Source organism: Gluconobacter sp. NFX36, assembly GCF_049887835.1.
GTDB classification, from domain to species: Bacteria; Pseudomonadota; Alphaproteobacteria; order Acetobacterales; family Acetobacteraceae; genus Gluconobacter; species Gluconobacter japonicus_A.
This window is the reverse complement of sequence record NZ_JAGEKJ010000001.1, coordinates 287389-343612: the sequence shown is the minus strand read 5'-3', so window position 1 is coordinate 343612 and position 56224 is coordinate 287389. Positions and strand designations below refer to the sequence as shown.

General features: G+C 56.5%; 60 protein-coding genes (2 of these 60 running past the window's edge). 18 read left to right on the top strand and 42 right to left on the bottom strand.

Features of this window, described 5'->3' with window-relative positions:
* Together rpoN and J4P41_RS01655 are read left to right on the top strand one after the other, a co-directional pair.
* A protein-coding gene (rpoN, locus tag J4P41_RS01660) for an RNA polymerase factor sigma-54 (RefSeq protein ID WP_426065873.1) crosses the window boundary here: on the top strand, positions 1-236 show its 3' portion. The gene continues 1087 nt to the left of window position 1, outside the view; 236 of the gene's 1323 nt are visible here — the last part of the coding sequence; its start codon lies off the left edge, out of view; its stop codon occupies positions 234-236.
* A gap of 36 nt (positions 237-272) precedes the next feature.
* Entirely contained in the window at positions 273-623 is a 351-nt protein-coding gene (locus tag J4P41_RS01655) for a DUF3147 family protein (protein ID WP_426065872.1), read from the top strand.
* Positions 624-735: 112 nt separating this feature from the next.
* Here the strand turns inward: J4P41_RS01655 and J4P41_RS01650 are convergent, their stop codons facing one another.
* Both J4P41_RS01650 and J4P41_RS01645 read right to left on the bottom strand, forming a co-directional pair.
* Entirely contained in the window at positions 736-2355 is a 1620-nt protein-coding gene (locus J4P41_RS01650; protein WP_426065871.1) for an ABC-F family ATP-binding cassette domain-containing protein, read from the bottom strand.
* A gap of 82 nt (positions 2356-2437) precedes the next feature.
* Positions 2438-3490: a hypothetical protein gene (locus J4P41_RS01645; RefSeq protein WP_426065870.1), complete on the bottom strand. Its 1053-nt coding sequence runs from the start codon at positions 3488-3490 to the stop codon at positions 2438-2440.
* A gap of 259 nt (positions 3491-3749) precedes the next feature.
* Between J4P41_RS01645 and fucP the strand changes: the two genes are divergently transcribed.
* Positions 3750-5084 (top strand): L-fucose:H+ symporter permease, encoded by a 1335-nt coding sequence (gene fucP / locus J4P41_RS01640; RefSeq protein WP_426065869.1) that lies wholly within the window; start codon positions 3750-3752, stop codon positions 5082-5084.
* A 57-nt stretch (positions 5085-5141) separates the two neighbouring features.
* Here the strand turns inward: fucP and J4P41_RS01635 are convergent, their stop codons facing one another.
* The gene (locus J4P41_RS01635; RefSeq protein ID WP_426065868.1) at positions 5142-6308 is read right to left on the bottom strand and encodes a phosphatidylinositol-specific phospholipase C1-like protein; all 1167 of its coding nucleotides are present in this window, start codon (positions 6306-6308) and stop codon (positions 5142-5144) included.
* Between the two features lie 216 nt (positions 6309-6524).
* Between J4P41_RS01635 and J4P41_RS01630 the strand changes: the two genes are divergently transcribed.
* A complete protein-coding gene (locus J4P41_RS01630) occupies positions 6525-8918 on the top strand; it encodes a TonB-dependent receptor (RefSeq protein WP_426065867.1) in 2394 nt (797 codons plus the stop codon).
* A gap of 99 nt (positions 8919-9017) precedes the next feature.
* Here the strand turns inward: J4P41_RS01630 and J4P41_RS01625 are convergent, their stop codons facing one another.
* From J4P41_RS01625 to J4P41_RS01615, 3 genes are all read right to left on the bottom strand, one after another.
* Entirely contained in the window at positions 9018-9380 is a 363-nt protein-coding gene (locus J4P41_RS01625; protein WP_010501302.1) for a RidA family protein, read from the bottom strand.
* 9 nt (positions 9381-9389) lie between these two features.
* Positions 9390-9641, bottom strand: coding sequence for a DUF1150 family protein (locus tag J4P41_RS01620; RefSeq protein ID WP_010501299.1), 252 nt, complete (start codon positions 9639-9641; stop codon positions 9390-9392).
* Positions 9642-9717: 76 nt separating this feature from the next.
* Positions 9718-10227 (bottom strand): Hsp20 family protein, encoded by a 510-nt coding sequence (locus J4P41_RS01615; protein ID WP_211567484.1) that lies wholly within the window; start codon positions 10225-10227, stop codon positions 9718-9720.
* Positions 10228-10392: 165 nt separating this feature from the next.
* Here J4P41_RS01615 and def point away from each other — a divergent pair, with 165 nt between their 5' ends.
* The 3 genes from def to truA are packed head-to-tail and all read left to right on the top strand — an operon-like array spanning position 10393 to position 12637.
* Positions 10393-10947 (top strand): peptide deformylase, encoded by a 555-nt coding sequence (gene def / locus J4P41_RS01610; protein WP_039792136.1) that lies wholly within the window; start codon positions 10393-10395, stop codon positions 10945-10947.
* Between the two features lie 6 nt (positions 10948-10953).
* Positions 10954-11865 carry a methionyl-tRNA formyltransferase gene (gene fmt, locus J4P41_RS01605; RefSeq protein WP_426065866.1) on the top strand — a complete coding sequence of 304 codons (912 nt, stop codon included), beginning with the start codon at positions 10954-10956 and terminating at the stop codon, positions 11863-11865.
* Positions 11858-12637 carry a tRNA pseudouridine(38-40) synthase TruA gene (gene truA, locus J4P41_RS01600; RefSeq protein WP_426065865.1) on the top strand — a complete coding sequence of 260 codons (780 nt, stop codon included), beginning with the start codon at positions 11858-11860 and terminating at the stop codon, positions 12635-12637. Before fmt ends, truA begins: the two co-directional genes overlap by 8 nt.
* A 4-nt stretch (positions 12638-12641) precedes the next feature.
* On the opposite strand, the gene J4P41_RS01595 is transcribed toward truA, so the two are convergent.
* From J4P41_RS01595 to dapD, 3 genes are read right to left on the bottom strand one after another with little or no spacing between them, the layout of a single operon-like run.
* Positions 12642-13262 (bottom strand): hypothetical protein, encoded by a 621-nt coding sequence (locus J4P41_RS01595; protein ID WP_426065864.1) that lies wholly within the window; start codon positions 13260-13262, stop codon positions 12642-12644.
* Positions 13259-14404 carry a succinyl-diaminopimelate desuccinylase gene (gene dapE / locus J4P41_RS01590; protein WP_426065863.1) on the bottom strand — a complete coding sequence of 382 codons (1146 nt, stop codon included), beginning with the start codon at positions 14402-14404 and terminating at the stop codon, positions 13259-13261. Before dapE ends, J4P41_RS01595 begins: the two co-directional genes overlap by 4 nt.
* A gap of 3 nt (positions 14405-14407) precedes the next feature.
* Complete coding sequence (gene dapD, locus J4P41_RS01585) at positions 14408-15238, bottom strand: 2,3,4,5-tetrahydropyridine-2,6-dicarboxylate N-succinyltransferase (protein WP_010501286.1); 831 nt, start codon at positions 15236-15238, stop codon at positions 14408-14410.
* Positions 15239-15507: 269 nt separating this feature from the next.
* On the opposite strand from dapD, the gene J4P41_RS01580 reads away from it, so the two are divergent.
* Positions 15508-16491, top strand: coding sequence for a GGDEF domain-containing protein (locus J4P41_RS01580; protein WP_426065862.1), 984 nt, complete (start codon positions 15508-15510; stop codon positions 16489-16491).
* A gap of 6 nt (positions 16492-16497) precedes the next feature.
* Here J4P41_RS01580 and argB read toward each other — a convergent pair whose 3' ends face one another.
* The 25 genes from argB to rpoZ all read right to left on the bottom strand — a co-directional run bounded on the left by argB (position 16498) and on the right by rpoZ (position 39454).
* A complete protein-coding gene (gene argB / locus J4P41_RS01575) occupies positions 16498-17379 on the bottom strand; it encodes an acetylglutamate kinase (protein WP_426065907.1) in 882 nt (293 codons plus the stop codon).
* Between the two features lie 62 nt (positions 17380-17441).
* Positions 17442-18110: a ribosome biogenesis GTP-binding protein YihA/YsxC gene (yihA, locus tag J4P41_RS01570; RefSeq protein ID WP_010501280.1), complete on the bottom strand. Its 669-nt coding sequence runs from the start codon at positions 18108-18110 to the stop codon at positions 17442-17444.
* 6 nt (positions 18111-18116) lie between these two features.
* Positions 18117-19838 carry a membrane protein insertase YidC gene (yidC, locus tag J4P41_RS01565; RefSeq protein WP_426065861.1) on the bottom strand — a complete coding sequence of 574 codons (1722 nt, stop codon included), beginning with the start codon at positions 19836-19838 and terminating at the stop codon, positions 18117-18119.
* A gap of 90 nt (positions 19839-19928) precedes the next feature.
* Positions 19929-20177 carry a membrane protein insertion efficiency factor YidD gene (yidD, locus tag J4P41_RS01560; protein WP_082785254.1) on the bottom strand — a complete coding sequence of 83 codons (249 nt, stop codon included), beginning with the start codon at positions 20175-20177 and terminating at the stop codon, positions 19929-19931.
* On the bottom strand, positions 20174-20521 hold the full coding sequence (rnpA, locus tag J4P41_RS01555; protein WP_034881133.1) for a ribonuclease P protein component: 348 nt from the start codon (positions 20519-20521) through the stop codon (positions 20174-20176). The genes yidD and rnpA overlap by 4 nt, the downstream gene beginning before the upstream one ends.
* Positions 20518-20652, bottom strand: coding sequence for a 50S ribosomal protein L34 (gene rpmH / locus J4P41_RS01550; protein ID WP_010501271.1), 135 nt, complete (start codon positions 20650-20652; stop codon positions 20518-20520). The genes rnpA and rpmH overlap by 4 nt, the downstream gene beginning before the upstream one ends.
* Before the next feature lie 317 nt (positions 20653-20969).
* The gene (gloA, locus tag J4P41_RS01545) at positions 20970-21377 is read right to left on the bottom strand and encodes a lactoylglutathione lyase (RefSeq protein ID WP_426065860.1); all 408 of its coding nucleotides are present in this window, start codon (positions 21375-21377) and stop codon (positions 20970-20972) included.
* The gene (locus J4P41_RS01540) at positions 21374-22219 is read right to left on the bottom strand and encodes an LpxI family protein (protein ID WP_034881130.1); all 846 of its coding nucleotides are present in this window, start codon (positions 22217-22219) and stop codon (positions 21374-21376) included. The genes gloA and J4P41_RS01540 overlap by 4 nt, the downstream gene beginning before the upstream one ends.
* 2 nt (positions 22220-22221) lie before the next feature.
* Positions 22222-23079 (bottom strand): acyl-ACP--UDP-N-acetylglucosamine O-acyltransferase, encoded by an 858-nt coding sequence (lpxA, locus tag J4P41_RS01535; RefSeq protein WP_023945016.1) that lies wholly within the window; start codon positions 23077-23079, stop codon positions 22222-22224.
* Positions 23080-23083: 4 nt separating this feature from the next.
* On the bottom strand, positions 23084-23602 hold the full coding sequence (gene fabZ / locus J4P41_RS01530) for a 3-hydroxyacyl-ACP dehydratase FabZ (RefSeq protein WP_426065859.1): 519 nt from the start codon (positions 23600-23602) through the stop codon (positions 23084-23086).
* Positions 23603-23705: 103 nt separating this feature from the next.
* Positions 23706-24755 (bottom strand): UDP-3-O-(3-hydroxymyristoyl)glucosamine N-acyltransferase, encoded by a 1050-nt coding sequence (gene lpxD, locus J4P41_RS01525; RefSeq protein ID WP_426065858.1) that lies wholly within the window; start codon positions 24753-24755, stop codon positions 23706-23708.
* A 23-nt stretch (positions 24756-24778) separates the two neighbouring features.
* A complete protein-coding gene (locus J4P41_RS01520; RefSeq protein ID WP_426065857.1) occupies positions 24779-25696 on the bottom strand; it encodes an OmpH family outer membrane protein in 918 nt (305 codons plus the stop codon).
* A 57-nt stretch (positions 25697-25753) separates the two neighbouring features.
* Positions 25754-28213 (bottom strand): outer membrane protein assembly factor BamA, encoded by a 2460-nt coding sequence (bamA, locus tag J4P41_RS01515; protein ID WP_023945009.1) that lies wholly within the window; start codon positions 28211-28213, stop codon positions 25754-25756.
* Between the two features lie 169 nt (positions 28214-28382).
* On the bottom strand, positions 28383-29483 hold the full coding sequence (gene rseP, locus J4P41_RS01510; protein WP_426065856.1) for an RIP metalloprotease RseP: 1101 nt from the start codon (positions 29481-29483) through the stop codon (positions 28383-28385).
* Positions 29476-30699, bottom strand: coding sequence for a 1-deoxy-D-xylulose-5-phosphate reductoisomerase (gene dxr, locus J4P41_RS01505; RefSeq protein ID WP_211567495.1), 1224 nt, complete (start codon positions 30697-30699; stop codon positions 29476-29478). Before dxr ends, rseP begins: the two co-directional genes overlap by 8 nt.
* The gene (locus J4P41_RS01500; protein WP_426065855.1) at positions 30692-31540 is read right to left on the bottom strand and encodes a phosphatidate cytidylyltransferase; all 849 of its coding nucleotides are present in this window, start codon (positions 31538-31540) and stop codon (positions 30692-30694) included. Before J4P41_RS01500 ends, dxr begins: the two co-directional genes overlap by 8 nt.
* The gene (gene uppS / locus J4P41_RS01495) at positions 31537-32274 is read right to left on the bottom strand and encodes a polyprenyl diphosphate synthase (RefSeq protein ID WP_211567858.1); all 738 of its coding nucleotides are present in this window, start codon (positions 32272-32274) and stop codon (positions 31537-31539) included. Before uppS ends, J4P41_RS01500 begins: the two co-directional genes overlap by 4 nt.
* 38 nt (positions 32275-32312) lie before the next feature.
* Positions 32313-32879 carry a ribosome recycling factor gene (gene frr, locus J4P41_RS01490; protein WP_023945002.1) on the bottom strand — a complete coding sequence of 189 codons (567 nt, stop codon included), beginning with the start codon at positions 32877-32879 and terminating at the stop codon, positions 32313-32315.
* 71 nt (positions 32880-32950) lie between these two features.
* On the bottom strand, positions 32951-33688 hold the full coding sequence (gene pyrH, locus J4P41_RS01485; protein WP_010501250.1) for a UMP kinase: 738 nt from the start codon (positions 33686-33688) through the stop codon (positions 32951-32953).
* Between the two features lie 128 nt (positions 33689-33816).
* A complete protein-coding gene (gene era / locus J4P41_RS01480; RefSeq protein WP_034881121.1) occupies positions 33817-34704 on the bottom strand; it encodes a GTPase Era in 888 nt (295 codons plus the stop codon).
* Between the two features lie 25 nt (positions 34705-34729).
* Entirely contained in the window at positions 34730-35464 is a 735-nt protein-coding gene (gene rnc, locus J4P41_RS01475; RefSeq protein WP_010501246.1) for a ribonuclease III, read from the bottom strand.
* Positions 35461-36276: a signal peptidase I gene (gene lepB, locus J4P41_RS01470; protein ID WP_234930800.1), complete on the bottom strand. Its 816-nt coding sequence runs from the start codon at positions 36274-36276 to the stop codon at positions 35461-35463. Before lepB ends, rnc begins: the two co-directional genes overlap by 4 nt.
* A 40-nt stretch (positions 36277-36316) precedes the next feature.
* Positions 36317-36721: a holo-ACP synthase gene (acpS, locus tag J4P41_RS01465; protein ID WP_426065854.1), complete on the bottom strand. Its 405-nt coding sequence runs from the start codon at positions 36719-36721 to the stop codon at positions 36317-36319.
* Between the two features lie 4 nt (positions 36722-36725).
* Positions 36726-39023, bottom strand: coding sequence for a RelA/SpoT family protein (locus tag J4P41_RS01460; RefSeq protein WP_426065853.1), 2298 nt, complete (start codon positions 39021-39023; stop codon positions 36726-36728).
* A 35-nt stretch (positions 39024-39058) separates the two neighbouring features.
* A complete protein-coding gene (gene rpoZ, locus J4P41_RS01455; RefSeq protein ID WP_023944991.1) occupies positions 39059-39454 on the bottom strand; it encodes a DNA-directed RNA polymerase subunit omega in 396 nt (131 codons plus the stop codon).
* A gap of 209 nt (positions 39455-39663) precedes the next feature.
* Between rpoZ and J4P41_RS01450 the strand changes: the two genes are divergently transcribed.
* Together J4P41_RS01450 and J4P41_RS01445 are read left to right on the top strand one after the other, a co-directional pair.
* The gene (locus tag J4P41_RS01450) at positions 39664-40266 is read left to right on the top strand and encodes an NYN domain-containing protein (protein WP_426065852.1); all 603 of its coding nucleotides are present in this window, start codon (positions 39664-39666) and stop codon (positions 40264-40266) included.
* Complete coding sequence (locus J4P41_RS01445; protein WP_062016817.1) at positions 40263-40826, top strand: hypothetical protein; 564 nt, start codon at positions 40263-40265, stop codon at positions 40824-40826. The genes J4P41_RS01450 and J4P41_RS01445 overlap by 4 nt, the downstream gene beginning before the upstream one ends.
* Here the strand turns inward: J4P41_RS01445 and msrQ are convergent.
* Both msrQ and msrP read right to left on the bottom strand, forming a co-directional pair.
* Entirely contained in the window at positions 40798-41406 is a 609-nt protein-coding gene (msrQ, locus tag J4P41_RS01440) for a protein-methionine-sulfoxide reductase heme-binding subunit MsrQ (protein ID WP_426065906.1), read from the bottom strand. The two genes, J4P41_RS01445 and msrQ, sit on opposite strands and share 29 nt — an antisense overlap.
* A gap of 7 nt (positions 41407-41413) precedes the next feature.
* Complete coding sequence (gene msrP / locus J4P41_RS01435) at positions 41414-42358, bottom strand: protein-methionine-sulfoxide reductase catalytic subunit MsrP (RefSeq protein WP_415515564.1); 945 nt, start codon at positions 42356-42358, stop codon at positions 41414-41416.
* 79 nt (positions 42359-42437) lie between these two features.
* Between msrP and J4P41_RS01430 the strand changes: the two genes are divergently transcribed.
* Positions 42438-43310 (top strand): NAD(P)-dependent oxidoreductase, encoded by an 873-nt coding sequence (locus tag J4P41_RS01430; RefSeq protein WP_010501228.1) that lies wholly within the window; start codon positions 42438-42440, stop codon positions 43308-43310.
* A 72-nt stretch (positions 43311-43382) separates the two neighbouring features.
* Positions 43383-43991 (top strand): superoxide dismutase, encoded by a 609-nt coding sequence (locus J4P41_RS01425; protein WP_015072278.1) that lies wholly within the window; start codon positions 43383-43385, stop codon positions 43989-43991.
* 94 nt (positions 43992-44085) lie between these two features.
* On the opposite strand, the gene yajC is transcribed toward J4P41_RS01425, so the two are convergent.
* Positions 44086-44430, bottom strand: a complete 345-nt coding sequence (gene yajC / locus J4P41_RS01420; RefSeq protein ID WP_062503609.1) for a preprotein translocase subunit YajC — start codon at positions 44428-44430, stop codon at positions 44086-44088.
* Positions 44431-44534: 104 nt separating this feature from the next.
* Between yajC and J4P41_RS01415 the strand changes: the two genes are divergently transcribed.
* Complete coding sequence (locus J4P41_RS01415) at positions 44535-45401, top strand: ATP-binding protein (RefSeq protein WP_426065851.1); 867 nt, start codon at positions 44535-44537, stop codon at positions 45399-45401.
* A 149-nt stretch (positions 45402-45550) separates the two neighbouring features.
* The gene (locus J4P41_RS01410; RefSeq protein ID WP_426065850.1) at positions 45551-46969 is read left to right on the top strand and encodes a Hint domain-containing protein; all 1419 of its coding nucleotides are present in this window, start codon (positions 45551-45553) and stop codon (positions 46967-46969) included.
* A gap of 70 nt (positions 46970-47039) precedes the next feature.
* Here J4P41_RS01410 and J4P41_RS01405 read toward each other — a convergent pair whose 3' ends face one another.
* A complete protein-coding gene (locus tag J4P41_RS01405) occupies positions 47040-49586 on the bottom strand; it encodes a TonB-dependent receptor (protein ID WP_426065849.1) in 2547 nt (848 codons plus the stop codon).
* 126 nt (positions 49587-49712) lie between these two features.
* Here J4P41_RS01405 and J4P41_RS01400 point away from each other — a divergent pair, with 126 nt between their 5' ends.
* Complete coding sequence (locus J4P41_RS01400; protein ID WP_426065848.1) at positions 49713-50828, top strand: Rieske 2Fe-2S domain-containing protein; 1116 nt, start codon at positions 49713-49715, stop codon at positions 50826-50828.
* Positions 50825-51841, top strand: coding sequence for a bifunctional GNAT family N-acetyltransferase/(deoxy)nucleoside triphosphate pyrophosphohydrolase (locus J4P41_RS01395; protein ID WP_426065847.1), 1017 nt, complete (start codon positions 50825-50827; stop codon positions 51839-51841). The genes J4P41_RS01400 and J4P41_RS01395 overlap by 4 nt, the downstream gene beginning before the upstream one ends.
* Positions 51842-51886: 45 nt before the next feature.
* On the opposite strand, the gene J4P41_RS01390 is transcribed toward J4P41_RS01395, so the two are convergent.
* Positions 51887-52780 carry an SMP-30/gluconolactonase/LRE family protein gene (locus tag J4P41_RS01390; RefSeq protein ID WP_426065846.1) on the bottom strand — a complete coding sequence of 298 codons (894 nt, stop codon included), beginning with the start codon at positions 52778-52780 and terminating at the stop codon, positions 51887-51889.
* A 102-nt stretch (positions 52781-52882) separates the two neighbouring features.
* Between J4P41_RS01390 and J4P41_RS01385 the strand changes: the two genes are divergently transcribed.
* Positions 52883-53647 carry a competence/damage-inducible protein A gene (locus J4P41_RS01385; protein ID WP_426065845.1) on the top strand — a complete coding sequence of 255 codons (765 nt, stop codon included), beginning with the start codon at positions 52883-52885 and terminating at the stop codon, positions 53645-53647.
* Positions 53648-53692: 45 nt separating this feature from the next.
* Here the strand turns inward: J4P41_RS01385 and J4P41_RS01380 are convergent, their stop codons facing one another.
* From J4P41_RS01380 to J4P41_RS01370, 3 genes are read right to left on the bottom strand one after another with little or no spacing between them, the layout of a single operon-like run.
* Positions 53693-54667: an acetyl-CoA carboxylase carboxyltransferase subunit alpha gene (locus J4P41_RS01380; protein ID WP_010501206.1), complete on the bottom strand. Its 975-nt coding sequence runs from the start codon at positions 54665-54667 to the stop codon at positions 53693-53695.
* Positions 54668-54713: 46 nt separating this feature from the next.
* Positions 54714-55637, bottom strand: coding sequence for a tyrosine recombinase (locus J4P41_RS01375; RefSeq protein ID WP_426065844.1), 924 nt, complete (start codon positions 55635-55637; stop codon positions 54714-54716).
* Between the two features lie 17 nt (positions 55638-55654).
* A complete protein-coding gene (locus tag J4P41_RS01370) occupies positions 55655-56089 on the bottom strand; it encodes a hypothetical protein (RefSeq protein WP_426065843.1) in 435 nt (144 codons plus the stop codon).
* 62 nt (positions 56090-56151) lie between these two features.
* Between J4P41_RS01370 and aroB the strand changes: the two genes are divergently transcribed.
* Positions 56152-56224: the 5' end (the start) of a 3-dehydroquinate synthase gene (gene aroB / locus J4P41_RS01365; protein WP_426065842.1), read on the top strand. Its footprint extends 1610 nt past the window's final position; only the first 73 of its 1683 coding nucleotides appear in the window; the start codon lies at positions 56152-56154; its stop codon lies beyond the right edge, outside the window.

Here is a 56224-nt window from a genome sequence, read left to right as displayed (position 1 = left end):
TCTTCTCAACAGCCCTTCAGGCCAGTGACGGCTCCGTTCAAAGTGCCAGCGCCATTCAGCACCGTCTGCGCGCGCTCGTTGCCGGAGAAGGAGACGACATTTTATCAGACGATGCCCTGACAACCCTGCTTCAAAAAGAGGGCTTTGCCATTCAGAGACGGACCGTTGCGAAATACCGCGAAGGTCTGGGCATCGCAAAATCGAGCCAGAGACGCCGGTTGAAGAAAACGTCCTGATAGCTTCTTGCCTTATTGGCCGTTAGGGTCTGCTCCATGCTGCATCTCGCCATAAAAGCCCTGATTTCCGGAATACTGATCGCCACCGCGTCCACGCTAGCCCGACGTTATCCAGGCTTTGGCGCACTTATTGCCTCTCTGCCGCTCGTTTCGGTACTAGGCATGATCTGGCTGTGGAACGACAAACCCGACCCCGCGAATATGGCCGCCCATGCCGAGGCGACATTCTGGTATGTCATACCATCATTACCCATGTTTTTGTTGATCCCGGTCCTGCTACGGCATGGGTATGATTTCTGGATCTCCCTAGCTCTCGGCTGCTGCCTGACGATTGCCTTGTATGGTGCAATGACGTGGATCGGACCGCGCTTCGGATTGCATCTCTGACGCTGTCAGACAGGTGGAATGAGCCCACCTGTCCAGCATTTTCACAAAGCGCTGTGACAGAACGCTTCGATCAGAAAGCACTTTCCCGGTCTGCCACGTTTAAGTACCGCCCTCAGTGAAGCCCCGGAGCTTCCTGCCCAGTACGCGCCACATATTCCGAATATCCACCGCCATACTGGTGAATACCCTCAGGCGTCAGTTCCAGAACGCGGTTGGAAAGCGCGGCCAGGAAGTGACGATCATGGGAAACGAACAGCATCGTGCCATCATAATCCGCAAGGGCCGTAATCAGCATTTCCTTGGTGGCCATGTCCAGATGGTTGGTCGGTTCGTCGAGCACAAGGAAATTCGGCGGATCGAACAGCATCAGCGCCATCACCAGACGCGCCTTTTCGCCACCAGACAGAACCCGACAGCTCTTTTCCACTTCATCGCCCGAAAAACCAAAGCCACCCGCCAGCGAGCGCAACGCTCCCTGATTGGCTTGTGGGAAAGCATATTCCAGCGTCTCGAAGATGGTCTTGTCACCATCCAGAAGGTCCATGGCATGCTGGGCGAAGTAACCAACCTTGACGTTGCTTCCGATCGTGACCGTTCCTGCATCGGGCTCAGTCGTCCCCGTCACCAGCTTCAACAACGTGGACTTGCCCGCACCGTTCACCCCCATGATGCAGCAGCGTTCCCGACGGCGGATCATCAGATCCAGCCCGTCATAAATCGTGCGGCTGCCATAGCGCTTGTCCACACCCTGAATGTTGACCACCACATCTCCAGACCGTGGTGCAGGCGCGAATTCAAAGCTCATGGCCTGACGACGCTTCGGCGGCTCGACACGGTCGATCTTGTCCAGCTTCTTCACACGGCTCTGAACCTGTGCGGCATGAGACGCACGGGCCTTGAAGCGTTCGATGAAGTTGATTTCCTTCGCCAGCATGGCCTGCTGACGTTCGAACTGCGCCTGCTGGTGCTTCTCGTTCAGGGCGCGCTGTTCTTCATAGAACTCATAGTCGCCGGAATAGGTTGTGAGGTTTCCGCCATCAATCTCGATCACCTTGTTGATGATGCGGTTCATGAAGGCACGGTCATGAGACGTCATGAGCAGAGCGCCGTCATAACCGGACAGGAACTGCTCCAGCCAGATCAGACTTTCCAGATCAAGATGGTTGCTCGGCTCATCAAGCAGCATCACGTCAGGCTTCATCAGAAGAATGCGGGCCAGAGCCACACGCATTTTCCAACCACCAGACAGGCGCCCAACATCGCCATCCATCATTTCCTGGCTGAAGCCAAGACCATGCAGAACCTCACGGGCCTTCCCGTCCAGCGCGTATCCGCCAAGATCCTCAAACCGGCTCTGCACTTCACCGAAGCGCTCGATGATGCTGTCCAGCTCATCCATGCGCTCCGGGTCCGCCATGGCCGCTTCCAGTTCGACCAGCTCTGACGCAACTTCCGAAACGGCCCCCGCACCATTCATGACTTCAGCCACGGCACTATGGCCGGACATCTCACCCACATCCTGACTGAAAAACCCGATGGTCACACCACGATCCGTCAGGACATTGCCCTCATCAGGCTCTTCCTGCTTCGTGATAAGACGAAACAGCGTGGACTTACCCGCACCGTTCGGCCCCACCAACCCCACCTTTTCGCCTTTCAGCAGAGCGGCCGAAGCCTCGATGAAGATGACGCGCTGGCCGTTATGCTTGCTGATATTATCGAGACGAATCATGGGTCCTCGGGGAGCTGGAAGCGGGAATAAATGGCCGTCGGGACTTACCCTTATCCCCGCATGGGCGGAACCCCAGAAAATCTTACTCAGGTACACCTTCGTTCATGGCGTCATAGACCTGAGACGTCAAATCATGTGCGGAATTGTCCCGAATGACGGGAATAACCTTTTTCAGCCAGTCGGCATCCCGAATGACAAAATGCTGGAGCGAACGGTTGCTCCCAATGTTCCACGGGGCCCAGACATCCGACACCCCAAGCATCTGGACATCGTTCGCATCTGTATCAAAAAAATATGTCACTTCCTCCCAGGCTTTACCCATCGCCCGGAAATAAGTCGCGCCAACAATTGTGGACGGAAAATGATCCTTGTTCTGACTGATGGCTCTTTTCCCAATCAGCAAAGGCAGCGGAGCTTTGTCCAGATCCCATTCCGAATAGGCAAAAGCGACCCTGTTGATGAACCAGCACTCCTCCTGCCCATCCTGCGGCTTTTGCAAGACACCCCGTGCATAACGCCGCACATAGGCACAGTTCGAATTGGGCTGAAGAGGCGTCAAACTTTCCCCTGACCGTACCAGCACATAGCCGGTCGGCTCATGACCATCCATACGCGCGAGAAAAGCCCCACGCCTCACCGTTCCGTCCGCAGCAGGCCTTTCCAGAACCGTTGAAAGCGTCGTCCAGTCCCCCGGCGGTAACGGGATGGAATACGCTCCAAAGTTCAGATCATGCCGAAAGACACGCCGCCTGTGGTTCTGTTCAGCCGCCGCGGCCTCAAGGCCATTCAGAGAAATATCATTGTAACCAATGGCATAATAAGGAACTTCCGAGGCGTAAAATTCATCACTCCTCAACTCCACGGACATCCGTTTAGGAGGCTTCGGAGGAACAGGATAAGGGAAAACTTCCAGATCTTTCCGCAGAGCCTGCTCATCCTGCTTTACATCAGAACCCGTCTCTACCTCAGGCCGACCGGGTACATTCAACCCGTTGTCAAGAATGGAAGGCGTGTTGGCCGCTTGAGATCTTCCGAAAAGCCCTGATCTCTGAAGGGTTGGCGTTATCAGCACACCGCCCAAAGCGCCGAGAGAAGCCATCAGTAGCAGACTCAGAACTTTTTCCCGACGTGTCATCAGCCACTCTTTCACGTTACTTTTTGAAACAAAGAGTGCCGCGATAGAATGAAAGTGTAAAGACCAGAAAAAGGCCACAAGTCTGCTCCCTCCAATCAATGTGATATTTTACCCCTTAAAGAACATTGAAAATGATATAAATATCGATATATGATGTTATTTATGTGATATGCGGGACAATGAAGCTCCTCTGACCCACCTCAGAAAACACCAATTCTCTTTTATCTTTAGCGCTCAATTTACTTCCATGAGGCAATCCGTGGCCAAGCCTGATCCTATCGTCCAGCTTCCGGACGGCTTTTACCTGAACCGCACACCATTGCTGGCCTTTGGGCTGCTCTGTTGTCTGTTCTCCCTTTGGGGCTGTGCAATGAGCCTCAATGACGTGCTGATCGGGCAGTTCCGTAAAGCCTTCATGCTGTCGGATTTCCAGTCCGCCCTCGTGCAGTTCTCATTCTACATCAGCTATTTCGTGCTCGGCATTCCAGCAGGCATGATCATCAAGCGTTTCAGCTACAAATGGTCCATCCAGTTGGGGCTGTTCCTATACCTGATCGGCTGCTGCCTGTTCTTCCCCGCCGCTCACTTCGCGACATACCAGATCTTTTTCATCGCTCTTTTTGTCGTCGCAGCCGGATTGGTCTTCATTGAAACTGCGGCCGATACCTATTGCACCCTGCTCGGCCCTCCGGGACGCGGAACGCATCGCCTGAACTTTGCCAGCGCGTTTCAGCCAATTGGCGCCATTCTCGGGTCCAGCATGGGCGCCTATCTGATTTTCAAGGATGGCGATCTGTCTCGTGAGCAGCTTTCCGCCATGCCAGCCGCTCAGGCCTGGCAGCATCAGCTTGGCATGATCCACGCCACTCTTGAGCCGTACATCTATATCCTCGGGGTGCTGCTGGTCGTCATGATCGCCATCGGCGTGACACGTTATCCGGCCTGCAAAGGACGTGATCAGCAGCGTAGCCACGAACTGGATACGACCGGGGCTCTCAAACGTCTGTTCGCTAATAAGCGCTTCGTCCTCGGTATCCTGACACAGTTTCTGTATGTCGGCGCTCAGGTTGGGGTGTGGAGCTTCATCATCCGCCTCTCCATGCGTCTGGGGCACATCAACGAACGACAAGCCTCAGTGTACTTGATCGCCTCATTCTGTGCGTTCTTTATCGGAAAGCTGGTAGCCAACTTCTTCATGCGGCACGCACGGCCGGCGCGGGTTCTGTTTGTATACAGCCTGCTCTGCATCGTTGCCTTAGGCTATGCGGTGATGGTGCATGACTTCACGGCTGTGTACGCGGCCATCCTCGTCAGTGGACTGCTCGGCCCCTGCTGGCCAACCATCTACGGCCTGACGGTCGATGAACTTGGTCATGACCGCGCATATGGCGGCTCCATTCTGGTGATGAGCATCAGTGGCGGCGGCATTCTCCCGCTTCTGCAAGGCTACATCTCAGACGCTACCGGCGGAAACATGCAGCTTGCCTATATTGTGCCGATGGGATGCTTCGTCGTGATTGCAATGTTCGCGGCGTACTGCATGAAAAGCGGCGACGAAACGGCAGAACACGTCGTGTTCGACGCCACACTCTGATCTACAAAAAAAGGGCGAGCATCTGCTCGCCCTTCATAATCTGCGAACCTGAAAAATTCAGTCCTTAATCAATGCGCCGTCATGACAGTCCTTGGGCGCATTGACCGGATTGCATCGAGCAACTGCCTGATTGGCAAACTGCACCTTGTAATCATGCCACTGCGCAGGCTCGATAGCCGGATAATCGGTGCTGATGATCTGGGCACCGCTCTTGAAAGAGACCTCCCGGCGGCTCAGATCATTCTGGCGCGCCTCAATCGTGTTGGCATCTGCTCGTGTCCGCACGAGATAACCCTGTCGCACCAGTTCCGGGATTTTCCGGGCAGCCTCAGCGTTATCAAAAGACGCTCCTTTCTGGCCTGCAAACCCTTCATTGACCTCCGTATAAGCCGCATCCGGATCACCCGGTCGGCCATTCGTGAACAAAACGCGCCCTTTTAGACCCGAGTGGTTCAACACATAACGGGCCGTATCCTGAGGACGATCCAGTACGAAGATGATCTTGCCGCGCGCAGACGCCAGTGTCGGCCAGCCTTTCGTTCGGATCGCCTCATTGACCGAAGAGGCCGTCCCCCGAACATCATCAGGAATCAGAAGATGATCACGACCGATAATATCCGTGATTTCCCTGTCCAGACGATCATAGGTTGCAGGCGTAAATGTCTCAGGAACCGTAAAAGTCAGCTTATCACTTTTAAACGGAATGTCCTGTTTTGTTTCAATATCAATAAAGATCGGGAAATGCTCAGGATGATCGTCTGACCACTTCCGAATGATCTGAAGACATTTGCTGAAAGGCTCGCAGTTCGAGTGCTGGTCAATGTCCACAATATGCATGACCTTGAAATCAGTACCTTGCATGGCAGCAGCAGACGCCGGATCAGTATCGGGGGTAATGCCGCTTTTACGTTCCCACTCTGGTCCCTTCGGGTGACTGTACTGGCCGCCCTGAGTATCGGCATAAATATCGATTTCGAGTTGACGAACACCGCCATCAAGCTGTCGATCCAATGTTGTGTGCTTGTAATCCAGCGCTTCTGCGGCTTTCGGGGACACAGCCTGGAGCCATTTCAACGTAGCAGGCGAAATATCCGTCCGATAACTGTTGTGGGTTCCAATAATCTGAACCTGATTCAGGTGTAAATCATTCGGAATCCCCTCGGCAAAAGCAGTAGATGAAAGGCCAAGAAAAGAAAAAAACAGTCCGTACGCGAAGCGGTTCATGTGACGTCATCCATTTGTCAGAAGCGGCGCGATGACAGGGCACTCCAGGACATATGACAACCGTAATATTTTGAACGTTTTATGATGATGACTTATTTTTTTCATTCCACAGTCATAAAAACATCCTTTGAAATGATCCGGAAGCGTCCGTAGTTCCACCCGTGCCTTCTTCCGGGAGGCGGCCCCAGGCCAAACGTGCCGTGTGATGGAATAACGATGCCTTCCTGCAAAAGACGTTCTTTTTATCTGCTTTGTGCCTCAGCACTCGTTCCAGCATTGGTCTGCAGCACCGGTCCGGCTCAAGCCCGCGTCCATCACACCGGAAAAAATCAGATCAAACAGACGCCTGTTGCCCCCGCTCCAAAAGCCGCACCGAAAGCTCCCCATCCTCATGATCTGGAAGGCCATTCAGCAGAGAGCATGAGCATCCATGCCAGCCGCCGGGTATTGGGCGGTGGAATGATGGTGCATCATACGGAAGCCAAAACCATCAGCGCCGTCACTCAGGAGTATATTTCCAAACAGGCCCCGACCGTTACGCCCGGCGTTCTGGCATCCAGCCTCCCCGGCGTGCAGGCCACTAACGAAGGACCGTTGAGCACAACGGCAGAGACCATTCATATCCGCGGTCTGGATCAGACGCAGATCGGCATGGTGTATGAAGGCATTCCTCTCGCCGATCCATTCACCTATGGCGCTTATACGTCCGCCATGGTCGATAACGAGAACCTGGGATCTGTCTCGGTTAGCCAAGGATCATCAGATCTCACAGCGCCAGTTTATAACGCCGATGGCGCTCAGATGACACTGTCCCTTCGCCACCCCGCAGACAAAATGACAGCCTATGCCGAAGCCTCTGGCGGCACACACAGCACAAACAAAGAGTTCGTCCGCTTCGATACGGGTGAAATCGGGCATAGTGGCGTTCGGGCTTTTGCATCCGGCTCTTATTCCAGCGCCAACCTCTGGCGCGGTCCGGGCCAAATGGATCGCTGGCATGTGGACGCCGCCATCGAAAAGCGCTGGGCTCCCAAAAGCAGTTCCGAACTGATTTTTGGATATAACAAAGCCAACCAGACCGAATGGCTCTACCCGACGCTGGCACAGTGGAAAACATACGGCACTGGCTACAACACGCACGCAACATATACGAAGGGCGACACGCTCTATTACAAGCTCAACACCAAGGCAACGAATGCCGTGGTAGGGGCGCTGAAAAACCATTTCGATTTCGGACATGGCCTGACGCTTGATGCAGAACCCTATGCCATCGAGACATTTGGTCCCAATAATTACGGCGTCAATATTCCGGCATCCAACGGCTATGTTGGCACCCAGCAATATTCATCCCTGAACGGGTATGAAGGCCAGACAGGGAATGTTACGGCCATCAGTATTCACCCATGGGTCCAGACGTCCAGCGGCATCAATCTGGTGGGGGCATGGCATCGCGGCTTCAACACGCTGAAGCTCTCCTACTGGTATTCCTATGCGGTTCATACCGAATATCAGAACCATTATCCGGTCAACGCATCCGGTCAGTACACGGAAAATAACGGCTACCTGACGGCCTTCAACAACGTGTCTGTCAGTCAGTACAACATCAATGGCTTCCAGCAACTGAACGCCATCGGCCTGGAAGACCAGGTCAAACTCTTCCATGACCGCCTGACCATCGACGCAGGCCTGCGTGCCAACATGATCTCCCGCAGCTTCAGTCAGGATCTGCCAGGAGCCAATTTCAAGTCCGTGGAGAACATGTTTGTTCCCATCCCTCAGGTCCTGATCAGCTACCAGTTTGATCCGAAAAACCAGATTTACGTGAACGGCACGACCGGCTACCGCGCACCGTCTTCCTTCCAAGCACAGGTTCCGGTTTACAGCTTCACAAGCGCGAATGCTGTTTCACTTCCGCTGGCTAATTTTCAGCCGGAATACATGATCGGCGAGGAAATCGGGTACCGCCATTCGGGCGATATCATGCTGAACGTGGCGCTGTTCAATTACAACCTGACGCATCACCAGATCACCAGCGTCTCGTATCTCCCCAACTCCACCATCATGATCAGCCAGCCGATCGACGCGGGTGGCGAAAGTGCACAAGGCGTGCAGGCTGAAATTTCAACGCGTCCCTGGCACCATATCAGCGCCTATGCGTCCGGGCAGTTCATGCATACGCGTGTCGGCAACAACATCGCCTATCAGGGCGACTATCTCCGCACGAAGGGCAAGCAGGAAGTCGCATCCCCAAAATTCACCGGCGCTCTGGGCCTAACCTACGACGACGGTACTAATTTCGCGAACGTCAACCTGCGCTATACGGACTCCCAGTACGCAACGCTGATGAACGACCAATCCATTCCATCCTACATCACGTCCGATATTTCACTGGGTCGCTACCTTCCGAAAATTGGTCGGGTCCGCCCGAAAGCCATGCTGAGCCTCATGAATGTCGGGGACAGTCACTATCTGGCACAGGTCAACGGCTTCTCTGGCAACGCCACAACAACACGCGGCGTCTATGGCAAAACACTCTCCGCGTCCCAGCCAACCTATAGCGTCGGCACAGGCTTCGCTGCAGTTGTCTCCGTCTCTGGGACGTTTGAATAACGCTTAGGTTGGGATCTGAATGGTCCCGGAGAAACAAAAAAAAGCGGTACAGCCCTCGTCGGCCGTACCGCATTTTTATTGAGAGGCGCTGCTTTCTGTTCAGCGCAGGGCAGCAATCGCCGTAATTTCCACCCGCCATTCCGGATCAGCCAGCTTGGCTTCGACGGTAGCACGGGCAGGCTTGTGCCCCTTATCCAGCCACACATCCCAGGCCTTGTTCATATTCCCGATCTCGTTGATATCGGTCAGGAAGATCTGAACAGACAGGATACGCGTCTTGTCCGTACCCAGATCCGCCAGAAGTGCATCGATCTGGCGCAGAATGTCAGCTGTCTGGCCTTCCGTATCCAGCGTGGCGTCATCCGCGACCTGCCCGGCCAGATAAGCCAGACCGTTATGGGTCACGACACCGGCCAGACGGTTTTCTTCAAGATGACGGGTAATGTCGGGATTGGTGCTCACGCCTAAACCTTACTGAAGAAGAGTAGGAATCATTTCATGTTCGAGGATCGCGTCCATGGCGCTCTCCTCGTCATCTGCCACGGCCATGGGTGTGCCATCGGCAGCATGGATTGCCACCATCAGCTCACCGTCATGCATGACGGATCTCACATAGGCGAGCTGGGACATGCCCAGCGTACGAAGCTGTGGTCCCGTGATCCGCCTCAGATCTGCCGGGAGCGCCTCTTCGTGCCCATCACTGTTTTCGAACGGATTGTTCAATTCCTGATCCTTACTGAAACCTGTGGGCTTCTCTGGCGCCAGTCAGGTTGAAACATACACACTGTCAAAAAACGGCTTATTCGTCGTCAAGATCGCGCACCGGTCGTGTCCGGCGTGGCTTGACCACGGGTGGAACGACTTCGTGCTGCACGGTCTGAGGCGTGCCTGCCGTCCGGCGGCCCTGCGTGATGGCAATCCGCTTTACCCGAACTTCCGGCTCGGGACGCAGAAGATCGATATGCAGCAGGCCGTTATCAAGCCAAGCCCCACCAATTTCGATGCCTTCCGCCAAAACGAACGCCTTGTGGAACTGCCGTGCAGCAATCCCACGATGGAGGAACACGCGGCCCTGACTGTCATCTGTCTGGCGACCACGGATCACAAGCTGGTTGTCTTCCTGCGTGATCTGAAGATCGTCCATCACGAACCCCGCCACAGCCAGCGTGATCCGCAGGGCTGTCTGGCTCAGCTGTTCGATGTTGTAGGGCGGATAACCGTCGGACGTAGATTTGGACGCGCGCTCAAGCATCTGCTCAAGATGATCGAAACCAAGAAACATGGGTGACGTAAACAGACGACCGGACATAGGGCTTGAGCCTCCTCCATGAGCGAGACAATGGGCATCAGACCCTCCATGAGGCACCTGACATCAGCACAGGATATGGTGGAGCACCCCAAAGATGCAAGTTCTGCCTTGGGAAATGCCCCTCAGGACTGGCACAAAAGCCTCACCCTCGCTACATCGCAGAGCATGAGCGAATTCGATTTCCTGTCCGGCATCGATGCGGTGCCCCCGACCCCGATCCTGATTGCCCCGGCCCCCGTGCTGCGTCAGGTCGCCCGCGAAGTGCGCGCGGAAGACATGGCGTTCCTGCGTGAGCAGCTTCCAGGCATGTTTTCCGCCATGTACAAGGCCCCCGGCATCGGCCTCGCCGCGCCGCAGGTCGGCCTTGGCATGCGCTTTGCCCTCGTGGATGTCGCCGAGGAAGATGCGCCCCGCGAGCCGATGGTTCTGATCAATCCGGAAATCGTCACGGATTCCGAGCAGATGGCCGTCCGGGAAGAAGGCTGCCTCTCCCTGCCGAACCAGTATGCCGAAGTGATCCGCCCCGAATCGATCCGCGTCCGTTACCGTGACCTTGCTGGCGAGATCATCGAGCGGGATGCGGATGGCCTTCTGGCGACCTGCATCCAGCATGAAATGGATCATCTGGATGGCGTCCTGTTCGTGGATCATCTGTCCACGCTCAAGCGCAACATGATCATGCGCCGCCTCGCCAAAGAGCAGAAGCTGGGAAGGCGTTAATCACCGATGCGTCTGATCTTCATGGGTACGCCGGATTTCGCGGTCCCGGCCCTGCATGCCCTCATGGCCGCAGGACACGAGATCGTTGCGGTCTATACACAGCCTCCCCGCCCGGCAGGGCGCGGCAAGGCCGTGCGCCGCTCGCCTGTCCATGAAGCGGCGGAAGCTGCCGGAATTGAAGTTCGTACGCCTGCACGCGTCCGCAAGGACGTGGCAGAGCACGAAGCTTTTGCCGCGCTCAATGCCGATGCTGCGGTCGTCGCGGCTTACGGACTGATCCTGCCCAAGGCCATGCTCGATGCGCCCCGTCTCGGCTGCCTGAACATCCATGCCAGCCTTCTTCCCCGCTGGCGTGGTGCCTCACCAATCCAGTCTTCCATCGTTGCGGGAGACAGCCAGAGCGGCGTCTCGATCATGCAAATGGATGAGGGCCTCGACACCGGTGCCGTGCTGCTTGAAGAAGCCACCCCCATCAGTGCTTCAGACACGGCCAGCACGCTGCATGACCGTCTGGCGGAAATCGGTGGACGCCTGATCGTTCGCGCCTTGCAGGAACAGCCTCTTGCCGCACCCCAGCCTGAAGAAGGCGTGACCTACGCGCACATGCTCAAACGCGAGGACGGGCGGATCGACTGGTCCCGCAGTTGCGAGGACATCGACCGTCAGATCCGTGGTCTGACCCCATGGCCCGGCGCATTCACGACACTGGATGATGTGGTGCTCAAGATTGGTGCCGCAACACCCGTGCCTGAACAGTCCGGCTCCGACGCGGGGACGGCCATTGATGACGCTCTGACGATTGCCTGCGGCACCGGCGCGCTCCGCATCGAGCGCATTCAGAAACCTGGACGCAGCATGATGAACGCCAGCGATTTCGTACGAGGACAAGCCGTCCCGAAGGGGACCCGCCTTGGCTGAGGACGACATCGCGCGCTGGGCACTGAAGATTGAATATGACGGCACAAATTACGTCGGCTGGCAGCGCCAGAAAGACGGCCTCTCCATCCAGACCCTGATTGAGGCAGCAGCCTCAAAACTGGTCGGCGGCCGTGCCGTCTCCAGCATTACAGCAGGGCGCACGGATGCAGGCGTCCACGCCTCCGGCATGGTGATCCATCTCGATTTCCCGGCGGATGCCCCGATCAATGGCCGTCAGATCCGTGATGGCATGGGATATTATCTCAAGCCTCACCCTGTCGTTGTGCTTCAGGCCGCGCCCGTCAGTCTGGACTGGAGCGCCCGCTTCTCCGCGACGTGGCGCAGCTACCGGTTTACCATCCTCAACCGTCAGGCACGCCCCGCCTTGCAGGAAAACCATGTGTGGCACGTCAAGCGACCTCTGGACGTGGATCTCATGCAGGACGGTGCGAATTTCCTGCTCGGAACGCACGATTTCACATCCTTCCGGGCCATCGCCTGCCAGGCCAAAAGCGCGGTCCGTACTCTGGATGTCTTAAAAATCCACCGTGAGAGTGACCTCGTCCTTGTCGATACACAAGCCCGATCCTTCCTGCACCATCAGGTCCGGAATATGGTCGGCTCACTCGTCATGGTCGGATCACGCCAGTGGCCAGCGGAAAAAATGCGGGACATTCTAGAAGCGAAAAACCGCTGTGCCGCAGGGCCGACATCCCCGCCAGACGGCTTATGCCTGACAGGCGTCGGCTACCCTGAAGATCCGTTCGCCTAAGACGTCAAACGCCCCCGAACAGATCAACCAGAGCATTGTAATGCGGTGGCAGTAGCCACAGCAGGCCGAACAGAACAACAGCACTCAATGTCTGCAATACAGTCATGATGACGGCCTGCAACGCCGTCATCATCAGACCAACGCGCGTGACATACCAGGTCAACCAAAGACTGTAGAGCTGCACGCCCGCTGCCACCCCGGCAATAGCAGCAGGGGATGACGCATTGCCCGGCATCACCATTCGCATGACACCTTCGGCCATGATCATCATCAGCAGAGGCAGCCAAGCACACCACAGCGAGGCCGTTGCATAGCGGGACCAGAGCCCCTTACGCCCGGCATAGGCCGCATAGCGCTCGGATACCACAAGCTGAAGCAGCGTGCAGACCAACTGCACCAGCGCCTGTGTCAGCCGCAGCCCGCGTTGTTCTGCGGGCATAAAAAACGCCCCAAAAATTCCGATCAGCGCAATCGCTACAGTCGGCGCCAACGCCGCCATAAGCGGCTGCATACCAGGCGCGAAACAGTTGATCCCGATCCCACGGCCGCGCCCCAGAAGCCACACGCCAAGCGGAACATTCATTCCCCCTGCTGGAGGCATACCATTCGGGCGGTCTGGGGTCACAGGCCAAATCTTTCCATGAACGTCAGGTAAATGCGGGTCAGGTCTTCAAGGGTCGAAACGTCAACATGCTCGTCCCGCTTGTGCATGGTGGCACCCACAAGACCGAACTCTGCAACAGCACAGTGCTGCGAAATGAAGCGGGCATCGGATGTTCCGCCCCCCGTATCGAGCTTCGGGCGACGTCCCGTCACATCCTGAACAGCCTGTTCCAGACAGTTCACAGCCGGTCCCGGCTGCGTCAGGAATGCCTCGCCGCTAATCGCGATCTTCACATCGCCGTCGGGTGCATGACGGCTTACAACGTCCCGGATCCAGTCCGCCAGACCAGCTCCCGTATGGCTGTCATTGAATCGAATGTTCAAGCGAGCCCGCGCATCAGCAGGAATAATATTCGTCGCCAGGTTCCCGACATCAACACTCGTGACCTGAAGCGACGACGGAGAAAACCACTCCGTCCCCTCATCGAGACAACGTCCGGTCAACTCCGTCAGAGTGGCAAGTAGCCGATGAACAGGATTATCCGCCAGATGAGGATAGGCCACATGCCCCTGCACCCCACGGACGGTAATTTCAGCATTCATGCTGCCGCGACGGCCAATCTTGATGGTATCACCAAGAACAGAAGGATTGGTTGGCTCACCCAGCAGGCAGAAATCCGGCACTTCGCCCCGCGCCGCCAGCCATTCGATGACGGGCTTCGTGCCAAAATGCGCCGGACCTTCCTCATCCCCCGTAATAAGAAGAGAAATCGATCCCTTGAGCGGACGGCTTTCCAGAAAGCGTGCGATGGCTGCAACCGAGCAGGCCACGCCCCCCTTCATGTCCGCAATGCCACGCCCATAGAGGCGGCCATCATGGATTTCGGCAGAAAACGGATCATGCGCCCAGCCCTCACCGGGGGGAACAACATCCGTATGTCCTGCGAAACAGAGAGACGGACTTCCCGTCCCGATCCGGGCATAAAAATTCGGGGTCGGCGCATCCTCTGGTCCAAAAGGAAGATGCGTGACCTCAAACCCCATCCCTTCCAGTACCGAGGCCAGAAGAGCCTGCGCTCCATCATCGGCAGGCGTGACGGACTGGCAACGGATCAGATCCTGAGCAAGAGCAACAGGATCACTTGGGAAAGATGGGGTCGGCATGTCTCAGTCGCGCAGGAGTTCGTTGATGGATGTCTTGGAGCGCGTACGCTCGTCAACGCGCTTAACGATCACGGCACAGGCCAGAGATGGCTGACCCGGCTCCTTCGGCGGTAGTGTACCTGGAATGACGACAGAGTAAGCTGGAACGCGGCCCATGAAAATCTCACCCGTCGCACGATCCACAATCTTCGTGGACGCACCGATGAATACGCCCATAGACAGGACAGAGCCCTTCTCCACGATCACGCCTTCAGCAACTTCCGAACGCGCACCGATGAAGCAGTCATCTTCAATAATGACCGGAGCAGCCTGCAGAGGCTCCAGAACGCCACCAATGCCCGCGCCACCACTGATATGGCAATTCTTGCCAATCTGCGCGCAGGACCCGACGGTCGCCCAGGTGTCAATCATGGTGCCACTATCAACGCGCGCGCCAACGTTCACGAAGCTTGGCATCAGAACCACGTTCGGGGCGATGAACGCCGAACGACGAACGATTGCCCCCGGAACGGCACGGAAACCGGCTTCCGCAAAACGGAACTGATCCCAGCCTTCGAACTTCAGAGGCACCTTGTCAAAAGCCGGCTGGCCACCGCAACCACCAACCATGACGCGGCTGTCATTCAGACGGAAAGACAGCAGAACAGCCTTCTTCAGCCATTCATGCACAACCCAGCCATCTTCGCTCGGCTCAGCCACACGCAGCGTACCGGCATCAAGACCTTTAAGCGCGGTTTCAATAACCTCGCGATCTTCCCCCTCTGTCTGTGCGTTCAGAGTGGTACGACGCTCCCAAAGAGCGTCAATGGCGGTGCGAAGCGTATCGTGAGGCATCAGAACCATCCGGAAAAGGAGCAGAAAACCGCCGGACCATGCGTTCCCCGGCTTTACCTGTCAACGGCTCTTTCCCCTTTCAGCCAGATCACCTCATCCATTAAGCTTCCGTTAACCTATTAAGCCTATGAAAAAACACCGGGACATCCTGCTCCAGAAACCGGCAAAGAACGTTTCTGATCCATTCAAAGCCGCTCCATGGAATGATTAACCCGTTGCGCCCTAAGCTGCAGGGCTGATTTTTGCCTCATCACCAGCCTGGAGCCTCCATGGCACACCCTGATACCGGACTGCGTCTTTCCGATCCTCTCATGCAACAGGAGTCTACATCCACGCCGCTGCATGTAATCCGGAAGGTACTGACGGCAATGCGCCAGGCCATTCTACCGCGTCTGGGCATCGCTGCTGCCCTCACAGTTCTTCAGGAGGAGTTGCAGGCTGACACTCTTCTCTTCAGCTCCTTTATGCCGCCAACAGACGACAGTATTCTTCATAAGTCAGCCCCATTTCCGCAGGGTCTGCAGGAATGCTTGCAGGAAAATACTTTCGTCCCAAGCCTGGCTGCTGTCCGGTTTTCAGCGGGTGCGGAGTATGCGGTTCTGATTTGCGAAGCCATTCGCAGCCAGTCTCCGCTCGGCTTGATCTGCTGGAAAAAGACACTCTGGTCTCAAGAAGGCATTGAACTTCTCCAGACTGTCATGTCTCTCATCGCCGCCACACAGGAGCATGACGCTCTCCATCGACGCGTCCTGGAAGAGTGCCATTACGATCTCGCTTCCAATCTTCTGAATTGGGATGGCCTGAAAGATGAAATGAAAAGGCGTACTCCCCGTCTGGACCGGGAATGTCTACCCGCAACACTGATGGTCGCATACGTTCCCGGCCTGACAGACATTACCCAAAATATCGGCTTTCAGGCTGGAGAAGAGGCACTGATCCAATGCATCGCGCTGCTACGCAAAGCCGTCCGTCCGACTGACGCCATCGCGCGTCTCAGCGGGAATACCTTCGCGCTCTGGATGGACGGCGGGGATCGTTTTGCCATGGCCGAACGCGCAGAACGCATGACAGCACACGGGATTCCCTTACTGATAGACCCGCCGATGCATTTGCCTTTGTATATTGGCCTGATCAGCCGGGAACCAAACGATCAGGACTCTTCGCCGGAACTCCTGCTTGAACGAGCCACCCAAGCCCTTCATGACGCGCTGGATGAGCAAAAAAAATGGCGCTTCTCTTACGAAGCGCCATAATCCGGTTCAGGCTTTGATGAGGGTTCCCGGCCCGGCCCGGGTAAAAAGTTCCAGCAGGCAGGTATGGGGCACACGACCATCCAGAATGACAGCCGCTTTGGCACCACTCTGAACAGCATCCAGACAAGTCTCAACCTTCGGGATCATGCCTCCCGAGATTGTACCATCCTTGATAAGGTTACGCGCTTCTTCAGCACTTAGTTCCTCGATCAGCTTGCCATTGCGATCCAGAACACCCGGAACATCCGTCAGCATCAGCAGACGTGAAGCATGCACGGCACCAGCAATCGCACCCGCTGCCGTATCAGCATTGATGTTGTACGTCTCACCGTTTTCGCCCGCACCGACCGGAGCAATCACAGGGATCAGCCCCGACCCCAGAAGGGCATAAAGGACACGCGGATCAATCTTTTCAGGTTGACCAACAAACCCAAGATCAATGACGCTTTCGATCTGGCTGTCAGGATCACGACGCGTGCGGATCAGCTTGCGCGCTTTAATCAGGCTTCCATCCTTGCCTGAAATCCCCACAGCCATGGCGCCAGCCTGATTGATCAGTTCAGCCACCTGCTTGTTCACGCTGCCGGCCAGAACCATTTCAATGACGTCCACCATCGCAGCATCTGTCACGCGAAGGCCATCAATGAACTGGGAACGGATCTGCAAACGATCCAGCATGGAACTGATCTGCGGGCCACCACCATGCACAACGATCGGGTTGATCCCGACCAGCTTGAGCAGGGCGATATCATAGCCAAAAGCGCTGGCCAGCTTTCCCTCACCCATCGCATGACCACCATACTTCACGACGATGGTGTCACCGGCATAACGCCGCAGATAGGGAAGAGCACTGGCAAGGATAGCCGCCTGCTGCTGGGCGTCATCCATGTTCACGGCTGGCGGGATTTCCGGCAGCTTTTCACTGTGGGTCTTTTTGCTCACGGCCGGACTTATCCTTCCACTGAGGTCTTGGCAGGATCTGCGAAACGGGCGATTTCCGCACGTAGATCTTCGATACCTTCGCCGGTCTGACTACTGGTGCAAACAATACGCGGATAAGCCGCAGCGTGCTTGAGCGCCAGGGCCTCCACATCCGCTATCTTGGCTTTCAGAGCATTAGGCCGCACCTGATCACACTTGGTCAGAACAATCTGAAAAACAACCGCGGCCCGGTCCAGAAGCTCCATGACATCTTTATCAGAGGCCTTGAGTTCGATCCGCGCATCAAGAAGCAGAATGACGCGAGCCAGCGTCGTCCGTCCACGAAGATAAGCGAACATCATGTTCTGCCAATCTTCCTTGACGGACTTTGCAGCTTTCGCAAACCCGTAGCCCGGCATGTCTACAAGGGAAATACGGTCTGACAGATTAAAGAAGTTGAGCTGCTTGGTACGACCGGGCTCGGAAGATGCGCGGGCGAGTGCCTTGCGCCCTGTCAGAGCATTGATGATGCTGGACTTACCAACATTCGATCGCCCCGCAAACGCAACTTCTGGCCGCCCAACCGGAGGCAACTGCTCGATCTTCTGCGATCCGAAGAAAAACTCACACTCTCCGGCAAAAAGAAGACGCCCGTCTTCAATCTGCTCAGGAGTAGGAGGGCCTGCGACCTCTTTCATGATGTCTCAGCGTCCGTTCTTGGTAACAGGAACCGGCAACTTGGCACGGCTCTGGATAAAGGTCTGCTGCGCGAAGGTCAGCAGGTTGTTCCAGGTGTAATAGACCAGAAGACTGGCCGGGAACCCGGACATCACGAACACATAAACCAGCGGCATGAACTGCATGATGCGCGCCTGCGCCGGATCCATGCTCAACATCGTCTGGCGCTGAAGCAGCCAGAACGTGACACCCAAAGCGGCTCCCCAAACACTGATATGCAAAAAGGAGAAGTAAACCGTCGGATCAAAAGGGATCAGGCCGAACAGATTGAAGATGTTCGTCGGGTCCGGGACGGACAGATCACGGATCCAGCCGAAGAACGGTGCATGACGCTCGTCAATGCTGATGTTCAGCATTTTATAGAGGCAGAAGAAGATCGGGGCCTGGATCAGAACCGGCAGACAGCCACTGGCCGGGTTCACGCCCTCTTCGCGATACAGGGCCATAACCTTCTGGTTCATCACCATCGGGTCGTCCTTGTTCTTCTCGCGGATCTCCTTGATCTTCGGAGCCAGAAGACGCATCCGCGCAGAAGACGTGGCAGCCTTGGACGCCAGCGGGAACAGTACAATTTTGACGATCAGCGTCAGCGCCATCAGCGCCAGTCCGAAGTTCCCCAGATGCAGATACAGCCAGTGCAGCAGATACAGGATCGGGCGCGTCAGGAAGCTGAACCAGCCAAAATCAATGGCCTTATCGAAATCCGTGATATGCAGATTGCGACTGTAGGCCTGAAGCAGGCTTGGCACCTTTGCCCCTGCGAACAAATGGCTCGTCTGTGTGATCGTGCCATTCGGCATGACCTGCTGGGGAGCCTGCGGGGCAAAACCAATCTGGTACGATCCCGGATTGCCCGGAACATACGCAAAACTGGCCGTCACGGCAGCGGTCGCTTCTGGAGCAACAGCCGTCAGCCAGTACTTGTCGCTGATGCCGCCCCAGCCGCCGGTACCAGCCTTGGCCCAGAACGTATGATCCGGATGCTCGGCCCCCTTGCGGACATTCTTGTAGGTCTCGTCATTCAGACGACCATCCATAACAGCGATCGGGCCTTCATGGGCGGTCCAGAACCCTTCTGCAGCCTGATAATCACGCTGGACACGCTGGAACGGAACGAGAGCGACCGGCTGCGCAGAATGGTTTTCCACGGACTGGACGACCGAGAACATGTAATGCTCATCAATCGAGATCTGGATCGTGAAGATCAGCCCTTCGCCATTATCCCATTTCAGCGTTACCGGATGACCTGGTGACAGAGCCTCGTCTGCACTGCTCCAGACCGTATTCAGATCAGGAACCTTCGCATTCGAACCTGGAGCATTATTCCAGCCAATGACAAAGAAATTCGGATGTTCGCTGCCAGGCTTGTCCAGCAGACGAACCAGCGGACTGTCCTTCGCGAGTGTGGCGCGATACTTCGTCAGCACCGCATCATCCAGAAGCGCACCCTTGAGATTCAGGGAGCCCTGCACGTCTTCGCTCGTGATTGCGATACGTCGCGCCGTTACCGTCTGCTCGGGAGCAGCCTCTGAAGGCGCAGCCTGAGCCGGAGTTGACGGGGACTGTGTTGCAGCAGTCTGCGTGACAGCGGGATGATTGTCCTGATGGGGTTTCGGCATGAAATAGTCGAAACCGATCAGGATGAGGGCCGAGAGGATAGTGGCCGCAATGATGCGCTTGATTTCCATCGGGCGGATGCCGGTCTTTCGTCTCTACGGAGGAATGCTGAGCCTCAAGTGGCCGAAAACCGCGATCAAAACAATAGCTAGCGGTATTTTTTAATGCTGATGGCGTTCAGGAGGAAGGTCACAGCCCCCTTTTGACCAGGGATGACAGCGCAGGAGTCTCCTGAGTGCCAGCCATCCTCCACGCAAGGGACCATGCGATTTAATCACCATGATGGCGTAAGTGCTACACCCCGGCTCAAACCGGCAATTTCGTCCCAGATAAGGGCTAACAAAAAGTTTGTAGGAATCAATCAGTGCAAGCAGGAAGAGGGTGACAGGCTTACTAAAAAAGCCAGTCATTTTTCCGCACTCTTACGGAGGGCTTTCCGGAGATCTTCCTGAAGCAGAGAAAAATCGCGTCGGCGCGTGCCGTCTCGACCGATCAGGACAAAGTCTCCTGTTGGGAGACCGTCCTCACGCGCCACAAGACGCAGCGCCTCTCTGAGGCGGCGTTTTGTGCGGTTCCGGATGACCGAATTCCCGACCTTTTTCGTGACCGTAAACCCGACACGACTTTCAGGCTGGGCATCATCCTGCAGAATCTGCACAACCATTCCCGGAGTAGCGACTTTACGCCCTTTCCCGGCAACACGCAGAAACTGCGGCCGCTTTTTCAGGCGGCCAACTGTAGAGTTCGCGCTCAGGCGGAAAGCTTCGAGCGACCCTTGGTGCGGCGGTTTGCCAGCACGCGACGGCCGCCGACGGTAGCAGAACGTGCACGGAAACCGTGACGACGCTTACGAACCAGCTTGGAGGGTTGATACGTGCGCTTCATGACATCGATCCTTTAAAACCATGCAGACGCCCCTCTGGACATCCGCGTCGATCGGGCGCACGAAACGCCCGGTGAATGAGACCCGGGCTTGTACTCACCGGGTCCCTGCCTGTCAATGCCGGAGCACCAGGAAGCTGAGGATATGAGCCAAAAACCGACTCCAACACCGTCTCAAACGGTCGAATCCAGCGCATTTCGCCACGATTTACGAAATGCGCTATCCCCTGCCCTGCTCTGCGCCGACATTCTGTCATCCCACACAGACGATTCTGTACGTCAGAACGCAGAGACGATCATTCAGTCCCTGGAAAAAGCTCTTAGTCTTCTGAAGACGTCGGCTTCTTCTCGATAAGCTCGATCTTGTACCCATCCGGGTCTTGGACGAAGGCAATAATGATCGTTCCGAACTTCAGCGGCCCTGCCTCACGCGTTACAGTGCCACCACCGGAGCGGACAGTTTCAACCAGCGCAGCCACATCGGGCACGCCAATCGCAAAGTGCCCGAACCCCGAACCGATTTCATAGTCGGAGTCCTGATCCCAGTTATAGGTCAGTTCGATTTCGGCCTGTCCGTGCTCGTTATCCGCGAATCCAATAAATACCAACGTATAACGCCCTTCGCGAACCTCTTTGCGACGCAGCTCCTTCATTCCCAGAAGGCTGTAGAACGCCAGACTGCGATCAATGTCCCGGATGCGGACCATCGTGTGCAGGAATGTGCTCATTTTTCTTCCTTAAGATCTTCGGTCGTCAGCCCATAAAGAAACAGCCCGTACCGGTCAGCCAAAGCCACGCAGCGATCCGGGTCTGTCAGAAGGGTTACACCAGGCTGAAACGCTACCCCACGCAATCCGTTCCGGGCAGCATTCTCAAGAGTTTCCGGGCCAATCGTGGGCATATCCGCCCTCAGATCCTGTCCACTCTTGGGCATCTTGATAAGAACACCCCCGCTGCCAGCCTGCATCAACTTACCGCAACGTCCCAGCATGGCGTCCGTACCTTCAAGGGCTTCAACAGCAAGCACCAGACCGCTCTGCACCACACACCCCTGCCCGATGTCCAGCGCTGCCATCGCACGCAGAACCTGTACACCTCGCGCGATATCCTGACGGGCCTGCTCATCAGGAAGAACGCGACCAAGCGTTCCGCTACGACCCGTGGCATGATCCAGAAATTCATGCGCTCCGCGGACAATGAATCCTTCTTCCCCCAGAACCCGGACAACCGCGCCCAGCAGACCATCATCCCCCAGGAAAATGGCACGCCCCAGACGCGCAAGAATTCGAGCACCCTCTGCATCAGGTCGAAGGTCGCGCCAGGCGGGACGCCTTACAGGACCAATCAGAACCAGTTCGCGGCAACCATGCTTTTTAAGCGCCGCCAGAGTCTCGCCAACCGCGGCAAGACGAATGATCTCATGTGGATAAGGAGCCAAAAGGGCCGTATCAGCAAAATCCCGGAAGCCGACGACAAAAACCGACTTTCCTTTTTCCAGAGCAGCCGCAGCCACCTGTGCAGGCAAGGGGCCTGCCCCGGCCAGAATACCGACGCACCCTCCCCCTGGCATACTCAGGCTCCTTCAGTTTCGGACAGCCCCTCATTCCGGGCTACGCGCGTTAGTCCACGGCGGCTCGGCGCTTCCATAAAATCAAGCATTTCTGCGATGCGCTGCAAATGCCCATATTCACGGCGAACTTCTGCGATCCGGGCTTCCAGAACAACATCCGTGCTCCCGTGACGGGGATACAATGTCCGGAAAGCCCGACGCATGGCCTGCATCTCATCCGGCCCAACACCGGATCGCTTCAACCCGATCCAGTTCAAACCAACAAGACGGGCGCGGTTTCCGAGAACGCTACCATAGGGAATGACATCCATCTCGACCCCACAGACCCCACCGACAACCGCGCCACGACCGATGCGAACGAACTGATGAAGCGCAGCTGACCCCATGACCTTGGCGTCATCAGCAATTTCAACATGCCCTCCCATGACGACATTGTTCACGATGATCACGCGATCACCCAGAACACAGTCATGCGCCACATGGGCATTGGCCATGATCAGACAGGATGCACCGATCTTGGTCAGAGCGTGCCCCTGTGCCGTTCCACGATGGATCGTCACGTTCTCACGAATGACCGTGTTCGCCCCAATCTCACAAAGCGTTGGCTCGCCGGCATATTTGAGATCCTGCGGCGCCATCCCGATCGTGACGAAAGGATAAACCTCCACTCCTTCGCGAAGGGTGGTATGACCATCGACGATAACCGAAGCATGCAGGTGCACACCGTCGCCAAGCGTCACATGAGGTCCGACCATGCACCACGGACCAATACGGACGTTATCTCCAATCCGCGCACGCTCATCGACAAGGGCGGTCGCATGGATCTCGGCACTCTCGGATCGTTTTCCTGCAATCTGCATCAGTTCAGCCCATGATCATGGCACTGAAGGTTGCCTCTGCAACGGCAACGCCGTCAACACGGGCAATACCCTTGAACTTCCAGACGTTCGCCCTGGAACGCTCCTTGACCACCTCAATGCGAAGCTGATCACCTGGCCCCACAGGACGGCGGAACTTAGCCCCCTCAATGGTCATGAAATACACCAGCTTGCCTTCAAAAGCCTTGCCGAGCGTCAAAACAACCAGCGTTGCTGCCGTTTGGGCCATGGCTTCGATGATCAAAACGCCTGGCATCACCGGATGGGAGGGGAAATGTCCTTGAAAGAAAGGCTCATTCACCGTGACATTCTTGATGCCAACCGCAGATTCACCTGCCTTGATTTCCTGCATCTTGTCGATCAGGAGGAAAGGATAGCGATGAGGGATCGCCTGCATGATCTGCAGAATGTCGATGCTCTCGGGAACCTGATGTGTTCCTGATGCCCCTTCTGCCGGGGTCGTCTTTTCAGCCGGAGCGTCCACTCGATGCATCTTCTTCACCATAACCCTTTCGGGGGAAATCTTGTCAGTTTTCTGCTCTCCGAGCAGTACGATGGGCCTCCCTTAGCAAAACTGGCCAAAGGATACCATCCATCGCCCGTTCAGGTCAGTCAGAGCTCTTCTTGGAGAGCTTCCGCAACGTCGCCACGTTCCGGAAAAACTCACGGAACGGCATGGCCGGACTGCCAATGACATCCGCCCCTGCATCAACATCGGACATAACGCCGCATTGCGCGCCCACGCGGGCCTTATCCCCAATCTTGATATGACCAATCAGCCCCGCCTGGGCAGCAATCGTCACAAAATCACCAAGTTCGGTGGAACCAGAAATACCAGCCTGTGAAACCACGATGCAGCATCGACCCAACTGGGCATTGTGACCAATCTGCACCAGATTATCGATCCGCGTCCCTGCTCCAATAACCGTGTCCCGCATGGACCCCCGGTCAATGGTGGAGTTGGCACCGATTTCGACATCGTCTCCAATCACGACCAGCCCAAGCTGAGGAACGGTTTCAAACCCCTCCGGACCGACAGCGAAGCCAAAACCGTCCTGCCCGATACGGGCGCCAGGATACAACGTCACCCGATGACCAACACGCGCATGTGTCAAACTGACATGACTGCCAATCCGGCAGCACTCGCCAACTTCAACGCTTCGTCCAATCAGAGCATGCGCCCCGATCAGACTTCCACTGCCAACCTTCGCGCCATCTTCAATGACGGCAAACGGCCCGATCTCAACATTATCGCCGATCTCAGCCTTCTCGCTCACGTAAGCCGAAGGATGCCGAACACCGGTCGAAGACGGGGCTGGATGAAACGCTGCTGCAATTCGCGCCCAGGCAAGATAAGGCGTCTTGCAGACCAAACCAGCGGTCCGGGCTGGCAGCTTGTCAGCAAAAGCCGGAGCAAGAATAACTGCACCAGCCTTCGTATTTTCCAGTAACGGCAAATAACGCCGGTTATCCAGAAAACTGACATCTTCAGGCCCTGCAACATGCAGAGGGGCGACACCATGAAACAATGTGGTCTCATCCTGTCCTTCTGCAGCGGGACGCACATCGCTTCCAGACACTTCCGCCAGACGGGCGAGCCCAAAAGGCCCGGCCCTCAGGAAAAAGCGCTCGTCGCCCGGACGGGTCTCGGTAGACATCGTATCACCCACAGGCTCGAACCTCAGTGATGTTGACGCAGAACAGACTCAGGCTGCGCCGGTGCTGCAGCAGCTGGAGCCTGCTCAGGCCCTTGCGGACTACGCTGCTCGTCAGCCGTGGTGGGCATCTTGCCAGACTTTGCAAGCTGCTCCGGATCAACGCCCTCACCCGGAATAAAGACATGCGGCAGCGTTTTATTCAGCTGGTTGGCAACTTCTTCCGTGATGTCCTGCTCGCCAACATGCAACACAACCTGTTCTGCATGTAGAACAAGATTCATGTTATGCGCACCAGCAACAGCCGCAATGATACCATTGCCCTGCTCAAGCTCGCGCTCGATCTGGTGGAAAGCAACCTGGGCGGCTTCCTGAATGATGCGGGCCTGATTGCCGAAATCGCGCTGATCCTTGGCGCGACGCTCCTGCAAGTGACGCTCCCGAAGCTGGATCTGATCCGCCGTCAGGGTACGAGCCTCGGACTGCAGCTTCTGCTGCTCTCCACGCCAGGCCCCTTCTTCGCGCTGCACGGCCTGAGCCAGCTTGTCACGACGTGTACCCAGAACCTGCTGGATTTCCTGTGCCGCAGAGGACATCTGCATGACAGCCTGAACATTAATCACACCGATAATCGCTGCCGGCGGCGGAGCAGCCTTGGCAACTGTCGGCGGATTTGGAATCGGCGGAAGCGGTAGAATTGGCGGCGCCTGCTGCGCATTCGGAGCCCCCTGATCTTCTTCAGCCGGGGCTTCTGCTGCAACTGGTACGCTGCGACGAGGCGCTGGCCGCGCAGCCGGAGCAGAAGCCTCCGGATGGGCAGCCTTCGGAACAAACCAGCCACCATTGTTAGCAGACTGAGCGTAAGCGGATGGAGCAACGGCAAGAATAGTCGCTGCCAGAAGCGCACCGGCTGAAACCGGGCGCATCAGGGAATGAAGGGTCATGACCACCTCTGGAAAAGGGGATAAAATTGCGTGAGTCTTGAAATCAGGCACGCAGTCTTAGAACTGCTGCCCGAAGCCAAAGCGCAGCGGGTAAAGGCGATCGCCCTTTTCCTTACGCAGCGGAATAGCACCGTCGATGTTCACGAGACCGAATGGGCTTTTCCAGGAAATACCAAGACCCGTAGAAACACGCGGGATCATAGTGTCGCCCGTAATCGGGGTATATTCATACCCAGCCTGATTTCTACGTGAGTAATCCGTATATTTATTTTTCACTCGAATACTCGAGAGACTGCCAGCATCAACAAAATAACGCCCGGAAATACCTAAATCGTCTCCCATTGGCATTGGGAAATTCAACTGTGCAGAGGCTGTGTACATAAAGCGACCGCCCAATAGATCTTCCTGTCCGGCGGTAGGAAGATAGGTGGCACACTTACCGTCCGCTTTGGCTACGCAGATATGACCTGATCTGGGACCGACACCACCCTGCAAGAAGCCTCTCAGATTCTCACCACCCAAGTAGAAGTTATCGATGATGTTGCGACTACCGGTGTCGCTCCAGTCTCCCATGTAACCAACACCTCCCTTGAACTGAAGGGTCCAGTCATGGCTCCCCGTCAAACGATCAAGAGGCAGATAGTAGGCACCATCAGCTTTGAAACGATAATATTTGGCATTTCCGCCCAGGCCAGCGAAATCTCCTCCAACCTTCATCATGTACCCTTCATGCGGGTTCATGCGACGATCACGTCGGTCATAAGTCAACGACGTGCTGATCTGCGAAAGCACAGACCATCCGGCTGACTGCTGGACATAGATAGACGGGACGTAAGCCCATAGCTGCGAGTCTGCAGCGACGGACGCAGCATCATAGAAGTTACCAACCTGACGATCGACCAGTGTGTAGCTGAAAGACTGTGAAAGATAGCGGTTATACGCATATCCAAGACGCAGGCTCATACCATACTGAGACTCTTTATAGCTCTGATATGTCTGGTAATTGTTCTGGATGAAGTAGAAGTCAGCACCAGCAACAAGGTTACGGTTCAGGAAGTACGGGTCCGTAATGGAGATGTCAGCCTGCTTCTCGTAATAGGCAACCGTTCCGGAAATACCGGCGTCTATACCCGTTCCCAGCATGTTATGCTGCTTGATCGAGGCATTACCCAGCACACCAACGTCCGTTGAGTAACCGCCGCCCAGCGAGAATTCGCCCGTCGGCTTTTCAACCACATTCGCTGCAACGTTGACGCGATCAGGCGCGGAGCCCTGCGTCTGATCCACTGAGACCGTGCTGAAATACCCAAGATCCTGCAGAGCCAGTTTGGAGTACTTCTTGTCAAACGGGGTGTACGGGTCGCCCTCAGCCATCGGCAGGTTACGGCGAATCACGTTATCACGGGTGATGGTATTACCGTTGATGTCGATACGCTCGACATACACATGCGGGCCTTCAGTCACATCGAAGAGCAGATCCACAATCCGCTTCTCAGGATTCCGGGCAATTTCAGAACGGACCATAGCAAAGGGGTGCCCCTGAGCCTGCAGCCACTCCTGCATGTCTGTCGTGTTATGCTGAATCGCAGTGCCATCATAAATCTGATGCTTGAACAACTGGATCTTGGGCCGCACCATTTCAGGCGTCACATGACGCACGTTGGAGCGAACGTCCATCTTACCGATACGATACTGATCGCCTTCATGGATGGTGAACGTCACATAGAAAGACTTGTGATCAGGAGAAAGCTCTCCCGTCGCGTCCACCATGTGGAAATCAACATATCCATTATGCAGATAGAAGCGGCGCAGCAACTCGGCATCGTACTTGATGCGCTCAGGATTATATTCATCCGAAGAAGAGAAGAACCGGTACCAGGCATTTTCCTTGGAGGAGATCACCTGTGCCAGACGAGCTTCACTGAACGCATGGTTGCCCACAAACACAATTTTGTGGATCAGCGTCTGCTGGGCCTCATTAATTTTGAAGACCACATCCACACGGTTGTGTGACAGCTTGATGATCTGTGGCGTAACCGTCGCACCGAAGCGCGCTTTTCCCGCATACTGGTTCAGGATCTTCTGACGGTCGGCAGCTGTGGTCTGGGACGAGAAAACAGCGCGGGGACGAAGGCTGATTTCCTTGCGGAGATCTTCGTCCTTCAGCGCATGATTACCTTCAAAGACAATCCGGTTGACGATAGGATTCTCAACCAGATTGACCAGAAGCGTGTTGCCATCACGGTGAAGCGTGACGTCCTTGAACAGGCCAGTCGCATAAAGCGACTTCAGGGACCGGTCGAGATCATCCTGATTAAACGAATCTCCCGGCTGGGCGACCATGTAAGACAGGACCGTGCTGGTTTCGATACGCGTGTTGCCAGAGACCGTAATGGCCTGGATCACGTTGCTACCCGAGGCTGCACCGGATGTCTGGTGCTGACGTACAGAGCGGGCCTCCGCCACGCCGAGGGCGGTCGGGAGAAGACATGCAGATGCAAGCAGCATCAGACGCATGTTCGGGGACCGGGAACCTCTTGACCGTGATCCTGACAAACCGGTTTTCCTTGTAAACAGATTTTTCGCATGCGCGTGAGACGATACGCCATTGGCGGAGGTATCCGAAAATCCCCCCACCATGCAAGATCTCCCTTCACTCACGAAGAGTTACGGGTCGTATCCCAACCTAGCTTCCCGTGTGAAACATCCAGTGGAACAACCCGATATTTGTCAGATCATTCACTGTGGAAAAGAGGAAAAGCGCGCCGATAAGTGCCATTCCGACCTGCATGCTGACCTCCTGTACACGCCGTGAAACAGGCCGTCCCTTGATAGCCTCAACGGCGTAAAAGATCAGTCTTCCACCATCCAGAACCGGGATTGGAAACAGGTTGATAAGGCCCAGATTGATAGACAGGAGCGCCATGAACGACACGATGCTCGCCATGCCGTAGCTGGCAACCTGACCAGACATCTGTGCGATTCGGATCGTTCCGCCAAGTTCTTTCGGACTGCGCTGCCCGGAAAGGATCTGCCACACACCCTGCAACGTGCGCACAGACATCGTCCATGTTTCCTGCACGCCCATCACAGCCGCCTTGACCGGTGAAACAGGATGCCCAGGAGAAGCAGCAAACCCCACCCCCAGCACGCCGGTGGCATGGGAGCCACTTTTCACGGCACCGATCGTGACCGGCAACGTCAGATCCGTCCCATTACGACGAATTCCAAGAGTTGTCGTATCGTTCGGATGCGACGCGACAGTCCCCATCACATCTTCCGGACCAGTAATGGAAAGCGAGCCGATACGCGTGATCACATCACCCGTTTTTACCCCAGCCTTTTCCGCGGCACTCCCAGCAACGACCTGAGAAATATCATTCCGAAGTTCGGGCTTTCCAACCGTTGCGAACAGAAGCGTGAAGGCAATGATCGCAAACAGAAAATTGAAAACCGGCCCCATGACAATCACCAGAGCCCGTGAGCCCACAGGTTTATCGTGGAATGTCCGCCCCGGAATCCAGGCTGCTTTCTGCTCGTCTGTCGCGTCGTCCGGCCCTTCAAACCCATGCGGTTTGACGTACCCTCCAAGCGGAATTGCACTCAGCCGCCACTCTGTTCCTGACTTGTCATACCAACGCCGGAGAGGTGGACCGAAACCGATGGAAAACGTCTCGACCTTCACACCCCGCCAGCGTGCAGCGAGGTAGTGTCCCAACTCGTGAATGAAAACCAGAATGCCCAGGATCAGAACATAGGCAATAATGGTGCGCAGAAGATCATGCATGCAGGGCGTTCTCGCTCACTGTATTCCGCAGACGACCGCTCTCCCGAAGGATATGCTCTTCGGCAAGCGCACGCCCGCGGGCGTCCCATTCCAGAACCTCGTCCAGCGTCGTCAGCTCAGGGTTTTCGGTCATGGCCTGAAGGGCGCTGTCGATCGTCTCACCAATACCAAGAAATCCGATCCGACGGTTCAAAAAAGCATCAACGGCAATTTCATTCGCCGCAGAGAAAACAGCCGGAGCCGCCCCCCCTGCCCGCAGAACCTGACGTGCCAGCCGGAGTGGAACAAACCGAACTTCATCCGGGGCTTCGAAATCAAGACGTCCGAACGCCGCCAGATCCAACCTCTGACACGGCGTTTCCATACGCTGCGGCCATGCAAGAGTGTGCGCGATGGGAATACGCATATCGGCGGAACCCATCTGGGCCACCAGACTGCCATCCCGGAACTGTACCAGCCCATGCACCACAGACTGCGGGTGCACCAACACATCAATCCGGTCTTCCGTCAGGCCAAACAGACGGGCAGCCTCAATGACTTCAAGGCCCTTGTTCGCCATTGACGCAGAATCAATCGTGATCTTGGCACCCATTGTCCAGGTCGGGTGCTTCAGCGCCTTCTCCGGAGTCGCGGCGCGCATGTCTTCAAGGGAAGACTGACGGAACGGGCCACCAGAAGCCGTCAGAACAATTTTCTCGACGGTGCTCATGTCACATCCGCCGAGCGCCTGAGCAATCGCATTATGCTCGGAATCGACTGGCAGCAGCGTCGCTCCAGCCTCACCGACAGCGCGAAGCATGACATCACCAGCGCAGACAAGTGCCTCCTTGTTCGCCAGTGCAATCGCATGACCATTGCGGGCAGCAGCAAGGGTGGGCTCAAGTCCGGCAGCACCGGTAATCGCGGCCATGGTCCAGTCCGCTTCCATGGCACCTGCTTCAATAACCGCCTGACGGCCAGCAGCCGTCCGGATGCCACTTCCAGCAAGCCGGGACTTCAACTCCTCATGCAGACCTTCATCATGAATGACGGCAATCTCCGCACGCAGTTCGCGTGCCTGCTCCGCCAGAAGCGCAACATTGCGACCACCGACCAGCGCACGAACCTCGATATCTCCAGCCATGCGCTTCAGCAGATCAACCGTTGACGTGCCGATACTGCCCGTACTGCCAAGAACACTGATCCGGCGAGGCTTGGCCACAGAACCGTCAGTCATGAGAAGAACCCCCCTGAGGAATGGTATGATGTGCAGACCCGCCGACCAGATCCGCAGGAGTGACAGACCAGAACACCTGTCCAAAGGCTGCCAGAGACAAGAGAGCGGCTAACGGAGCCGCAGCGAGAAGGCCGTCAAACCGGTCCAGCAAACCGCCATGACCTGGAATGAGTACGCCGGAATCCTTGACGCCAAGACGACGCTTGGCCGCACTTTCGATCAAATCGCCGCCTTGGGAGAAAACACCCAAAACAGCGCCCCAAACCAGACCGCCACCAACAAATCCCAGACCAGACAGCCACGCCACAGCCCCGCCCGCCAGAGAAGCTCCCACGAGCCCCCCGATTGCCCCTGAACGTGTTTTTCCCGGTGAGATGGAAGGGGCCAGCTTGGGGCCACCCAAAATACGACCCGACAGATATGCGAAACTATCACTGGCGATCACAACGCACAGCACGAACAGCACGCTCTCGAAACCGGCTGGAAGGTGCCGCAGCCAAAGCAACGAAAGACCGCCCAAAATGGACACAATGACCGGGATGCAGGCAGGCACACCAAACACAAGGCTTGGCCAGACCATCCAGAACGCACCACTCCATTCTCCTCGCAGGGCAGCAACACCTGAAACAAGCGGCCAGCACAGAAGAAGTATCCCTCGCCACGTCGGCAATGGCTGACGGATCAGGGTTTCCCCTTCCCACACCAACCCGAACATCGCGAGCAAGATAAGAGCATTGTAAATTATGCCGTCCTGCCAGAGACAGATCCCCGCGACAGCAATCAGAACAACAGCTGACGATAGCCGCAGCTTCAGATCAGACCAGCGCGACGAAGCACTCATGCCGGACGACCACCAAAGCGCCTTTTACGGCCAGCAAAATGAGACAAGGCTTGCACAAACTCAGCTTCACCAAAATCAGGCCACAGAACATCCATGAAAACTAATTCAGCGTAAGCACTCTGCCAGAGGAGGAAATTGGAGAGCCGACATTCCCCACTCGTTCTGATCACCAGATCAGGATCCGGCATGTCTGACGTTTGCAGAACACCAGCCAATCGCTCTTCCGTAATATCCGAAGGCGACAATTCGCCTTTTGCGACCTGTTCGGCAAGTCTTCTGGTCGCCTGCGCAATATCCGCGCGACCGCCATAGGAAAGCGCCAGCGTCAGCGTCAGCGTCTTGTTATTGATTGTCTTGGCTTCAGCCCTTTGCAGTTCTTCGCGCAGAGCTCCTTCAAAACGCTCCGGCTCGCCAATCACTTTCAGACGCACTCCCTGCTCGTGGAGTTCGTTGAGCTTGTGGCGAAGATAAAAGCGCAGAAGGGACGTCAGGTCACCAATCTCTTCTGCAGACCGACGCCAGTTCTCCGAAGAGAATGCATAAAGCGTTAGATAACGCACACCTTGACGGATAGCGGATTTGACACAGCCCTGCACGGACTCCGCCCCTTTCCGGTGCCCGGCCAAAACCGGCAGACTGCGCGAACGCGCCCACCGGCCATTACCGTCCATGATCATGGCGACATGCACAGGGATTGTCCCCCTCTCTCCATGAGAGGACAAAGGGGCAACCATACTGGATTTAGGTACGGATCCGATCGTCAAGAGAAAGGTCAGACCTGCTTGATCTCACGCTCTTTGTCCGCGAGCGTGTCATCGACCTTCTTGACGTACTGATCCGTCAGCTTCTGAATGGAGTCAGACCAGGTCTTCAGATCATCCTGGCTGATTTCACCTTTCTTTTCGAGCGCCTTTGTCTGTTCCATCCCATCACGGCGCACGCCACGAATGGCAATCTTGCCATTTTCCGCATAGCGGTTGGCCGCACGAGCCAGTTCGTTACGACGCTCTTCTGTCAGCACGGGGATGGGCACACGAATGGTCTGCCCATCCGCAGACGGATTAAGACCAAGGCCGCTATCACGGATCGCACGCTCAACGGCGCCCACAACCGTGCGATCCCAAACGGAAACCGTCAGCATCCGTGCTTCAGGGACCGCAATGGAACCAACCTGGGACAGCGGAACTTCCGAACCATAAGCCTCAACACGCACCGGCTCCAGCAGGTTCGGGCTCGCCCGCCCCGAACGCAGGCCGGAGAGGTCACGACGCAGACTCTCGATCGCACCGTCCATACGGCGCGTAAGATCATCCAACAGGTCTTTCAGGTCAGCAGGCATAAGCTGTTCCTTTGCAAAATCGACGTAAGGTTCAGGAGACTATCCTGAAAGGTTCGTTGAAAATGAGGCTTTCAGCCAGCCTCAATGACCCGCGTAAAGCGGCCTTCACCACGCACAACGGTGGCAAATGCGCCCGGAGCATGCATGTTAAAGACCACAATCGGCAATTTATTTTCACGGGCAAGGCTGATGGCCGCCGCATCCATGACATTCAGCTGCCGGGCCAGCACGTCCATGTAGGTCAGCTGATCATAACGCACTGCATCCGGATTGCGACGCGGATCATCGGAATAAATTCCGTCCACCTGCGTTCCCTTGAACAGCGCGTCACATTCCATTTCGTTGGCGCGGAGAGCCGCAGCCGTATCGGTCGTGAAGAACGGATTGCCCGTTCCCGCAGCGAAAATAACGACACGCCCCTTTTCCATGTGACGGACCGCACGGCGACGGATGTAAGGCTCGGCAATCGCCGCCATCTGAATCGCCGTCATGACGCGCGTTTCAAGACCCTGACGCTCCAGACCGTTCTGAAGCATCAGCGCATTGATGACTGTCGCCAGCATACCGGCATAATCACCCTGCGCACGGTCCATACCGCGCGCTGCGGCTGACAGGCCGCGGAAAATGTTACCACCACCGACAACCAGACACACCTGCACGCCGGATGCCACAACAGCAGCAATGTCGGCAGCAACCATATCCACCATTTCCGGGTCCACTCCACCGGAGCCCTTGCCCATCAGTGCCTCACCGGACACCTTGAGCAGGACGCGCTTGTAGGAGGGGCTTTCTTCTCGTTTGTCGGTCATCGTGCCCGTCTCTTGCTGGATTGTGGTAACTTTGCGCCTGTTCATACAGGCGCATACGGCTGGGAACAAGCGATGTCAGAAGCGGAGATGTCACAAGGCATCCCCCGCCCTCAGACAGACGCCTGTTTTTATTCTTCCAGACCGATCGCTCTCAGGCGGGCCTTTTCTTCATCCCACCCTGCACGCTCCTTCACGTTCAGGAAAAGATGACAGGTCCGCTCCAGAAGACCCTGGAGCTCCTGACGCGCGCGCGCGCCGATCGACTTGATCTTGTGGCCGCCCTCTCCGATCAGAATGGCCTTATGGCCTGGACGGGACACATAGATCGTCACTTCAATACGAACCGAACCATCGGGCCGCTCTTTGAAGCTCTCGGTCTCCACCGTCGCCTGATAGGGAATTTCCTCATGCGTCTGCATGAAAATCTGTTCCCGCACCAGTTCTGCGGCTAACAGGCGGTCAGGCAGATCCGTCAGATCGTCTTCCGGGTAAAGATAAGGCCCTTCCGGCAACTCACGCGCCAGATGGTTCATCAGATCTTCAACACCATCGCCGGAACGCGCGCTCAGCATGAACACATGCTCAACAGTCAGCAAACCGCTGACCTCCTGCGTGAGAGGCAGAAGCTCTTCTGCACTCACCAGATCTGTCTTGTTCAAAACAAGCCAGATCTTCTTATTGCCCTCGGCCAGCTTGGCGATGATCTCCCGGACGTCTTCGCGCAGACCCGCTTTCGCATCGATCAGCAGAAGCGTGAGATCAGCATCCTGCGACCCCGTCCAGGCGGCGTTCACCATAGCCCGATCCAGACGACGGCGCGGCTTGAAGATGCCCGGCAGATCAACAAGGATAATCTGCGCATCCTGATGAACCACAATTCCCAGCGTCCGAAAGCGCGTTGTCTGCGCCTTGGGGCTGACAATGGAGAGCTTCGCCCCGGCAATCCGGTTCAGCAGGGTGGATTTTCCAGCATTCGGCGCCCCGACAAGGGCAACGAAACCGCAGCGTGTGGTCATGTTCCTATCCTTTTCCACATGCGCCTCACGACGCTACGTCTTGGCCAAGAAGTTTTAGAAGATCAATTGCGGCGGCACTTTCCGCCACCCGCTTGCTTCCCGCCTCACCGCGTCCCGTCAGACCGCGGGCCTGAACAGCAACGCGAAAGACCGGCGCATGAGACGGCCCTTCAGCAGCGAGAAGCTCATATTTCGGGAGCGGCAACCCTTGCGACAGAAGGTATTCCTGCAACAGGGTCTTCGGCTCCTTGTGAGGACGGGCCTGATTATCAATCCGGCTTCCCCACTGCTTGCGAACAACCTGCCGTGCAGGCTCCAGCCCGGCATCCAGATAGAGCGCTCCAAGAAGAGCTTCCATGGCGTCCGCGCGAATACTGGACAAGCGCCGAATGCCCGCTGCCTCTTCATGAGGGGAAATTCTCAATGCCGAGGACAGTCTGATATCGTCAGCAATCTCAGCCAGAACAGGGCGCGACACCAGATGCGCGTGCCTCGGACCAAGCGCCCCTTCCTGCTCCATCGGGTATTGCTCAAAGAGCCATTCCGCCATCAGAAGGCCCAGAACACGATCCCCGATAAATTCAAGCCGCTCGTTCGAACCCGTTCCTTTAGGCCCTTGAGCACGTTTCCCCCTGCGAGGATCACGCCCACTCACAGCTGACCGATGCGTCAAAGCCTCCAGAAGCAGATCCCGGTTTGCAAACTGATGACCAAGCGCCTGCTCCATGGCCTCCATGGCCTCTTCCTGCGACAGCTTCATGTGACAGGATGCAGAAATCGATTCCAGCGGATCTCGACCGGCCAGTACCAGAACTGCCATGCCGGATGCTTCAGATCGATCGAGAACAGGACCATGGGCGCACGACCGACGAGGTTCTGCATCGGAACATAACCAAGGTCGTCTGGCCCATCGCCCTGGAAACGGCTGTCCGCGCTATCATCCCGGTCATCGCCCATCGCAAAGAAATATCCCTGCGGCACAACGTATTCAGGCGTATCGTTGGCAAAACCTTCATCGGTCAGCTTCAGGATCTCATGATCGACAGCCGGGCGACCCGCACTCCCCGGCAAGCTCTCACGATATCGCTCTCCGCTCAGCAGACGGTTGTTCTCGTCCAGAACTTCATAATGCCCCAGAGACGTGCGGGGTACCTCAATTCCGTTCAGGAAGAGTTTGCCGCCCGTCATCTGGATATGATCGCCCGGCAGACCAACAATCCGCTTGATGTAATCAATGGATGTGTTCTGTGTGTAGCGGAAGACAGCCACATCCCCGCGATGCGGCTCCGATCCCATCACCCGACCATTGAAAAGGTTCGGCGAAAACGGGAATGAAAACCGGGAATAGCCGTAACTGAACTTCGAAACGTAAACAAAATCCCCGATCTGCAGGGTCGGGATCATGGAACCCGACGGAATATTGAATGGTTCGAACACCAGAGAACGCACAGCCACAACCGCCAGCACCATCAGGGCGAGCCAGCGCACGCTTTCTCCCAGAGATTCTTCACGGGCTGCTGGCTTCGCGCCAGCCTTCTCTGAACCCTTCACGGGGCTTTTCTCCTGAGTCATGAGACGCTCTTAACGCAGCTTGCCCGCAATGGCGAGCGCTTCAAACCTTAACAGACTGAATGAGCACCTGCGCCAGCGCAAAGGGAGGATCATCCGTCAGGCTGACAAACACATCCGCACGACAGCCTTCCGGCGTCAAACGCTCCAGCGCAGAGCGGGCACCACCCGACAAAACAAGCCTTGGCGCTCCCTTGTCATCATTCAGCACACCAATATCCTGAAGCTGCACGCCTTCAGCAACGCCCGTTCCCAACGCCTTGACGCACGCTTCCTTTGCCGCCCAGCGCTTGGCATAGCTTCCCATTCGCGCCGCACCTGACAAACACTCTGCATGAGCACGTTCAGCTTCCGTGAAGACCCGGGCCAGAAAACGGGCACCAAACCTGTCAATGCTCCGTTCGATCCGGGAAATCATGCACAGGTCCGTCCCCATACCCAAAATCACGCCTTCACCCCTTCGCGCGCTCGACCTGCATAACTCCCACCGCCGTCCGGAAAGCCGCAATCAACGAGGAGAGATGCCTCAGATCGCGCACCTCAAGATCAACCAGAATTTCCATGAAATCGAGCTGACGGTTGACGATCTTCAAATTGACGACGCTGCCGTTATGCTTGGCTGCCGTATTGGTCAGCGTTGCCAAAACCTCCGGCTCATTGGCGGCAATTACGGAGAGCCGCGCGGTATAAGGCACTGCATCCTTACGGCGACTCAGAGCCTCATAATCCCAATCAACCTCAATGAAGCGTTCCGGCGTATCCGCAAAACTTGAAAGGTTCTGACAGCCACGACGATGGATGGTCACCCCTTTGCTCTGGGCAATGATCCCAACAATCGGATCTCCCGGCAACGGACGGCAGCATCCGGCAAAACTGGTGGCGATTCCTGTTCCGATCCCCGTAAGGATATTGGTGGACTGTACTGGCGCCGGTTTTGCCGACCCATGCCCTGCCCCCAGCAGAAGTGACTGACCAAAGCGCGGAGACAGCCCAGGCACCATCCGCGGCGCACGACCGGTCTGCCTCAGATCAGGATAGGCCGTGTTGACCACGTCTTTCGGGCCGATCTGACCATTGCCAACAGCAACGTACAGATCTTCAACAGACGCCTGTCGCAGTTCCTTCAGGATGCCATCCAGCACCTTTTCGGAACCATCCACACCTTCCTGACGAAACGCCTTGGCGATAGCCGCACGTCCATTGTCCACATGGACCTGACGCTGCTGGGCGGCAACAAAACGCCGCACACGCGCACGCGCCTTGCCCGTAACAACAAACCGCTCCCAAGAAGGAGACGGCGTGCCACCACGAGCCGTCATGATCTCAACCTGATCGCCGTTCTGAAGCTCGTGACGCAGCGGCATCAGCCGCCCGTTCACCTTCGCCCCAACACAGGTATCACCAACCTGGCTATGAACCGCGTAAGCAAAATCGACGGGCGTTGCGCCACGCGGCAGGGAAATCAGCTGCCCCTTCGGCGTGAAGCAGAAAACCTGATCCTGATAGAGTTCAAGCTTGGTATTTTCGAGAAATTCGTCCGGGGCCTGACTGTCTTCCAAAATCTCCAGAAGATCCTGAACCCAGCGCAACTTGCGGCTACCGGCCCCGAAAGCAGACGACAACGCAGCGGCTTCACGCTCACTGGGTGTAGCATTTTCCTTGTAAGCCCAATGCGACGCCACGCCGTTTTCGGCAAGGTCATGCATTTCCGCTGTACGGATCTGAACTTCAATTTTCTGGTTACGGGGATGCCGCAGCGTCACCCCGGTATGAAGGCTCTGGTAACCGTTCGCCTTCGGGGTGGAGATGTAATCCTTGAAACGCCCGGCGATCATCGGATAGGCGCCGTGAATCGCCCCCAGCGCCATGTAGCAGGCGTCACGGGTTGGAACGAGCAGACGGAACGCCATGATGTCCGAAAGCTGCTCGAACGCCACATTCCGGCGCTGCATTTTTTCCCAGATGGAAAAAGGTGATTTTTCGCGGCCGGTGACTTCCACCTTGTCGAGACCGGCTTCCGCACACAGGCCAATCAGCTCTTTGCGGATATGCTCGATGATATCGGCACCCTGCCCGCGAAGGAAGTTCAGTCGCGCCCGAATGGTCGCGTCAGCTTCCGGCTCAAGCTGGGCAAAGGAAAGATTCTGAAGCTCCGTCTTAACCCGGTCCATACCAATGCGCTCGGCCAGAGGCGCATAGATATCCATGGTCTCACGGGCAATACGCTGCCGTCGGTCCAACCTCTGGACATAATGCAGCGTACGCATGTTGTGCAGACGATCAGCAAGCTTGACGATCAGGACGCGGATATCCCGCGACATGGCCAGCACGAGCTTGCGGAAGTTTTCTGCCTGCTTCGTCCGATCTGACTGAAGCTCAAGCCGCGTCAGCTTGGTCACGCCATCAACAAGAGACGCAACATCCTCGCCAAAACGGTTCTTCAAAGATGCACAGGAAACCCCTGTGTCTTCCACGGTGTCATGGAGCAGGCCAACGATGATGGACGTCGTGTCCATTCGGAAACCCGCGAGAATATTGGCAACCGCTATGGGGTGGGTGATGTAGGCGTCACCATTATCCCGGCGCTGCTCATTATGAGCATCGGCTGCCAGATCATAGGCAGCCTCAACACGGGAAAGATCAGCAGTCGGATCGTAACTTTCGATCCGACGGAGCAGTCCACTGATGGAAGGTTTGAAATCTCCCGTTGCGACAGCGGTCCGCTCAACAGGAGGAGATGCGTCAGGCATGATGCACGCTCCTCTTTGTCAGGATAGCAGGAAAATCAGCGGCGACCCCGGCCACCCAGCTCTGCTTCGATGGCAGCAGCTTCATCAGAAGACATATGCTCAGCCATGTGAGCATGCTCTTCTTCAGAAGACACGTCCTGCAGACCAAAAATATTCTGGTCGGTCGGGATGATGTCCATCACCTCTTCGTCTACTGGCTCCGGCTCAGGCGCACGAGCCAGCGAGCGGATGATGCCATCGCGCAGACCTGTAAGGCTCAGCTTGTCTTCAGCAATTTCACGCAGCGCGACAACGGGGTTCTTGTCATTGTCACGGTCAAGCAGCATTTCCTCGCCACGAGACAGAGCACGAGCACGCTGGGCAGCCAGCAGAACCAGCTCGAAACGGTTTGGAACCTTTTCGATGCAATCTTCGACGGTTACACGCGCCATACGACTGGCCCCCTTCGGGTAAAACTACAAAAAATGGATACAAGAAGAAACTGGCATTAGCACGCTGATCGTGGCAATGCAACGCGTGCCCGCTTTTCTGCCATAATCACAATGAAAACTTAAGCGTCTCCCAGATCGTTTGACCTGTTCATGGCAGGGCCATCGCACCTCCCCGTGAGGAAGATCATTTTACAATCAGGAATATCATAATGCTTCTGCGTCAGAACGAACGCACCGCTCTCTTCATTGATGGCGCCAGCCTTCATCATGCTGCACGCAACCTCGGATTTGAAGTCGACTTTCGCAGCCTTCGCTCCCTGTTTGAAAGCCAGTGCCAGTTTCAGCGTGCTTTCTATTATGCAGCCATGCCTGAAACGGACGACTACTCCCCCCTCCGCCCTCTGACCGACTGGCTCGCCTATAATGGCTTCCATCTCATTCTAAAAAATGCCCGCGAGTTTACGGATCCTTCAGGAAGACGTCGTATCAAGGGGAATATGGATGTCGAACTCACCGTTGATCTGCTCGAACAGTCATCAAGGCTGGATCATGCCGTCATCATCAGCGGTGATTCCGATCTGCGTCGTGCTGTCGAGGCTGCACAAAGTCGCGGTGTGCGCGTAACAGTCATTTCCTCGATGCGGTCAACGCCCCCCATGATCGGGGACGATCTGCGCAGACAGGCTGACCGCTTTGTGGAACTGGCCGATATCGCCCCGTCCTTTACGCGCCGCCAGTCGGAGCAACGGACACGTCAGGCTCCCGTTCGTCATCCAGCAGACCTCAACAGTGACGAGACCAGCGATACATGACTCCCCAGGCTTCTATCGGATCAACCGCATACCCAGACGCGCCCATTCTCCCGGAAACAGAGGCAGATCAGCGCGGCCTCGGCCCCCTGTCTGCCGAACTCCTGATCGTCTGCCTTGATCCGACAGAAGCTACCCAGACACTTGCCCCGCTTCTGGAGCAACACGCCATCGTCTTCACCCCGGATGAGAACAGTCTCCTCATCCGGGCACGCATTACCGGCGTGACAGCATCACTGCCAACAGATGGCATTCCCCAGCCAGATGAACTTGAAGCATGCAGCTCAGCACTCTGCCGCGAACTGCAGACCATGACGCAACTCCGCCTGGTTCTGGTTCTCGGCGTCAGCGCCCACATCACAGCCCTCGGAGCCTGCGGCATCCCCCTGACCCGCCTGGACTTCAGACCCGGCGATATCACGCGCCTCCCTGACGGACTCCTGCTGGCAGATGCCTGCCACCTTCCGTCAGATCCCCTCAGCAACGATCTTTTTGCTCAACGCAAACAGACCCTCCTGTCACTGATCCCGAAGATCAAGGCCGCCCTGCGACCCTCCGTCTGAAGCTACTCCAAACCAAAGGCCCTCTTGCGACAAGCACGAGACCGAGCAAACCCAGATAAAGTGCGCTTGTCCTGTTCAGCGTCTTGAACGACAGGAAAAAGTGAATACCGGCTAGAACGGCTGCACCGTAAACAAGACGGTGCAACCGCTTCCAACCGCGCTTCAGTCGCACCATCGACCAGCGGTTGGACGTCAGTGCCAAAGGAAGCAGCAATGTCAGTGCTGCCATCCCAAGAATAATAAAAGGCCGATGCGTCAGGTCCCGCCCGAAAATCCTAATATCGAACTGAAGATCCAGCGCCACATAAGCAGCCAGATGCAAGACGGCGTAGAAAAAAGCCAGCAAACCTGTCAGCCGACGAAAACGCAAAAGATTGAAGCGGACCATCTGCTGAAGCGGAGCCAATGCCAGACAGATCAGCAGAAAACGAAAGGCCCACAGACCAAGTGAGCGCTCAAAGACATTGACCGGATCTGCCCCCAGCCCTCCGTTCTGCCCCTGCCAAACCAGCCATACCGCCGGAAGCAGGCCAAGCGGATAGAGAATGACAGGCCACTGTCTGCGAACAAATCCAGACATTCCGCTTCTAGAAATTGTCATGCAGGTTCATGCCCCGATACAGGTCTGCCACCTGCTCCTCATATCCATTAAACATCAAAGTGGGCTGGCGCTTCGTGCCAAAAAGCGTTTTGGAGCCAATGACACGCTCACTGGCCTGGCTCCATCGCGGATGATCCACTTGCGGGTTCACATTGGCATAAAACCCATACTCCTCCGGTGCGAGGCGATTCCATGTGGTTGGAGGCTGCTTATCCGTCAGCCGGATACGCTGAATGGATTTGATACCCTTGAACCCATATTTCCACGGGACAACCAGCCGGATCGGCGCTCCATTCTGGTTGGGCAGGCTTTCTCCATAAATCCCGACCGCAAGAAGCGTCAGCGGATTCATGGCTTCATCCAGCCGAAGCCCCTCCACATAAGGCCATGAGATCCCGGAAAACGCACTGCTCTGCCCCGGCATTTCAGACGGACGCACGACACTTTCAAACGCCACATATTTTGCAGCACTGTCCGGCTCCGCAGCTTGAAGGAGCTTGGCAAGTGGTATCCCATCCCACGGAATAACCATGGACCAGGCCTCGACACAGCGCATCCGGTAGATCCGCTCTTCAATATCAGGGGACTTCAACAGCGCCCCCACATCCAGACGCTGCGGCTTTTTCACCATCCCGCCAATTTCAAGCGTCCACGGTAACGGGTGAAAGTCGCTGGAATGGGAGACCGGATCATCCTTCTCCATCCCGAATTCGTAGAAGTTATTATAGCCTGTCACGAATTCTTCAGGCGTCGGCGTTAACCCGCCGGAATATGGACCCGGATGCGTTTTCAGAGCTTCTGCACGCGCAGAACCAGCCAGTGCAGCCGTCAGACCCAGAGCCCCGGTCCCGAGTAATTCCCGACGTGAAAGATAAACATCTTTCGGTGTGATGTCCGACGGCATCGGACGCGGATAGCGGAAAATCGCCATGATCAATTTCCGATCTGGATGAAACTCTGGCAGCCATAGTGCGTGAGTTTGTTCAACGCATAGTAAGGAACCTGTTTGCATGCCCGATATGAAAATCGGTTTTATCGGATACGGCGCAATGGCCCGCCTCATGGGCGCCAACCTGAGACGCGCGGGATATTCCGTCGTGGCCTTTGCTCCATCAGGCGGCAAAGATGAGACCGAAATGCTCCCTACTCCGCGCGCCATCGCCGAAGCCGCGGATGTCATTATCCTCTGCGTCCCGAACGACGCTGCTGAAAACCAGTCCCTGAATGGCGAAAACGGAATGTTGGCCGGGATCTCGGCTGGAAAGCTTGTTCTGGACACATCCACCGTTTCGCCCGAACAGGCCCTCGCACTGGCCAAAACGGGCGCTGAACACGGCTTCATTGTGCTGGAAGCCCCAATGTCCGGCAGTACACCAGAGGCAGAAAAAGGCGAACTGGTCATGCTGGCCGGTGGAGACGCCGAAACCCTCGAACGCGCAAAACCGATTCTCGACGTCATCGGAAAGCTGACGATTCACGCCGGGCCAATAGGTTCAGCAGCGCGCCTCAAGCTCGTTATCAATGGCATCATGGGCGCGACCCTGAATGTTGTAGCGGAGGGCGTCAGCTTCGGTCTTTCTGCTGGCCTGGACCGAGAGGTTCTGTTTGATGCCCTTCAGCAGGTTGCGGTCATCAGCCCCCATCACAAGCGCAAACTGAAAATGGCGCAGGACAAGTCTTTCCCGTCCCAGTTCCCAACACGCCTGATGTCCAAGGACATGGGGCTACTGATGGATGCAGGACGGAAAGCCGGAGCGTTCATGCCCGCCATGGCGATAGCAGATCAGGCTCTGGCTCTTTCGAACCGTCGTCATGCCGATGAAGATTACTCAGCCCTGCTCGGCGCGATGGAACACAGCGTTGCCAACACGCCTCATAAATGAGATCGGTTGTGTCAGCGGTCAGTCTTCGTTCCTGAAGAACTGACCCCTTCATTTTTGCCAAGGAGTAACATCATGGCCTTCGAACTGCCTTCACTGCCCTATGCCGCCAACGCGCTCGCAGGCGCTGGCATGTGCCAGGAGACCCTGGAACTTCACCACGGCAAGCATCATCAGGCTTATGTCACGGCTCTGAACGGCTTCGTCGAAAGCAAGCCGGAACTGGCTGGCAAGTCCCTTGAAGAGATCATCGCATTCTCTCACGGCAAGCCTGACATTGCTCCGGTCTTCAACAATGCCGGCCAGCACTGGAACCATATCCTGTTCTGGAAGAACCTGTCCCCAACAGGCGGCAAGCTGCCGACATCCCTCGAAAAGAAGATCACGGAAGACTTCGGTTCCGTGGATGCCTTCAAGACCGCATTCAAGCAGGCTGCCACAACGCAGTTCGGCTCTGGCTGGGCCTGGCTCGTGCTCGACAAGTCCGGCAAGCTTGCCGTGACGAAGACGGCCAACGGCTCCAACCCGCTCGCCGAAGGCCAAGGCAAGGCCCTTCTCGGCCTCGACGTCTGGGAGCACGCCTACTACCTCGACTTCCGCAACCGCCGTCCAGACTACATCACGAACTATCTGGACAAGCTGGCGAACTATGAGTTTGCAGAAGCTGAACTGAAGTCTGCCTGAGCTTTAAGGCAGTAATTTTTCAGACAGCCTGAAAACAGAAAACGCCCCGACCGGTCTCCCGGCGGGGCGTTTTTCTTTGTGCCCTACGCCCCGATCAGGAGTCGTTTGCCGCCTTGTCGCGAGACACGATGTTCGTGATCGTGCTGCGAACGATCTTCACGCGAACGCCCTGAGCAATTTCGACATCAACTTCATCGCTCCCTTCGCGGGTTGCCTGCACGACACCAACGATACCGCCAGCCGTCACGATCTTGTCACCACGACGCAAACCGCCCTGCTCTTCACGGAGCTTGCGCTGACGCTGCTGCTGCGGACGGATCAGCAGAAAATAGAAAACCACGAAGATGAAGATCATCGGGGCGAACTGAAGCACCGTCGGGTTCGCAAGGAGCCCGCCGCCATCGGCGGCCTGTGCGGAAGAAATGAACAGACTGCTCATGGAATATTGGTCCAGTCTTGAGTGAAACGTGCGCGGACCATATCGTCCGCAGTTTCCCCGTCAAGGACGGGCACTTCCTTCATCACTGGCATAAAGCGAATTCCATGACCGATCACGCCCTGTTCAGCGTCCTTGAACGTATTGCGAACAGCCTCGAACGCATGAGCCCCAAGCCGCCGAGTGCCGATATTCTAAAACATCATGATGCGTTCATCTGGCAGGCCGCGATGGGAACGCTGGTTCCTGTCGAGAAAGTTTCCGGCGTGTCACTCTCCCTGCTTCGGGGCATTGAACGGCAGGTCTCTCAGGTCATGACCAATACACGTCATTTCGCGGAAGGCTTCACGGCTAACAACGTGATGCTCTGGGGCGCTCGTGGCATGGGCAAATCCTCACTAGTGAAGGCTTCGATTTCCACGGTAAACGCCGAGCAGCGCGCCAAGGGAAAGCCCACGCTTGCGCTCATCGAAATCCAGCGTGACGAACTTTCCACCCTCCCAAAACTTCTGGCTGTTCTGCGCACGACGGATCGCCGCTGCATTCTGTTCTGCGACGACCTGTCCTTCGAAAGCCAAGACGCTGACTACAAATCCCTCAAATCCGTTCTGGATGGCGGCATCGGTGGCCGCCCGGACAATGTTCTTGTCTATGCCACCTCAAACCGTCGCCACCTCATGCCGCGCGACATGATCGAGAACGAAACCGGGAGCGCCATCAACCCTTCCGAAGCCATTGAGGAAAAAGTCTCTCTTTCAGACCGGTTTGGCCTCTGGATCGGCCTCTATGGTGCCAGCCAGGACGAATATCTGGATATCGTTCAGACCTACGCCACTGCCCGGAAACTTCCCATTTCCCCGGAAGACCTGCGCAGGAAAGCCCTTCAGTGGGCTCTCACACGAGGAAGCCGCTCCGGCCGTGTCGCAGCCCAGTTCATCGACGATCTTAGCGCAGAACTCGGCACCCATTTCTGAACCAGATTTTACGCCAGACAAGCACAGAATATCGAACCCGATTGACGCTATAAAAAGGTTATTTTGGAACACCGCCAATTATTTGTTTCTTTATTCCTGTCACCATTTTATAGGTTAGCATAATACGAACATTTCAAAGGATGACTGACATGGCACCCCGTCAGGTCATAAATAACGGAACATATACCCTGACCCTTGCTGACCTCAGCAGCAGCGGTCAGGTCTCTAACATTTTTTCAGATGTTAGAGTCACAGTAAGCGGAAAGACCCTGTCGTTTACAGCTAACGGGACATCTTATTCTTATACTTACGACTATTCTTGGGGATCAACGTCCCTGAACGAAATTATTGCAGGGAACGGGCATGGCGGTTATTACATAATAACAACATCCAAGAGCAATATTGGAACATCTTACAGCTACAGCTATAGTTCAAATACGTCTAAAAATCAGTGGACTGTAACGAACAACGGAAAGAACTACACTCTCAATCAGGACTCCACGATGTCCTCTTCAGGAAGCTTCGATCCATGCTTCCTGGCCGGAACTCTCATTCAGACCCCCAACGGCCTGGTAGCAGTTGAAGATCTGAAAATTGGAGATGTTCTTTCCATCACCCTCCCGAACGGTACGGCAGCAATCCGGAAAATCATCTGGGCCGGATCAAACCGGAAGCAGACTTTTCCGTGGCAGCATGATGATGAAGCCGGTTATCCCGTCCGGATCCTGAAAAACGCAATTTCTGAAGGCGTTCCGTTCAAGGATCTTCTGGTAACTGCTGAACACTGCCTCTTCCTGAATGGGCATTTCATCCCGGCACGCATGCTGGTGAACGGTCGTTCCATTTCCTACGACCGCTCGATTACTTCTTATGACTATTACCATGTCGAAACCGAAGATCACGCGATCATCACGGCTGACGGTGTACAGACAGAGACATACCTCAACACCGGTAACCGCGGCATGTTCAGTCAGAGCGGCACAGTGGTCAGTCTGACGAGTCTAGCCAAAAGCTGGGAAGCAGATGCGGCAGTTCCCCTCACGACAGACCGCGCCATTGTCGAACCCATCTTCCGTGAGATCGAAGCCCGGGCTGACCAGGTTGCCCCTCACACAGAAGCCCCACAAACTGTTCTGACATCCGATTCAGACCTGCATCTTCTGTGCGACAACGGATGCACGCTCCGACCGGTGAAAACTGAAGTGGGCAAGGTTGAGTTCATGCTTCCAGCAGGCGTTCGGGCCATTCAAATCATGTCTCGTGCCAGCCGCCCTTCAGACGTGGTGGGACCCTTCCTGGATGATCGCCGCACACTTGGCGTACCGGTTGGAAACGTCACGATCTCAAATGCCAAAGGCACACAACAGATCACATCCCACCAGACTGCTGCGCCGCTCGCCGGCTGGTATCCTACGGATGCGTCCCGCTACCGCTGGACAGCAGGAAGCGCGTGGCTTTCTCTTGAAGAGCGCACCGAGGATGGCATGGTAATCCTGAGCATGGAAATTGCTGGCTCAGGTCCTTATGTCGTGTCCATAGACGAGGCTCAGACCGCACTTCGCGCCTGATCGGCCCAGAACTCACAAAAAAAGCCGCCCGATATTTGTCGGGCGGCTTTTTTAATACTCTATCTGATCGTCAGAACGACGCGCTGACCGTTCCGAAGAACTCACGAACCGCACCCCGCTCCATGGACTGATAATCACCCGTCGCAGGATTATCATTCTGGCCCATCATGGCGATGTATTTCGTGTTGAACAGATTATAGACGTTGAAGCTCGCCGTAACATCCTTAAGTACACTCAGTTTGCCGAAACGGTACTGCATGCCAGCATTCGCCAGCCAGTACCCACCAACAGATGTGTCGTTCATGAAGCTGTAATAGCGGCGGCTATAGTAGTTGGCATCGAAATGCGCCGTCGCCCCCTTCCATGTGTAGGAAACGGAAGTCTTGTACATCCAGACGGGGTAATTGACGATATTCTTGCCTGCCAATGCATAGAAACCACCCGCCGTATCGACGTCCCGATCGTAGGTTCCCTTGTTGTAGCTGACGTTATTGCTGATGCTCAGCCCTTCAACGGGCGTCAGTGTAATATCGCCATTGGCACCCGTCATGGAAATGTGCCCGAAATCAATGACCTGAGACACCGGGTTCGTCAAAGACCCGACAGCCGCCGCCAGGATCGGATGGATCAGGCTGGCATGATAGACGGTCGCATTCGCCTGAAGATACTTGGACGTATAACGATATCCGCCAAGATAGACCCATGCCTTGGACGGCTCGAGGGACTTCTTCTGCGCCTGGAAAGTCGCCTGATCTTCAACCGAATAAACAGAGTTCGCTACGCCATAGGCCGAAACCTCATAAGCGCGCATGTTCTCCGCCACATCCACATACAGTTCGTGGTGGTTGTTGATGTGCCAGTCCAGATTGAGGTGCGGCAGGAAGGCCTGAGAAGCCGTTAGCGAACCATTCGGCAGTTCGTCTGAGCCGGTCCAGTCCGCGTTATTATAGTTCGCGCCCCCAGCCGTCGTCGCAACCATGGACTTGAACCCGGCATGAAGCGTCAGACCCTCCGTCAGACGGATGCTGTCCTGCAGATGGAACTGCATGACATTGGTCGTCCAATCGAAATTATAGCCCTGAAGAAAGGCCCGTCCGTAAACATTGTACGGACCAACCGCCTTGAGTGGAGCGCCCTCACCCAGCACCGGCTGCTGATAATTGAACAGACCAGCCTGCTGGGTGTTGTTCTCGTACCAGACACCGCCTTCGATCGTGTGACGCCCCCACTTGTAGCGCAGGCTCGTGTCGATGCCGTAGCGCTCCTGACGGTTCTGCCAGACCTCTTCGGAGAACGGCGCCCCATTCGGGGACGGATCTTCAGAGTCCGTGTAGCTGTAATAGCCGGTCTGACTATGCCCATAAACCGTGGTGTTCCAGGTCAGACGATCAGTCAGGGCAAGATCGAAATGCAGACCGCCCATGTAATTGGTTTCAGCCTGACCACCATCATACATGGCAATTTCAGAACCATTGATGCCCGGAACGCCACCATAGCCTGCCGGAAGCGCCGCTTCCCCATTGGCAATCCGGTACGCCAAGCCATAATTCGGATAAAGATGCGGCGTCCGCCAGCCGAGATTCTTCAAAATCCCGATCGACGTATCAGGGTAGTTCCATTGCGCCAGGCTGGACCAGTTGAAAAAGGCAGACATACGGCTGCGCTGCCCGATCGGCTGCACAAGCTTGGCATCAACCTGCTGCATGAACTGGTCACCACTCCCCATCCACATGCCTTCATCTGTCCGGGCATAGGACGTGTAGAACTTCGTGCCAGAACTGTTCAGCTTGCCGGAATCCAATCGGACATAGGTGCGATAGGAGTTGTAACTGCCGAAAGACTGACTGACCTTGCCACCCCGCGTATCGTTGGGATCAGACGACCCGATCTGAATCGTCCCTCCCAGCGTGTTGGTGGAAGGCAGTTCCACGGACCCAGCACCCTGAGACATCCGCATGGACTGGATGTCATCCGGAATGATCGCAGAGGCAAGGCTCATGCCGCTCACAGACTGGTAAGTCTGATCGTTCAGCGGAACGCCATCAACCGTCACACCCATCTGGTTCATGAAGAACCCGCGGACGTAAAGATTCGCGCCGAAACTATCAATTCCGAACGGATCGGTAGACGTAAAACTGACGCCCGGCGTCCGGTCCAACATGCGATACGGACTGGTGCCCGGCACAAACTGCCGCATGACAGCCTTGGACACAGCCTGCTCGGCATCACGTCCCGTCAACTGACGGGCCGTCACGGACACGCTCTCGGTCGAACGGGATTCCACATTGGTGCGACGAACGCGCTTCGTCGGCACTACGGGCACAGCAGGCTCAACCGTAACGGCAGCAGGAGCCACATTATGACGGGTCGGCACATGCCGGTGCTTCGGAGCGACCGTCCGGGTCGCCTCAGCGGCATGGACCTGAGAGTGAAGGGCCAACAGTGCAATAGACGACAGAAGCAGGGGTTTGGTGCGCACTGAGGCCAATACTCCAGAAATATGGGGGATTACGAAATTAGGGAAGCGGTGTCCTAGCCAAGCATCCTTATTAGGCAAAGCCTTTGACGCCGTGGATGATGTTTCAATGACATCTGACTTGTGCTTTTCCTGCCTCATGTTGCCCAAATGACGCGTTTTACCCCGACAGGCCCTTCCCCCTTCCGGTCGGGACCTTTTGCCTGTTAGGCTCGTTTCAGAAAGACGCCTTTCAAAAGGCCCGGCTTTATAAGGATCGGGATTTCAATGTCGCAGAGTACAGTAGATGCCGACGCCATTATCAGCAGCATCTCCCCAAACGAGCCTCCAGCCCGCAATACAGACCTGCGTCGCATCCGCTCCAACCCGGATTACTGGTACCCTGTCGCCTGGTCCCATGAACTCCAGCGCGGCAAGACCATCGGCACGCGTTATGCCGGCCAGCCGATTGCCCTTGTCCGCCCTCTGGATGGCACCGTCTTCGCGCTCGAAGACCGCTGCGCTCACCGGCAGGTTCCCCTGAGCCTTGGCCGCGTCAACGGTGAAGCGGTGCAGTGCTGCTACCACGGCTGGGCTTACGGCCGCTCAGGCCGCTGCATTGATGTCCCCTATCTGGGCAAAAACAAACTTCCGAATGGCGTCCGCACCTATCCGTGCCGCGAAGAAGGCGGCCTGATCTTCATTTTCCCCGGAGATCCGGCAAAAGCCGACACCACCCCCTTCCCGTCTCTCGGCTCCGTTCGTGACCCGGCCTACAAGACGCGTCGTTTCGGCAAGAAAGTCGCCTGCCACTACAGCTTCATGCATGAAAACCTGATGGATATGAATCATCAGTTCATGCACATGAAGCAGATGGGCCAGATGAAACCCCGCTTTCTGGGCGGGAAAGATGAGCCAACACTGGTCGAAGCCCGTTACAGCTTCGCCCGGACAAGCGGCAAGCAGCCTTGGGGTGAAGCCCTGATCTTCGGTGAGCGCCGGGACGCCAGCGAGCGCTACGCCCATCGCGACGTCATGACGATCCGGACGGAATATCCCTACCAGACCCTGAGGATCGCCACAGGTGACGAACCGCCGGTCATGGATCTGTGGATCGTCTATGTCCCGCAGGATGCCGACGAAAAAACCTGTCGCGTTTTCGGCCTTCTGTCAGTCCGCAAACCGAAAGTCCGCGTTGTTCTGGATCTGGCATGGCCGTTCCTTGTCGCCTTCACAGAACGGATTTTTAAGGAAGACCGTGATATCGTAGAACTCGAACAGGCCGCCTGGAACGAGTTGGGCGGCGATCACAATCAGGAAGTCTTCCCCGTCATCAACACGCTGCGCCGTCTACTGGCCCGTTGCGGCGTCCCTGAGGAGCAGGATTCAACAAGCCCGACATGACACCCGAACTGAAAGCGGGGGATTTTCTTTTACGTCCCCTCCGCCCGGAAGACGCACCAGCCGTCCATCGCCTCGTGAACGACTGGAGCGTGGTCCGCATGCTCAGCCGCCTCCCTTTCCCCTACCCGCGCGATCTTGCCGAAAAATGGATCGCCTCCACGTTGGAAGACAGCGCACGCGGCGAAGCTCATCACTTCGCCGTAACACGCGATGGAACCCTTCTGGGAGCAGTCGGCCTTGTCCTGTCAGACGACAGACGCTCTGCCTCTCTTGGCTACTGGGCGTCTCCGGCGGTCTGGGGCCAGGGCATGACAACGGCTGCGGCAAAGCGCGTCGTGGAATGGGCCTTGCAGGTTCTTAAGATCGAGAAACTGACGGCCGATGTTGCGGTCGATAATCCTGGCTCCTCTGCTGTCCTGCACAAGCTGGGTTTTCAGGAGACAGGCCGCGCCACCCGACGCTTCGTGTCTCGTGGGGCCGAATGTCCCATTATTGTACATGAATTAACCCGCTCAGGGTTTCTGCAACAGGATGCTACCATTCAGGACGTCACCGCCCTGCCACCTGTGCAGGAAAAAGCCCCAATACCTCCTGCCGTGCAATCGCCCAAACCCCGAACCCTTCTGGTCGTGGCCGCAGCCCTTCTGGACGCACAGGGACGCATCCTCTTGGCCCGTCGCCCAGAAGGAAAACGACTGGCCGGTCTCTGGGAGTTCCCAGGCGGGAAGGTTGAACGGGAGGAAACACCGGAACAGGCTCTCATCCGGGAAATGAAGGAAGAACTGGACGTGGACCTGACAGGCTCATGTCTCGCACCCTTCACGTTCGTCAGCGAAAATGCCGGACCGTTCCACCTTCTGATGCCACTCTATGTTGTGCGCCGCTGGCGGGGTGTTCCCGCACCGCGTGAAGGGCAGGAACTGGCATGGGTCAACGCCGCAGATCTGGCGAAATACCCCATGCCGGACCCGGATCTACCGCTCATTCCACTTTTGCAGGAACTTCTGGGTTAAACCCTCAAGGGGACTGCTTTCCCGAAAGCAGCCCCCCCTTTTGGTTCAGTCGTTCAACTGAAATTCAGCCTGTCGATTACCAGGCACATCCGTTCGGAACGCAAACAGCGAGCCAGCCTGAGGCTCCTGAGCCAACGTGGCTTCATCCAGCCCCTTACGCGCCGTCGTGACGAATACGGTTTTCAGATCATCGCCCCCAAAAGCGACCTTCGTCACATTGCTCACAGGCATGGGAATGGAAGGAAGCTCCGTTCCATCCGGGCGGAAACGAACCACACGGCCACCCAACCATGCTCCGCACCACAAATTGCCTTCACTGTCCGTCACAATTCCATCCGGATAGCCATGCGTCAGTGTGGCGAAAACCCGTTCATTGGAAAGATCGCCATTCTCATCCACATCGAATGCATAAATCGTCTGCTTCGGGCTGTGACAGACATACAGCACGCGCCCGCAAGGTGAGACCGCCGGACCGTTCGAGACAATGTAGCCTTCGTTATGATGCGTAATGTCCAGACCATCTTCCGTATGCACGACGCGATAGATTGAACCCGTCGGCTCTTCTTCCCCATCATCCATTGTGCCGAACCAGACGCGACCCAACGGATCCACGCAACCGTCATTCAGACGATTACCCGGCTTCTCAGGCTCGATCTCCGGCCCGGCTTCAAAATCGCCGCTTTCCGGATCAAAGCCATGCAGCCCATCCCGCAGGCCAGCAAGGAAAGTCCCGTTTGTCACGGGCAGAAGAAATCCCAGACGGTCCGGCGCATCCCACGTCTTGTGCGCGCCTGTTTCCGGCGTGAACCGATGCACCTTGGCCGCAATAATATCCACGAAATAGAGCGACTTTTCAGCCTCACTCCAGACAGGGCCCTCTCCCAGCGTTGCACGCAGATCGAGAATACATTCAGGGAGATGGTGCTTCAGAGTGCTCATGAGTGTCCTGTTTGAAATTGCGCAGGGCCAGACGTCCGCCCCTGCTCGACAACGTGGCACAACGCGCTACGTTTGATCCATCAGACTATCAGGACGAGACTCATGCTTCAAAAAAACGCCTGCCTGCTCGTCATAGGCAACGAAATACTCTCCGGCCGCACACAGGATGCCAACACACAGGTTCTGGCCCGCGCTCTGAATGCCCAAGGCATCCGGCTGCTCGAAGTGCGCGTCATCCCGGACATTGAAAATCACATCGTCCAGACCGTCACCGAATGTCGGGCCCGATTCGATATTCTCTTCACATGCGGTGGCATTGGCCCCACCCATGATGACATCACGGCAGAATGCATCGCCAAGGCCATGGGCGTTCCCCTGCTCCGCCATGAGCCCACGTTTCAGAAGCTTGAAGCCCTTATGGGGAAAGAGAAGTTCAATACTGCGCGCCAGCGGATGGCCATGTTCCCGGAGGGCGCAGTTCCTATCGAAAATGCGATTTCTGCGGCTCCCGGCTTCAGCATAGGAAATGTGCATGTGATGGCCGGCGTTCCGTCCATCTTCGCGTCCATGGTGGACGCTCTGGTCCCTCAACTGGAAAAAGGCCCTCCTCTAACATCCGTCAGTTGGCACGCCGCAGGCTTGAAGGAAGGCGATTTCGCAGATGATCTGCGCCGATTGCAGGACAGGTTTCCGGGAATTGACCTCGGCTCTTATCCCTACGGTCTGACAGATGGCACGAGAGGCACGGCTCTCGTCGCCAAAGGCTATGACGCAGAAGCCGTTACAACAGTGGGACCACTTCTTCGCGACCTCATCATGGCCCATGGCCGTGAGCCGGTCAGCGGCGACCCTCCGCACAAAGCGTAAGATCAAAAAAAACCGCTGCCCTTTGGAGCAGCGGTTTTTTTTGTATCAGTTCAGAGACCCACGGGTCATGGCCAGGAACTTGTCCCGGCGCTTCTGGAGAAGAGCCGGTCCAGTCAACTTCTGAAGCTCTGCCAGTTCCTCGGCAATCGCGTTGCCAACTGCGTGAACCGCATCATCCGGAGAGCGCTGCGCGCCCCCGATCGGCTCCGCAACAATCCGGTCAATCAAACCAAGACCCTGCAGATCCTGCGCCGTCAGCTTCAGGGCTTCGGCGGCGGCAGGAGCCAGCTTCGGATCGCGCCACAGGATGGAAGCAGCGGCTTCCGGAGAAATGACAGAATAGATCGAATGCTCGAGCATCAGCACACGGTCACCGGCACCAATAGCGATAGCTCCACCGGAACCACCTTCACCGATCACCGTAGCGATCAGGGGCACAGGAGCCTTGAGGCAAATGTCGATGGACTTCGCAATGGCCTGAGCCTGCCCACGGGCTTCTGCGTCAATTCCCGGCCACGCACCGGCCGTATCAATGAAGCTCAGAATCGGCAGACCGAAACGACCAGCCATCTCCACGAGACGTTGCGCCTTCCGGTACCCTTCTGGACGGGCCATGCCAAAATTATGGCGCAAACGCGTTTCCGTATCGTGACCGCGCTCCGTCCCGATCACCACGACGGGCTCTCCACGGAAGCGGGCCAGACCACCGATCATGGCTTCATCATCACCAAAGGCGCGGTCACCGGCCAGAGGCGTGAAATCTGTGGTCAGGAGACGAACATAGTCCAGAGCCTTGGGCCGCTGGGCGTGACGGGCAACCTGCACCTTCTGCAATGGCGTAAGCTTTGCATAGGTCGCACGAAGCTGTTTGTCCGCCTTGTCTGAAAGACGGGCAACCTCGTCATCGATATTGATGCCGCTGGTGCCGGAGTCCTTCTCCTGGCTGCCCATCTGGCGGAGTTCGTCGATCTTGGTCTCGAGTTCGGCGACCGACTTCTCGAAATCTAGGAATTGGCGCATGGCCAGCCGGATAGCACGCCAGCGCATCCGGAAACAGCCCCCCGTGCTATTCCGAGTCAGCAGGTCCCGCAGGCACCACTTTCGCCAAAGGATGATGCGCTGTCACAAGCTGCCTCAGGCGTTCCGCCATCACCTGCGTATAAATCTGGGTGGTCGCAATATCGGCATGACCCAGAAGCATCTGGAGCGCCCGCAGATCAGCCCCATGCGCCAGAAGGTGACTGGCGAAGGAATGTCTGAGCACATGCGGGCTGACGCGCTCCGGATCAATCCCTGCTTTCAGCGCACAGGCCAGCAGGATCTTGTCGAACCCCTGACGGGTCAGAGGCTTGTCCGGATCACGTCCCGGAAAGAGATAAGGGCTCCCCAGATCCCGATCAAAATAGACAAGAGCCTCCGCTGCCTCCCGCGCACTGCGGGACAGCGGCACCAGACGCTCCCTGCCCCCCTTGCCACGCACGAGAAGCATCGCGCTTTTTGCCTTCACACAACTGGCAGGCAACGACAGCAATTCGGAAATGCGCAGTCCGGTTGTGTAAAGAAGCTCCAGTGCGGCACGAGACAACAGGTCTCGTCGCTCGTTCTCATGCCCTTTCGTCCCTTCTTCTAGGAGAAGGCGGATTTCTTTCTCATCCAGCGGACGCGGAAGCGAAGCAGAAATTTTGGGAGCCTGCTGGCGATCGGTCGGATCATCAGACCGAATCGATTCCAGCATGAGAAAACGATAAAACTGCTTCAGGCAGGAGAGACGCCGCGCTGCCGTCCGGGCCGCCATTCCAGCCTGCGACAGGGACGCCAGATAACTCCGAACCTGCTCACCCGTTGCCTGCGCCAATGACATGGGCGCACAATGACGGGCAAAATCAGACAGGTCAGATGCGTAGGCCTGCCGGGTTTTCAGGGCCGCACCACGCTCCGCCGCCAGCATTTCCAGAAATGCCTCGACGTGACGATCCGTGACCTCTGTCATCCGGCAGACCGTATCCTTCAGTGTGCGGGCGCAACCTGTGCAGGCGCCACCGCCGCGCCCTGAGACGGTGCCGGCTTGGGCGCTGGCATTGTCGGCAGCGGCGTAGATGGCGTCAGCACAGGGGCGCTTGACGCAGCCGGAGCGGGCGCAGGAACCGTACCAGAAACAGGGGCCGGAGCCGCAGGTGTCGGGGCTACCGGCGCAGCAACCGGCTGGACAGTTCCCGGAACAGGAGCGGCTGGAACAGGCGGCATGGCAGGCAACGCAGCCGGAGCGGCACTCGTCGTCGCAAACGTGGACGCCGGAATGTCTTTGTGAACCTGCGTCTGCTCAGGCGGAACAGCATTCATGCCCAGACGCAGGAAACCGCCCCCCAGCACAACAGCGAGAATGACAAGGCCTCCCCCGGCAATCATGGGAAGACGGGAAGACGAACGATCAGATTGGGCCATTATGTTCAGGTCTCAAAGTGCAGGCAGGACGTGATGCCCTCTCCTATGATAGGTAGCAGAGCATGTCACCTCTGCCACCCTCACTTTCCGCCGATTGGGCGGTCACTCACCCCACACCGACAAGCACAGTTGTTC

What these genes read in the sequence shown, in the direction of transcription:
- fmt (WP_426065866.1), top strand. Translation starts at nt 10,954, where the DNA reads ATGCGTCTGATCTTCATGGGTACGCCGGATTTCGCGGTCCCGGCCCTG.
- J4P41_RS01385 (WP_426065845.1), top strand. Translation starts at nt 52,883, where the DNA reads ATGCTTCAAAAAAACGCCTGCCTGCTCGTCATAGGCAACGAAATACTC.
- fabZ (WP_426065859.1), bottom strand. Translation starts at nt 23,602, where the DNA reads ATGGTGAAGAAGATGCATCGAGTGGACGCTCCGGCTGAAAAGACGACC.
- msrQ (WP_426065906.1), bottom strand. Translation starts at nt 41,406, where the DNA reads ATGTCTGGATTTGTTCGCAGACAGTGGCCTGTCATTCTCTATCCGCTT.
- dxr (WP_211567495.1), bottom strand. Translation starts at nt 30,699, where the DNA reads ATGACTGACGGTTCTGTGGCCAAGCCTCGCCGGATCAGTGTTCTTGGC.
- J4P41_RS01630 (WP_426065867.1), top strand. Translation starts at nt 6,525, where the DNA reads ATGCCTTCCTGCAAAAGACGTTCTTTTTATCTGCTTTGTGCCTCAGCA.
- yidC (WP_426065861.1), bottom strand. Translation starts at nt 19,838, where the DNA reads ATGGAAATCAAGCGCATCATTGCGGCCACTATCCTCTCGGCCCTCATC.
- J4P41_RS01500 (WP_426065855.1), bottom strand. Translation starts at nt 31,540, where the DNA reads ATGAGTGCTTCGTCGCGCTGGTCTGATCTGAAGCTGCGGCTATCGTCA.
- J4P41_RS01415 (WP_426065851.1), top strand. Translation starts at nt 44,535, where the DNA reads ATGACCGATCACGCCCTGTTCAGCGTCCTTGAACGTATTGCGAACAGC.
- uppS (WP_211567858.1), bottom strand. Translation starts at nt 32,274, where the DNA reads ATGGTTGCCCCTTTGTCCTCTCATGGAGAGAGGGGGACAATCCCTGTG.
- J4P41_RS01430 (WP_010501228.1), top strand. Translation starts at nt 42,438, where the DNA reads ATGCCCGATATGAAAATCGGTTTTATCGGATACGGCGCAATGGCCCGC.
- lepB (WP_234930800.1), bottom strand. Translation starts at nt 36,276, where the DNA reads ATGACTCAGGAGAAAAGCCCCGTGAAGGGTTCAGAGAAGGCTGGCGCG.
- J4P41_RS01650 (WP_426065871.1), bottom strand. Translation starts at nt 2,355, where the DNA reads ATGATTCGTCTCGATAATATCAGCAAGCATAACGGCCAGCGCGTCATC.
- J4P41_RS01580 (WP_426065862.1), top strand. Translation starts at nt 15,508, where the DNA reads ATGGCACACCCTGATACCGGACTGCGTCTTTCCGATCCTCTCATGCAA.
- yajC (WP_062503609.1), bottom strand. Translation starts at nt 44,430, where the DNA reads ATGAGCAGTCTGTTCATTTCTTCCGCACAGGCCGCCGATGGCGGCGGG.
- J4P41_RS01445 (WP_062016817.1), top strand. Translation starts at nt 40,263, where the DNA reads ATGACTCCCCAGGCTTCTATCGGATCAACCGCATACCCAGACGCGCCC.
- era (WP_034881121.1), bottom strand. Translation starts at nt 34,704, where the DNA reads ATGACCACACGCTGCGGTTTCGTTGCCCTTGTCGGGGCGCCGAATGCT.
- lpxA (WP_023945016.1), bottom strand. Translation starts at nt 23,079, where the DNA reads ATGCAGATTGCAGGAAAACGATCCGAGAGTGCCGAGATCCATGCGACC.
- J4P41_RS01390 (WP_426065846.1), bottom strand. Translation starts at nt 52,780, where the DNA reads ATGAGCACTCTGAAGCACCATCTCCCTGAATGTATTCTCGATCTGCGT.
- J4P41_RS01450 (WP_426065852.1), top strand. Translation starts at nt 39,664, where the DNA reads ATGCTTCTGCGTCAGAACGAACGCACCGCTCTCTTCATTGATGGCGCC.
- dapE (WP_426065863.1), bottom strand. Translation starts at nt 14,404, where the DNA reads ATGCCGACCCCATCTTTCCCAAGTGATCCTGTTGCTCTTGCTCAGGAT.
- J4P41_RS01655 (WP_426065872.1), top strand. Translation starts at nt 273, where the DNA reads ATGCTGCATCTCGCCATAAAAGCCCTGATTTCCGGAATACTGATCGCC.
- bamA (WP_023945009.1), bottom strand. Translation starts at nt 28,213, where the DNA reads ATGCGTCTGATGCTGCTTGCATCTGCATGTCTTCTCCCGACCGCCCTC.
- argB (WP_426065907.1), bottom strand. Translation starts at nt 17,379, where the DNA reads ATGGATGACGCCCAGCAGCAGGCGGCTATCCTTGCCAGTGCTCTTCCC.
- J4P41_RS01405 (WP_426065849.1), bottom strand. Translation starts at nt 49,586, where the DNA reads ATGAGGCAGGAAAAGCACAAGTCAGATGTCATTGAAACATCATCCACG.
- J4P41_RS01460 (WP_426065853.1), bottom strand. Translation starts at nt 39,023, where the DNA reads ATGCCTGACGCATCTCCTCCTGTTGAGCGGACCGCTGTCGCAACGGGA.
- lpxD (WP_426065858.1), bottom strand. Translation starts at nt 24,755, where the DNA reads ATGTCTACCGAGACCCGTCCGGGCGACGAGCGCTTTTTCCTGAGGGCC.
- dapD (WP_010501286.1), bottom strand. Translation starts at nt 15,238, where the DNA reads ATGCCTCACGATACGCTTCGCACCGCCATTGACGCTCTTTGGGAGCGT.
- gloA (WP_426065860.1), bottom strand. Translation starts at nt 21,377, where the DNA reads ATGAGCACATTCCTGCACACGATGGTCCGCATCCGGGACATTGATCGC.
- rnc (WP_010501246.1), bottom strand. Translation starts at nt 35,464, where the DNA reads ATGAAGCTGTCGCAGGAAGAGGCCATGGAGGCCATGGAGCAGGCGCTT.
- J4P41_RS01395 (WP_426065847.1), top strand. Translation starts at nt 50,825, where the DNA reads ATGACACCCGAACTGAAAGCGGGGGATTTTCTTTTACGTCCCCTCCGC.
- yidD (WP_082785254.1), bottom strand. Translation starts at nt 20,177, where the DNA reads ATGACTGGCTTTTTTAGTAAGCCTGTCACCCTCTTCCTGCTTGCACTG.
- def (WP_039792136.1), top strand. Translation starts at nt 10,393, where the DNA reads ATGAGCGAATTCGATTTCCTGTCCGGCATCGATGCGGTGCCCCCGACC.
- rpoZ (WP_023944991.1), bottom strand. Translation starts at nt 39,454, where the DNA reads ATGGCGCGTGTAACCGTCGAAGATTGCATCGAAAAGGTTCCAAACCGT.
- pyrH (WP_010501250.1), bottom strand. Translation starts at nt 33,688, where the DNA reads ATGACCGACAAACGAGAAGAAAGCCCCTCCTACAAGCGCGTCCTGCTC.
- J4P41_RS01375 (WP_426065844.1), bottom strand. Translation starts at nt 55,637, where the DNA reads ATGACAGAGGTCACGGATCGTCACGTCGAGGCATTTCTGGAAATGCTG.
- J4P41_RS01635 (WP_426065868.1), bottom strand. Translation starts at nt 6,308, where the DNA reads ATGAACCGCTTCGCGTACGGACTGTTTTTTTCTTTTCTTGGCCTTTCA.
- J4P41_RS01370 (WP_426065843.1), bottom strand. Translation starts at nt 56,089, where the DNA reads ATGGCCCAATCTGATCGTTCGTCTTCCCGTCTTCCCATGATTGCCGGG.
- J4P41_RS01380 (WP_010501206.1), bottom strand. Translation starts at nt 54,667, where the DNA reads ATGCGCCAATTCCTAGATTTCGAGAAGTCGGTCGCCGAACTCGAGACC.
- J4P41_RS01645 (WP_426065870.1), bottom strand. Translation starts at nt 3,490, where the DNA reads ATGACACGTCGGGAAAAAGTTCTGAGTCTGCTACTGATGGCTTCTCTC.
- frr (WP_023945002.1), bottom strand. Translation starts at nt 32,879, where the DNA reads ATGCCTGCTGACCTGAAAGACCTGTTGGATGATCTTACGCGCCGTATG.
- msrP (WP_415515564.1), bottom strand. Translation starts at nt 42,358, where the DNA reads ATGGCGATTTTCCGCTATCCGCGTCCGATGCCGTCGGACATCACACCG.
- rseP (WP_426065856.1), bottom strand. Translation starts at nt 29,483, where the DNA reads ATGCATGATCTTCTGCGCACCATTATTGCCTATGTTCTGATCCTGGGC.
- yihA (WP_010501280.1), bottom strand. Translation starts at nt 18,110, where the DNA reads ATGAAAGAGGTCGCAGGCCCTCCTACTCCTGAGCAGATTGAAGACGGG.
- J4P41_RS01410 (WP_426065850.1), top strand. Translation starts at nt 45,551, where the DNA reads ATGGCACCCCGTCAGGTCATAAATAACGGAACATATACCCTGACCCTT.
- J4P41_RS01540 (WP_034881130.1), bottom strand. Translation starts at nt 22,219, where the DNA reads ATGCCAGGGGGAGGGTGCGTCGGTATTCTGGCCGGGGCAGGCCCCTTG.
- J4P41_RS01425 (WP_015072278.1), top strand. Translation starts at nt 43,383, where the DNA reads ATGGCCTTCGAACTGCCTTCACTGCCCTATGCCGCCAACGCGCTCGCA.
- J4P41_RS01520 (WP_426065857.1), bottom strand. Translation starts at nt 25,696, where the DNA reads ATGACCCTTCATTCCCTGATGCGCCCGGTTTCAGCCGGTGCGCTTCTG.
- J4P41_RS01400 (WP_426065848.1), top strand. Translation starts at nt 49,713, where the DNA reads ATGTCGCAGAGTACAGTAGATGCCGACGCCATTATCAGCAGCATCTCC.
- rpmH (WP_010501271.1), bottom strand. Translation starts at nt 20,652, where the DNA reads ATGAAGCGCACGTATCAACCCTCCAAGCTGGTTCGTAAGCGTCGTCAC.
- J4P41_RS01615 (WP_211567484.1), bottom strand. Translation starts at nt 10,227, where the DNA reads ATGTCCGGTCGTCTGTTTACGTCACCCATGTTTCTTGGTTTCGATCAT.